Consider the following 49,713-nt stretch of genomic DNA (forward strand, 5'->3'; position numbering starts at 1 on the left):
TCCTCCGCCAGGTCCGCCAGATCGATCTCCTCGCGGTCTGCGAGGCGGTGTCGGGCCCCGATCGCCACGAAGATCGGCACCCTGGGTACCAGCATCCGTTGCGCCAGATCGGTGGCCAGCCCGACCTCGTGGTCGTCCATCATCCCGATCACCGCCAGGTCGAGCCGGTCGTGCTGCAGAGACTGTGCCAAGGCCACCGCCGACGGCTCCACCTGCATGGTGATCTCCGCGTCGGACAGCGCCGCGACCACGTTGTCCAGGACGCTGCCGCAGCACTCCATGTGCACCGATCCGAGGCGCAGGGTCCTGGTCGTCGACGGGTCCCCCTGCAGCAGGTCGCCGGTGAATCCGTCGATCTCGGCGACGACGAGCCGCGCGCGTTGCAGCGCCCGGTGCCCCAGCGGGGTGGGGGTCACGCCCGTGCGGCCACGCACGAACAGCTCACCCCCCAGCGTGCGCTCCACCCGCTGCAGGAGCGCGGTCAACGAGGGCTGCGAGATGCCCAACCGCACGGCCGCCCGGGACACACTGCCGGCCTCGGCGATGGCGCAGAGCGCACGCAGGTGACGGACGTCGAGCTCCATAGTCCAAGGCTATACCTGCTGGTATGACCGCAGTCACACATCCGGTGCGAGCCTGTGGGGGAACCGAATTGTCCGACCCCGACGGGACAGGGCCATGGCGAAGATACTACTGATCGACGACGACGCGGCCTGCCGACAGACCGCCACGGGGGGCCTGTCGGGCCTCGGCCATCACGTCACGGCGCTGGCCCTGGAGCAGGTCGGAGCGGTGCTGGTCGACGTTTCGCTCCGGGCACACGGCAGGCCCGACGTCGTCGTGCTGGACCCGTCGGCCCCTGGCGTTGATGGCCTTCAGGTCACTCAACTGGTCCGCCTGGGCACCCGGCGTCCGGTCATCGTTCTGGCCCCCGAGCGCCCCGAATCCGACATCGCCCGGCTGCTGGACCTAGGAGCGGACAGTTACATGCCCAAGCCCTGCTCCCCCGCATTGCTGGACGCCCAGATCGGGGCGGTGCTGCGCCGTGTCCCAGCTCCGGCGTCGTCCGACACCCGGGTCGTCGGTGAGCTCCGCCTCAACGTCGGCTCGCGAGTCGCCGTCCTCGACGGCAGGCGGCTGGACCTGACCCAGCGGGAGTTCGACCTGCTGGACATGCTCAGCGAGCATCCGGGTACCTTCGTTCCCCGTACCGTCCTGCGGGCGCGTGTCCGCTCTGCGCGCTGTTCGCGGACCGTGGACGTGCTCCTGTGCAGGCTCCGCGCCAAGTTGGGCGAGAACGCCGACAATCCCCGCTACCTGCACAGCATGCGGGGCACAGGTGTCGCGCTGAGGGCACCGGACCGGATGGGGTGAGACAGGCCGAGGCCCACGCTGGTCCGGTCTTCCGCCGGCGCCCACCGTGGTGGGCACCGGCAGGAGGTGGGTCGTGTTCTAGCTTCCGGTGGCCGGAAGATTCGGGTCGTGGGCGGGGCGCGGGACAGGGATGACGACGACCGGGCAGGCGGCCTTGCGGATGCACGCCTCGGCGACGGATCCGAGGACCGCGTGGTGCAGCGCGCCGTGTCCGTGACTGCCAAGGACGAGTAGGTGCGCGGTGCGGGCCGCCGCCGTCAGGACGTCGGAGGCCTGTCCGGCGACGACCTCCAGTGCGACGGGTACGTGGCCGGACAGTCCGGCGGTGACGTCGGCGATGTCGTGGGCTGCGATCTTCTCGGCGCGTTCGCGTTCGGCGTCCGGTGTGGTCAGGTTGGCGAACTCAGCGTCCAGCCCGTCCCAGTGCCAGGCGGTCACGGCCTGCACGGCGCTACCGGTGCGGGCGGCCTCGTGCACGGCCCAGGTCAGGGCGCGGCGTCCTCCGTCGGAGCCGTCGACACCGACGACCAGCAGGGAACTCGATGTCATCGGGGATCCTCTCTCGTTTGTTCGCTTCGCGTTACAGCCGCGTGGGCCCGTAGAAAACCAGGCTGATCACGGCGAGGTCCAGGAGCAGCCCGAACGTCAGCCACGGGTGGTAGTAGACGGCGAGGAGCGCCAGGGACACTCCCGCCGCCGCGGCGGCGACGGGAGCCCACCAGCCGGCACCGGCCAGCAGTGCGCCGCTGGCGGTGACGAACGCGACGGCGCTGATCACGGAGCCCGCGACCGCTACCGCCCTCTGCGCCGTCTCGGGCACGCCGTAGCGGCGCAGCAGCCAGGAGCGGTGCGGCTGGAACGGCGCCTCGTCGTTCGGCGGCGGCGGATAGATGGCCACGTGGACCAGTCCGTGCAGCAGCAGGAACACGGCCACCGCGATCGGCCAGTTCATCGCGTGCCTAACCGGATCCGGTCGTGACGGGTGGGTCCGTCCGGCGGTGGTCGGGGTCCTCGCGGTGTGCTTCGGTGGTGAGGTAGGTGTTCAGCGCGTCGAGGTGCGGCAGGGGCCGGTCGGGGTGCTCGGTGAGTTCGGCCCGTGCCTCACGCCCGGCGGCGTGGGTGTCTTCTTCGCGGGGCATGGCGGCGTTCCTCTCAGTGCGGGGTGTTGCGGGCCGGCTCAGGTGCGGGAGACGACGACCTTCAGGGCGCCGGTGCCGACCGGGTCGGAGAACGTCTCGTAGGCGTCGTTGAAGTCCATGAACCCGTAGCGGTGGGTGACCATGTGGCTCAGGTCGAGCTGACCGGAGGCGAGCATCCGCATCAGGGTGGGCGTCGAGTGGGTGTCGACCAGGCCGGTGGTGATGGTCAGGTTGCGGATCCACAGGTCTTCCAGGTGCAGCGTCGCCGGCTTGCCGTGGACGCCGACGTTGGCCAGGTGTCCCCCGGGGCGGACCATCCGGGCGCACAGCTCGAACGTCTGCGGGGTGCCGACGGCCTCGATGACGACGTCGGCGCCGAGCCCGCCGGTGGCGGCCAGGACGGACGCCGCCGGGTCGTCGTCGGCCCGCAGGGTGGTGTCGGCCCCGAACTGCTTGGCCGCCGCCAGGCGGGTGTCGGCCTTGTCGATGACGATGATCTGCGACGGGGAGAACAGCTTCGCGGTCGCCACGGCCGCCAGGCCGATCGGGCCCGCGCCGACGATGACGACGGTGTCGCCGGGGCGTACCTGTCCGTTGAGGACGCCGACCTCGTAGGAGGTGGGCAGGATGTCGGACAGGAGTACGGCCTGCTCGTCGGTCAGGGCGTCGGGGAGCTTGTGCGTGGACAGGTCCGCGAACGGGATCCGGGCGTAGTCGGCCTGCACGCCGTCGATGGTGTGCCCGAGGATCCAGCCCCCGCCGCCCCGGCACTGCCCGTAGGAGCCCTGGCGGCAGTACCGGCAGGATCCGCACGCCGAGATGCAGGACGCCAGGACCCGGTCACCGGCGGCCAGCGTGGTCACCCCGGACCCGAGATCCATGACCGTGCCGACCGCCTCGTGGCCCAGGATCCGCCCGGCCGTCACCTCCGGTACGTCGCCGCCCAGGATGTGCAGGTCCGTGCCGCAGATCGTCACCGCGTCGACCCGGATGACCACATCGCGGGGGTCGGTGATCGTCGGGTCGGGCACGCTCGTCCAGGACCGGTCCTGCGGCCCGTTGAACACCATGGCTTTCATCTCGTACTCCTCACGTGGTTGTCGGTTTCATCCGAGCACCGCGGCCGTCGGGCGGGCAGGGCCGAAGGTCCCGTGCGCCCGGGACCGGGGTCCCCCGGCTAGCGGAGGATCTCGGTGCCGGGTCGGACGGCGTCGGCGGCGATCGCGTAGGCCCAGGCGGTGACCTGGGTGCGGTTGCGGAAGTCACCGGCCATGGTCCTGGCCATCCGGCTGGCGAGGAACCCGGTGCTGTCGGCGGCCAGACGGCCGCCGAACGTGACGTGTCCTCGGGCGTGGAGCTTCTCGGCGATCCGCGCGACCTTGGGAACCGCCGCGATCGACCCGTCCTCGGCGGTGCGGTCCAGTGGGCCGGTACTGAACAACCACACCCGCCGCCCGGTCAGTGCCTCGCGGTGCCGGCGGGCGAAGCGGCGCGCGTCGCGCTGCCAGCGGTGGGCGTACAGGGCGCCGCCGAGCACCACCAGGTCGTACTCGGTCACGTCGTCGACGGCCGCGGCGTCGCGGACCTCGACGTGCAGGCCGCGTTCGCGCAGCGCCTCGCCGATCCAGCCGGCGATCTCGGCGGTGGAACCGTGGGCGGAACCATAGGCCACCAGAGCGTTGATCATGGTGGTTCTCCCTTCGCGTCTCCCTGTGAGCGTGCGCGCCCCGTCCGCCGGGCAGCAGGGCCACAAGGCCCGGGTCGTCGGGGACTCTGTCCCTCTCTCCTGGGCTCGCGGCTCAGGGGCCACCACGCGCGCCCCGATGGCTGGGGACCTGCCGTGGTCAGACGTTTCACCTCTGGGAGTTCTCGTCCGTGGGCGTCGCGGGTCCACCGGTGGTCTACTGGGACAGTGGGGTTCGACCGGTTCACCGGGCACCGCCTGCGATGGTCGGTCGAGAACGCGGACGGTGGGGGTGTGCGGACGATGGCGGAGACGAGTCCCGGCGACTTCGGACGGCGGATAGCGTGGCGGCGCGAGCAGCAGGGCCTCAGTAGGGCCGAGCTGGCTGAACGCTCCGGCATCGCGCACGCCTACATCGACTACGTCGAGCAGCACCCCGACACTCCCACGCCGCAGACCGTCATCCGGCTGGCCCGGGCGCTGGACACGACGGCCGAGGACCTGCTCGGCGCCACCGTGCTACTCCCCCCGGGCGCGGGCCGCCCCGCGCCCGCGGCGCGCCTCGTCGCGCTCGACCGGACCGAGTGTCTGGGGCTGGTCGCGGTGGGCGGCGTGGGACGGGTCGCGTTCAGTACCGACGACGGGCCGATGATCCTGCCGGTCAACTTCGGGCTCGCCCCCGAGGAGGTGGTGTTCCGCACCGCCGCCGATTCGCCGTTGGCGGGCCTGGCCGGGCAGCGGGTGGCGTTCGAGGTCGACGGGCTCGACGAGATCCGCAGCGAGGGCTGGTCGGTCGTCGTGGTCGGTGAGGCCCGGATGGTCACCAACGCGGCGGAGGTCGTGCTCCTGGCCGGGTGGACCGGGGTGGAGTCGTGGGCCGGCGGGCCGCGCGACACCTACATCGGGGTACGTCTCGACCGGGTCACCGGCCGGATGATCCGCACAGACTGACCACCCATCCGGTCGGTCGCCGGCCCGGGTCGGTTCCGCGCGGACCCATGGGTATTTCCGGCACGGTCTGCGTGGTGACGGGCCGCACCGGCGTCGCCCAGCGCGTTCCGCGCGCTCAGATGCGCACCCGTTCGCCCATCCGGGGAATGACGGCGGCCCGGTCGAGGTCCGCGCGGATCCGGCCGGCGAGCGCTTCTGCGGCGTCGGTGTCGCCGTGCACGACGAAGCAGGTGCCGGGTCGGCGGTCTCCCGCGTCCAGCCAGGCCACAAGTCCCTCGGCGTCGGCGTGGCAGGAGAACTCGTCCAGTGCCACGACCCGGGCCCGGACCGTGGTGTACCGGCCGAATGCCTTGATCTCGCGGACCCCGTCGGCCAGGGCCCGGCCGCGGGTGCCCGGCACCTGGAAGCCGGCGAGCACGATCAGGTTGCGCGGGTCGGGCGCGAGGGCCTCGAGGTGGTGCACGACCCGGCCTCCGGTGAGCATCCCGGCGGCGGAGATGATCACGCACGGGTAGCCGGGCCGGTTGAGCCGGATGGAGCCCTCCTTGTCGGCGACCAGCTTGAGCTGTCCGGGGTCGAACGGATCGCCGTCGGGCAACGGCCGGATGTCGGGGGCGTGGTTGGCCAACGCCTTGCGGTAGACGTCCAGGGCGGCCAGGGCCATCGGACTGTCGGCGAACACCGGGACGTCCGGGATCCGGCCGGCGGCGACGAGCTCCTTGAGCGCCATGAGCAGTACCGCCGTGCGGTCGACGGCGAACGCGGGGATCAGCACCACACCGCCGCGCCGGAGGGTGGCGCTGATCTCGTCGGCGAACCGGTCGAGGTTGCGCGGCGGGTGCGTGCGGTCGCCGTAGGTGGACTCGACGATGACGGCGTCGCTGTCCGGCGGCGCCTGCGGGGGCAGGAGCAGCGGGTGGTCGACCCGGCCCAGGTCCCCGCTGAACGTGACCGTCTTCGACCCGTCGGAAATGGTGACGATCGACGAGCCGAGAATGTGGCCGGCGCGGTGCAGGGTGATGTCGGTGCCCGAGTACGTGACCGTCTCCCCGAACGCCACCGGGGCGAACAGGCTGATCGCCTTCTCCGCGGCGTGCGTGTCGAACAGCGGCAGGGCGGGCGCGTGTTTGGACGAGCCGATCCGGTTCGCGTACTCGGCGTCCTCCTCCTGCAGGTGCGCGGCGTCGCGCAGCACGATCGCGGCCAGCTCGGCGGTGCCGGGGCTGCACAGCACCTGCCCCCGGAAGCCCTCGGCGACCAGGCGCGGCAGCCAGCCGCAGTGGTCGAGGTGCGCGTGGGTGAGCACGACCGCGTCGATGCGCTCCGGTGGGAAGCCCAGCGGCTCCCAGTTGCGGCGGCGCAGCTCCCGGTCGCCCTGGAACATGCCGCAGTCCACGAGGATCCGGCTGTCACCGGACTCGACCAGGTGTCGGCTGCCGGTCACGGTGCCGGCAGCGCCCAGAAAGGTGATCCACATACCCTCAGCCTGCTCTCGTCGTGTGCTCCTGGCAGGTGCCGGACGGCGTGACCGGCCCGGGCCAGGCGACCTGTCTGTTTCGGGTCCGTTGGCACTGTCACCGCCGTTCGGGCAGCCTCGACCGGACCTCGTCGTAGGTCGCCGGGTCGATCTCGCCCGCGGCCAACCTCCGGTCGAGGACGTCGTGCGGGGATTCGTCGCGTGCTGCGGGGTTCGGGCCTGCCGGTTGTTGGGTGTAGCGGACCGCCGCCCAGACGACCGCCGCGATCAGTACGAGCCCCAGCAGCAGGGTCGTCACCATCATCCAGCCCGAGCCCGGGCCGTATCCGTACATCATGACTGCTCACCTCCTAGGTTCTCTCACCTTCACCGTGTAGCCGGCTGTGCGGGGCCACCAGTGCCGACCGGCCCGGTCGCCGCGTCCACATGGCCCGGGTGGATGTCACTTCCGGCTGCCGGGCCTGGTGCTGCCGGGACCCCGGCTCAGCGCCCCGATCGAGGTGGCCAGTCCCAGGGCGAAGCCGACGTTGTACCAGGTGCCGGTGTTGTGCACCTCGTAGATGCCGACGTTGTGGTTGAACAGGGACACGATGAACGTGACGGGCAGGATCAGTCCGTGCCACAGTCCGGGCCAGAACCCGGAGAGGTGCGCGGCGTTGACCGTCGCCACGTTGTTCGGGCCCGCGGCGCCCGCGCAGGCGGACAGCACGAGCAGAACGCCGACGCCGACGAGGGCGGTCGTGACGGCACGTCGAGACCGGGACATGGGGTGCCTCCTCACTGGGTGGTGCGCCACGAGCGGAGCGACGTGTACGCCGCCAGGGCGATGCCGGGCACGCTGGCGGCGACGGCGCACGCCAGAACCTGATACACGGACAGGGACTCGGTTCCCAGCAGGCTCCGCAGCGGGGACAGCCACAGGGCGCCGAGTTGGCCGGCCAGGGACAGGGCCACGGCGGCGGGCAGCCAGGCGTTGCGGGGCTGGCCGGGTACCCGTCGGGCCCGTACGGCGAGGGCGACTCCGAGCTGGGCGAGGCCGAGGACGGTGAACAGGACGGACTGCCAAGGCCAGCCGGCCTGGTGGCCGGCGAGGGCCATGCCGGCGGCCATAGCGGCGATCAGGGTGCCGACGAGGCCGATCTGGACGGCGAGGCCGGTGCCGAGGATCGCGGTCCCTGGTCGACGCGGCGGTTGGCGCATGGCGTCGCGGTCGCCGGGTTCCGCGCCCAGCGCCACGCCGGGCAGGCCGTGGGTGAGCATGTTGATCCAGAGGATCTGGGCCGGCAGCAGGGGGACCGCGAAGCCGAGCCAGGGTCCGGCGAGCATGACGAGGACCTCGGCGACGCCGCCGGCGAGGGCGTAGGCGAGGAAGCGGCGGATGTTGGCGTAGATCCGCCGGCCCTCCTCGACGGCGACAGCTGCGGTGGCGAGATTGTCGTCGGCCAGGACGAGGTGCGCGGCCTGGCGGGCGGCCTCGGTGCCGCCGCGGCCCATGGCGACGCCGATGTCGGCGCGGCGCAGGGCCGGGGCGTCGTTGACGCCGTCGCCGGTCATGGCCACGACCTCGCCCCGGTCCTGGAGCGCGGTGACGATGGCGAGTTTGTGTTCCGGGCGGGTGCGGGCGAAGACGCGTACCCGGTCGAGGTGGGCGGGGGTGAGTTCGTCGTGGCCGAGGAGTACCTCGCCGTCGCCGTCGATGATGCCCAGGCGCGAGGCGATGGCGCGGGCGGTCGCGGGGTGGTCGCCGGTGATCAGCATCAGGCGGATCCCGGCGTCGTCGAACGCTCGGGCCACGTCGGCGGCGCCCTCGCGGACCGGGTCGCCGAGCGCGACCAGGCCTGCGAGGCGCAGCCCCGTCTGCGCGGCGTCGTCGTCGGGACCGCCGGCCCGCTGGTCGTCGGCCACGGCGAGGACCCGGTAGCCGGCGGCGGCCCACTCCTCCGCCAGGTCGACCGCCCGGGCGATGACGTCCGCGTCGTCGGTGAGTACGTCCGGGGTGAGGATCTTCTCGGGCGCGCCCTTGGTGACGATCAGGTAGCCGTCGCCGACGCCGTGCACGGTGGTCATCCGGCGGCGGACCGCGTCGAAGGGCACCTCCGACAGCCGGGGGTACGCCGCGCGTTCGGTGATGTCGAGTCCGCACCGGGCCGCGGCGACGACGAGCGCGGCCTCCATCGGATCGCCGACCGGGGTCCAAGGACCGTCCGGCGCGGCAGGGGGTGCGATGTCGGCGTCGTTGCACAGCAGCAGGTCACGGGCGAGGCGCGGCACAGGGGTCAGGTCATCGGAGAGGTCCGCACCCGGTAGGCCGGGGACTCCCTCGTCCGTCAGCCTGTCGTCCCGGGTCGTGGAGGTCAGGGTGCCCGACGGGTCGTAGCCCTGCCCTGTCAGGGACACCACGGTGTTCGCGCACGCCAGGCGTTCCACGGTCATGACGCCCTCGGTGAGGGTGCCGGTCTTGTCGGCGGCGATCACCGTCACGGACCCGAGGGTCTCTACGGCGGGGAGTTGGCGGACGATCGCGGAGCGGCGGGCCATCCGGTAGGCACCCAGGGCCAGGGACACGGTGACCACGGCGGGCAGCGACTCGGGGACGGCTGCGACGGTGAGGCTGACGCCGACGAGGAGCATCTCCAGGGCGGGGCGGCCGGCGAGCATGCCGAGCCCCATGACGATCAGGGAGGCCGCCACAGCCGCCGCGCCGAGCGTGCGGCTCAGGCCCGACAGGCGCTTCTGGAGCGGGGTGGGGCGGCGGGGCTGGGCGGCCACCAGTGCGGTGATCTGGCCGAGGGCGCTGGCCGGTCCGGTGCGGGTGACGACGCCGGAGGCCCGGCCGGCGGCGATGACGGTACCCCCGGAAAGGTCCTCGCCCTGGCTCTTGTCCACGGGCACCGATTCGCCGGTGAGCGCGGCCTCGTCCACGCGCAGCCCGGCCGCGTCGGTCAGCCGCAGGTCGGCGGGGACGATGTCGCCGGCCTCCACCCGCACGAGATCGTCGGGGACGAGATCGGCGGCCGGGACCAGTTGGGCCTGTCCGTCGCGGACGACCCGGGCGTGGGGGGCGGCCAGCTCGCGCAGTGCGGCGACGGCGTGGTCGGCGCGGATCTCCTGGCGGACGCCGACGGCGGTGTTCACCAGGACGACCAGGCCGATGACGAGCGTGTCGGAGACGTCGCGCAGGACGAGGGTGACGGCCATCGCCGCGAGCAGGAGCAGGACCAGGGGGTCCCGGAGCTGTTCGAGGACGCGCAGCCACAGTCGGCGGGGCGGGGGCGGCGGGGTGCTGTTGGGGCCGTGCGCCGCGCGGCGGGCGAGCACCTCGGCGGTGCTCAGTCCCCGGCTCGTGGGCGGTTGGTGGGCTGCGTCCGCGACGACGAGACCGCCGGGTGCTCGGCCGGGCCCCGCCGAGGACGGAATGTCGGACTGCTCAGGCATTGTGTCTCCCCTCCGTGTCCAGGCTGCCCGGCCCCGGTGTGCTCGGGGCAGTGCCGTTCGGCCCTGGTGCGGGGGTCTTGGGTCCCGCGTCGCCGAACCGGCGGGCCCGTCGACTCCCGTGGTCGGGTCCAACGGCCCTGCCGGCGCGGACCCGTGCGGGTCACCCTGGGGTGAGAAGAGGAGGTGCCGACCATGAGCGTGGTATCGGACAAGAAGCCCGTGGACCTGACCGACCGACCCGTGATGGGAGTGATGTCCCGTCCGGTGGTCGCGGTGACCCTGGACACCGACCCCATCGAGGCGCTGCGCCTGTTGACCACGCACCGGATCCGGCACCTCGTGGTCCTCGACCGGGACGGGCTGTGCGCCGGGGTGCTGTCCGACCGGGCGATCGCCGCCGCCTGGGCGGTCGACCCGTTCGGATTGAACCGCCGCCGGGCCGGGGAACTGCTCGGCGGCGAACGGGCGACCCTCGCCCATCAGGCCACGATCGGGCAGGTGGCCCGGTTCATGAAGGAGCACGGGGTCGATGCCGTGGCCGTGGTCGACGACCTCGGGCTGCCGGTCGGGGTCGTGACGGCCAAGGATCTGATCGACGTTCTCGCCGCCTGAACGGGTCAAAGCTCGGGCCCCGCCGGATATCCGGTGGGGCCCGTTTCCGTTCGCGGAGGGTGGTGCGCCCGGTCGGGGCCATGTCATGTGGGTGTTCCCGCCCGGGACGGGTCACGCGCCCACCGGCAGGTGACGTACTCGCGGCACGTCCCACTCAGGACTGGTGGAGGATTCGCGGCAGGTCCCGACCGGGGACCGGTGGCGGACTCGCGGCACGGGGAAGGGGCGGAGTCGTTGCCGACTCCGCCCCTTCCCCGCGTGCGGTCCCTGACTACTTCTTGACCGGGTGGACGACCGCGACCGGGCAGTCCGCGTGGTGGATCAGCGTGTAGCCGACCGAACCGAGGAGCAGGCTGGCCACCTCGCCCCGGCCGCGCGAGCCGACGACCACGAGGCCGGCCTCGGTGGACTCCTCCAGCAGGATCTCCGCCGGGTGCCGGTCGTAGGACAGCATCTGGGTGACCCGCACGTCCGGGTACTGCTCGGCGTACCCGGCGAGAGCCTCCGAAAGCACCCGGTTCGAGACCTTCTCCGCCTCCGCGAGGCCGAACCGGGCCAGCTTGCTCGGCTCGATCATGTCGTCGGGCACGGAGTGCCAGACGTACAGCGCCCGCAGCGGGGCGCCCCGCCGGTCGGCCTCGGCGAACGCGAACTCCAGCGCGCCGGCGGTGTTCTCCGTGCCGTCCACACCGACGAGGACGGGCGCGGTCGACGGCCGCTGGGTCTCGCCGCGCACCACGACCACCGGGCACTGGGCGTGCGTGGCCACCTGCGCGGACACCGAACCGAGCACCAGGCCGGCGAAACCGCCGGCTCCGCGGGAGCCGACGACGACCATCGCGGCGCTCGCCGAGCGTTCCACGAGCCAGGCGGCGGGGGTGGTGTGGATCAGGTGGGTGTCGATGGTCAGCCCGGGGTGGCGGTGCAGCGCCCTGGCCTCGGCCTCGGACAGGATCGCCACGACCGCCGGCCCGGGCTCGGTGTACTCCGGCGGGTACGGCACGGCCATCATCGGGGCGTACAGGGTCGGCATGACGAAACTGTGCATGATTTCCAGCCGCAGGCCCTTGGCCGCTGCCTGGTCGGCGGCGAAGTCGAGGGCGTCGTCGCTGATCTGCGAACCGTCGACGCCGACGAGGACGGCGGGCCTTTCGGTGTGACTCATGGTGTCCTCCTGTGGGGAACTTCCGATGTGTTCAGCCTCGCGGCGGGGCCGGTTTCGCGTCAGAGGCGTGGGGCCCAGTACGGGCGGGACCTTCGGCCCCGCCCGGTCACGGCAGGATGACCTCGCTGGCCGGTCGGCGGGGGCTGGTCACGGCCGGCAGGCCGTAGCCGAGGCGGAGCAGCATCTGGGGGCTGCCGTTCCAGTGGAGTTCCCGCCACAGTTCGTCGCGGGCTCCGGGGTCGTCGACGGGCTGGGACATCATCTGCGCGGACAGGCCCAGTTCGGTGGCGGTGAGCAGGACGCGTTGCAGGGCCTGGCCGGCGCGGAGCTGGTCGCTGGGCAGGTCGCCGTGCGCGCCGAGGACGGCGAGGAGCGGTTCGGGTTCGTAGTCGCGGACACCCGTGTGGGGCGGGCCGCCGAAGTCGCGGCGGGGCAGCAGCTCGTGCGGCTGCGGTGCCGGGCCACCCGCCGTCACGGGCACCCCGTCGCGGCGCGCCGGATCGTGGCTGGTCCAGGCGGCGAGTTCGGCCCGGTAGGCGGGGTCGTCGGTGATCCGCCGGTTCGCGGTCCGCACGATCGTCGCGATCCGGGCCAGGACGGCCGGGTCGTCGGTGAACTGGAGCCAGCACCGTTCGACCTCCGCAGCGCGGGCCAGGCGGTGGCGGTGCTCGGTCGGGACGGGGCTGTCCAGGAACGGGTCGCGGTTGGAGTGCCGGTGCGCGATGGCCCCGTGCAGTTCGATCTCCAGTGGCGTCGCCGGGCGGGGCTCGGCCGGGGTGAGCCGGGCGACCATGTCCGTGTGCCCGGCCACCGGCAGCAGCCGCACCGTCGTCGGGTACTCCCGGACCGCCAGGGCGAGGCGCAGGTTGAGCAGGGCCGCCCCGCAGGCGATCCGCACGGCCCGATGGTGCGGGTCGGCCACCGGCAGGGCGCGGTCGGTGTCGGCGTACACCTCGATGGTGTCGCCGTCGCGGCGGAACAGCCACGGCTGGGTGTTGTGCATGGACGGCGCCAGGGTCGCGGCGGTGACCGCCTCGGTGAACACCTCCCGTGTCAACGTGGACATGACGCGTCCTCTCCCTGGAGCCGGCGCGGGGTGCGCGGCACCTCGCCCGGGCGGCGGACGATGCCGAACCGCAGGGCCAGAACCGGCCAGCCGAGCCCGGACAGCAACTGCCGCAGGGCCTGGCGGACGGCGGGGACCTCGGTGACGTCGCTCATCGGCGAGGAGGCGAGTCCGTTGCACACGGCGGTGAGCAGCACCGCGGACATCGCCTCGCCGGCGATCAACCAGTCGGTGGGGGTGTCGGCGTCGGTAAACAAGATCGCGTAGCGGGTACCGGCGTCGGAGCCGTCACCGGCGTCCAGGGTCGCCTCATCACCCGGGGCGAAGTCGCGGACCGGCACCCGCCGCGGCACCGTGCCCACCGCCCCGCTGACCGGGACGCCGTCGGCGCTTCCGGGCGGACGGTGCGTCCACGCGGACAACTCCGCCCGGTACCGCGGATCGGTGATCTCCGCGTCGGCGGCGTGCGAGGCCGCCACGGTCAGCTCCACCACCTGGTCGTCGCGGAGGAACTGCAGGTGCGCGCCGTGCCGTTCCGCCGCAGCGCGCAGCGCCTCCACGGAGTCCTCGGGCACCGGCGACCGGCTGAAGGGCCGGCGGTCGGTACGCCGCACCGTGGTCGCCTGCATGAGGCGCAGGTCCATCGGCTCCGGCGGACGCCGACCGGCGAGTACCAGCCGGGCCAGCAGCGTCGGATCGTCGGGGTCGGGTAGCCGGTGGACGGAGACGGCGTGGCCGGCGGCGGCGAGGCTGACGACGGCGTGGTTGAGGGCGGTCCCACAGCTGACGACGAGCAGCCGGCTGTCGGGGTCCAGTACCGGGAGCCGGCGGCCGAGGTCGGCGCGCAGGTCGGCGATCCCGTCGTGCAGCTCCCACTTCCAGGGCTGCGTGTTGAACACCGACGGGGCGCGCAGCGCCGCCATCGCGGCCTGCCCGAGCGGGCCGGAGCTGGCGCGGGCGCGCAGTGTCGGGTCGGTGTCGGTGAAGTACACGGACATGGTCTTCTTCTCCTTCTACGGCCGGACGACTGCGACGGGGCAGTCCGCGTGGTGCAGGACGGCCTGGCTGACCGAGCCGAGCAGCAGGCCGGTGAACCCACCCCGGCCACGCGAACCGACGACGACCAGGTGCGCGCCGGCGGACTCCTCGACGAGTGCCTTGCCGGCGCGGGCCCGGACCTGGTGGTGGTGGACCTTGACGTCGGGGAACCGCTCCTGCCAGCCGGACAGCGCCTCGGCGAACAGGCGCTGTTCCTCTTCGGCGAGGATGTCGGCGTCGTAGACCAGGGGCAGCATGTCGCCGGGTTCGGAGGACTGCGGGAAGCGGAACGCGTGCACGGCGGTCAGGCCGATTCCGTTGAGGGACGCCTCGGTGAAGGCGAACTCCACGGCGGCGCCCGACTCCTCGGAGCCGTCCACCCCGACGACGACGGTGCCGGCGGCCGGGCCGGGCGGCAGAGTGTGGGGGCGTACGACGATGACCGGGCAGGTGGCATGCGCGGCGAGCTGGACACCGACGGAGCCCACGAGCAGGCCCGTGAAGCCGCCCAGACCCCGGTGGCCGAGGACGATCATGGCGGCGGTCCCGCTCTCCCGGAGGAGGACGGGGCCGGGGGCGCCCTCGATGATCTGGGAGTCGACCGTCAGTTCGGGCCGGCGGGACTGTGCGCGGGCGACGGCGGCGGTCATGAACTCCTCGGCCTGGGCGCGCAGCCCGGTGAGGATCTGCGACGCGGGTACCGGGCCGTCGGGCAGTCGCATCTGGGGCCAGATCGAGGCGTGCACGATCCGCAGCGTCCGGCCGCGCAGGGCGGCGGCGTCGGCGGCCCAGTCCACGGCGGAAAGCGCCAGGTCGGAGCCGTCCACGCCGACGACTACGTGATCGGTGACGACGGGTTGGGTGGACATGGCGACCTCCGTGAGTGTGTGGCGTACCCCCACCCTCGCCCCGCGCCACCGCTGCCTGACAGTGCCGAAGGTCCCGGTCGGGCAGGGCTACCCAGACCGTCATGGTCAGGGCTGCCGGCACTGCCCCCGGGTACCGCGGCGGGCAGAAGCTGTGGGGGTCACACCACCTCGGAAGGACCTGACGATGACCACCATCACGCACCGCAACTCCCACACCCTCCCCGCCACGGCCGCCATGAGCCGCGAGGCCGTCACCCGCTACGTGCTCGCCGGACTGCGCCTGGCGCTGGGCTGGGTGTTCCTGTGGGCGTTCCTCGACAAGCTCTTCGGCCTCGGATACGCGACGAAGTCCAACGCCGCCTGGATCAACGGCGGGCACCCGACGCTGGGGTTCCTGAAGAACTCCGCGAAGGGCCCGTTCGCGGACTTCTACCACTCCATCGCCGGGACCGCCTGGGCCGACACCCTGTTCATGGCCGGCCTCGCCGGAGTCGGGGTGGCGCTGATGCTCGGCATCGGGATGCGCATCGCCGCCATCGCCGGGGCCCTGCTCCTGGTGATGATGTGGACCGCCGTCCTACCCCCGGCCACCAACCCGTTCATGGACGACCACCTCGTCTACGCCGGCCTGCTGATCGCCCTCGCGCTCACCAGCGCCGGGAACACCCTGGGCCTGGGTGACTGGTGGACGAAGACGGCGCTGGTCCGCCGGCTGCCCTGGCTGCGCTGACCATGGGCCTCGTGCGACTCAGCGAACTGCTCAGGCGCCCGGTTCCCGCCTCCCCGTCCCGGATCACCGATCTGGTCGCGCCCCTCGGGGCCGACCAGCCGGCGGTCCGGGCCGCCGGCCTGGGCCACCGCACCCGGGTGTCGGCCTGGGTCCGGTGGACCGACCTGCGGTCCCCGGCACCTGACCCGGTGCCCGGCGAGCTCCGGCTGGTCCGCGACCTGCTCGACGGGCAGATCTTCGACATCGCCGGCAACCGCCTCGTCCGGGTCGGCGACGTCCTCTTCGAGGAGAACGGGGACCTGGTGCTCGTCGGCGTCGAGGTCGGAGCCGCCTCCGTATGGCGACGGCTCGGCCTGCGACGGCTCGCCGACCACCTGCCCACCACCGTCATCGACTGGCCGGACCTGCACCCGGCGACCGGGGTAGGGCTCGCCCACCACCTGGCCGCCGACCCGACCGCCCTACACCACCTCACCGCCCCGCAGCTGGCCACCCTCACCTCCGGGCTGGCGACCCACCACGCCGCCATGGTCCTCGACCACCTGCCGCCGGCGCACGCCGAAGCGGTCCTGGGCCACCTGCACCCGCGTCGCGCCGCCGCCCTCACCCGACTCAGGAACCTGCTGCCGTGAGAAAACGCGTCTGGGCCGTCCTCGCCGTCACCGGTCCCGGCCTGCTGGCCGGGCTGTCCGACGACGACCCCGCCGGCATCACCACCTACTCTGTGCTCGGCGCAGACCACGGCTACCGGCTCCTCTGGGTACTCCTCGCCTCCACCGTCGCCCTGATCATGTTCCACAACCTCGCCGCCCGCCTCGGCGTCGTCACCGGCCAGGGCATGGCCGGCCTCATCCGCCAGCAATACGGCGTCCGCGCCGGAGTCGGAGCCCTCGCAGCCCTCGTCGTCGCCAACGTCGGCACCACGGTCGCCGAGTTCGCCGGGATCGCCGCCGGGTGGGAGCTGTTCGGGGTCCCCCGACATCTGGCCGTCCCCACCACCGCCGTGATCATCATCTTCCTGGTCCGCCGGGGCAGCTTCCGGGTCGTCGAACGGGTCCTGCTCGCCCTGAGCGCCGTGTTCGTCTCCTACGTCGTCGCCGGCTTCCTCGCCGGCCCGGACTGGGGAGCCGCCGCCACCGGACTGGTCGTGCCCACCATGCCCCTGACGCGCGACGCCGTCTACATCACCGTGGCCACCATCGGCACCACCCTCGCGCCGTGGGGGCTGAGCTTCGTACAGTCCTACGTCCTCGACAAACACCTCACCACCAGCGACCTGCGCGCCTCCCGAGTCGACCTGGTCACCGGCTCGGTCCTCACCGGCGTCATCGGCCTGTTCGTCGTCGTCGCCTGCGCCGCCACCCTGCACCGCCAAGGCCACACCATCACCGACGCCGCCGACGCGGCAGCCGCCCTACGCCCGCTCGCCGGGGACCTGGCCGGCACCGTGTTCGCCGTCGGCCTGATCGGCTCGGCCATGCTCGCCGCCGCGATCCTGCCCCTGTCCACCGGCTACTCCGTCACCGACGTCTTCGGCCGTCCCGCCGGCCTCAACGACACCCCGCGCTCCGACCCGCTGTTCTACGGCACCACCCTCACCGTCACCGTCCTCGGCGCGGCCCTGGTGCTGATCCCCGGCGCTCCGCTCGTCCCGATCCTCGTCGGAACGCAGATCCTCAACGCTCTGGCGCTGCCACCCTTGCTCGTCTACCTGTACCGGCTCGGCCGCGACCCGGATCTGATGGGCCCGTTTGCGACCGGTCGGCGGATGGGCGCCGCGCAGTTCGCCATGATCGTGGCGTTGTCGGCGTGTGTGCTGGCCCTGCTGGTGTTCTCCATCCTGTGACCTGTGGCCTGTCCGGTTCGGGACCTTCGGCACGGTCCCCCGACCGCGATCATCCTGTACAACGGACACATGATCAGAGTTTTCCTGCTCGACGACCACGAGGTGGTCCGCCGGGGCCTGCGCGACCTCCTCGAGGACTCAGGCGACATCGAGGTCGTCGGCGAGTCCGGCTCGGCCGTGGAGGCCGCCAGCCGGATCCCGGCCCTCAAGCCGCAGGTCGCCGTCCTCGACGCCCGGTTGCCCGACGGCAGTGGCATCGAGGTGTGCCGCACCGTGCGGTCGGTGGACCCGTCGATCCAGGCCCTGATCCTCACCTCGTACGAGGACGACGAGGCCCTTTTCGCCGCGATCATGGCGGGGGCCGCAGGCTACCTACTCAAGCAGATCCGGGGCACCGACCTCGTCGACGGGGTCCGCCGCGTCGCCGCCGGCCAGTCGCTCCTGGACCCGGCGGTGACCGCCCGGGTCCTGGAACGTATCCGGCGCGGCAGCGCAGCCCCCGACGCCCTGGCAGACCTCACCGAGCAGGAGCGCAAGGTCCTGGTCCACATGGCCGAGGGCAAGACGAACCGGGAGATCGCCGCCAGCATGTTCCTCGCGGAGAAGACCGTGAAGAACTACGTCTCCTCGGTACTGGCCAAACTCGGTCTCGAACGGCGCACCCAGGCCGCCGTCCTGGCCAGCAAACTCCTCGGCAAAGACAACCACTGACCACCGACACCGCTCCCGACGCCTGCCGGTGAGGCGGGGACTCGCGGCCCGGTCGTCCGCTAGATCGGCGCCCACCAGGTCAGTCGGGTGCCGGTCGGTGCGGCGGCGGCCACCTCGAAACCTCCACCGCACGTGCCGGCCCGTTCGGCGAGGTTGACCAGCCCGCCCCGGGGCTCGGCCCCGCCGACGCCGTTGTCGGTCACGGTCAAAGTCACCTGACCGGCCCCCACCCGCAGCGCGACCTCGACCCGGGTCGCCCGGGCATGGCGGGCGGCGTTGGACAGTGCCTCGCGCAGCACGGCCAGCAGCTCTGGCCGCACCTGCTCCGGAACGGCGCTGTCCACGGGCCCGTCGAGCACCAGGGCGGGCCGGAATCCCAGCGTGCGGATGGATTCCTGCACCAGGTCGCGAACCTCGGTGCGCAGCTCCGACGTGGCCGGGGAACGGAGTTCGAAGATGGCGCCGCGGATGTCGCGGATCGTGCCGTCGAGGTCGTCGACCACGGCGTTGATCCGGTCGGCGACGTCCTGCTTCACCGTGATGCGGGCAGCACCCTGTAGGTGCATGCCGGCGGCGAACAGGCGCTGGATGACCACGTCGTGCAGGTCGCGGGCGATCCGCTCGCGGTCTCCGACCATGGCCAGAAGCGCCCTTTCGTCGCGTGCCTGGGCCCGGACCAGGGCGAGGGCGGCCTGCCCGGCGAAGGTCTCCACCAGCGCGACGTCGGGCTCCTCCGCGAACGCGACCGCACCCTGCCGGTAGGCGACGGCGAGGATGCCCAGCATCGTGCCGTCGGCGATCAGCGGCACCAGCAGGGTCGTCCCGCTGGACAGGTCCACCGGCCAGGTGGCGGTCTTTCCGAGGTCCTCCACCACCGCGAGGTGCCGTTCGCTGACCACGGTCGACAACTCGCCCTGAACTGCCGGCAGGGCGAAGCCTTCCAGGGCCGCGCCGGGGCCTCCTTCGGCGACCTCGACGGTCAGCGTGCCGGCCCGCTCGTCGTAGAGCAGCACCATCGCCAGGTGCGCCTCGGCGACCTCCCGGGCGCGGGAGGCGACGATCCGCAGCGCGGCCGTGCGGTCCACGTCGCCGAGGATCACGGCGCTGGTCTCGGTGGTGGCCTCCAGCCAGCGTTGCCGACGGCGGGACTGGGCGTACAGGCGGGCGTTGTCGATCGCCGCGCCGGCCGCGACGGCGAGGGCGATCATGATCTCCTCGTCGTCGTCGGTGAACATGCCGCCGCCGCGTTTCTCGGACAGGTACAGGTTGCCGTACACCTGGTCGCGGATGCGGATCGGCACCCCGAGGAAGGTGTGCATCGGGGGGTGTTCTGCGGGGAAGCCGTACGCGCGGGGATGTTTGGTGATGTCGGGCAGTCGGATCGGGCGCGGGTCCTCGATCAGCAGGCCCAGGACGCCGTGCCCGGACGGCAGGTCGCCGACGCGGGCGTGCACGACCGGGTCCATGCCGTGCGTGATGAACTCGACCAGGGTGCGGTCCGGGCCGATCACGCCCAGCGCCCCGTACTCGGCGTCGGTCAGCTCGCACGCCGCGGCGGTGATCCGCTCCAGGGTCGCGCGCAGCTCCAGGTCCGTGCCGATCCCGACCACGGCGTCGAGGAGGGAACGGAGCCGCTCCCGGCTGGCCATCACGTCCCCGACCCGCGACAGCAGCTCCTGCAACAGGTCGTCGAGGCCGGTCTGGGCCAACGGGGGCAGCCCGAGCGCGAAGGTGACGGGCCCGGACGGGTCAGCACGTTTGTCGGCGGCCATGCCCTCATCCTAGGCCGCCGGTGGGTGCGATCTGGGTGGCCCACGGTCCGCCGGCACCCGGACAGGGCCTCTGCGGGGGTCCCCGGGTGCGCGGTCGGCTGAGGTTGACCGCCCGCGCACGGAAGCCGCACTGGTCACGACCGCCCCGAAGAGTCGTCGTGGTGGGCGTACCACCCGGCTTCCGCCGCTGACGGCCCACGACACCCGTCCTGATCGCCAGTGCCGAAGGTCCTGACCTAGTCAGGTCCCCCGGACCTGACGCCCGGTCTCGCCGCACTGTTCATATGGATATTCGCGGGAAGTAGCGGCTCAGGGAGTGACAGATGATGATCGTGGTGTTGATCGACGACACCGGCGCATGGACCCCGAGCCCCTCAGCAGCCGCAGCGGCACTGGCCGTGTTGGCGCCCTCGCACGAGCTGGTGGTGCTGTGCTCCGGCTCCTGCCGGCCGCGAGCCCTGGCCGCCGCGCTCCGCCTGGCACTGCCCCGGTTCACCGTCACGGCCGTGCTGGCCGGCTCCGACGACAGTGAAGGTCGGCGGACTGTGGCCCAGTTGTTGGAGGCCGGGGCTCTGCCGATCGTGTGCGCCGACCAGCCCGCCCTCCTCGCTGCGGAGATCCGCTCGCACCTGGGCGCGGACCTCGTCCTGAAATTGGTCACCGATGCCACCCACAACACCAGCCTGCGTCGGCCTGCGCCGTTCGCGCGCCCCGTGCCCACCTAGGGAGGTCCCGACGCGGAGGTGGGCGTCGGCCCGAGCGAGATCAAGGGCGACGACCTGTTCTTCGGGTACGAGTGCTCTCGACCACAGGCCGGGTACCGGTACCTTCACGGGCCGCTGTCGCCTCCTGCCCCAGTGGCATCGACGCGCGCCGCCGGCGGGCCCGGGTGGGCGTCGATGGTGGCCCGGATCGTCTCGGTGAGCGCGGCGGCGGTGAAGGGCTTGCCGAGGAACACCGCGTTCGGGTCGTCCGTCAGCACGCCGTGGGCGTAGGCGGAGGTGAACACCACGGGCAGGCCCGGCATCACGGCCGCGAGCCGGTGGGCGAGCTGCCGCCCGTTCATGCCCGGCATGATGACGTCGGTGAGCAGCAGGTCGATGTCGGCGTGTGCACGGGACAGTTCGAGGGCCTGGCGGGCGTTGGAGGCCGCGAGGACCCGGTAGCCGGCCGTGTGCAGGATCCGTTGCGTGAGCTCGCGGAGCGCGGGTTCGTCCTCGACGAGCAGGATCTTCTCGGTTCCGGTGGGCAGGGTCTGCGGGGTCTCGTCCGGCTCGGGTGCGTCGGCGGGCAGGGAACTGGCCGGCAGATACACGTCGATGGTGGTGCCGGTGCCGGGTGCGGAGTCGACCTGGATGTGCCCGCCGGCCTGGCGGACGATGCCGTACACGGTGGATAGGCCCAGGCCGGTGCCCTTGCCCTGGTCCTTCGTGGTGAAGAACGGCTCGAAGATCCGTGCGGCCACCTCGGGTGTCATCCCGCAGCCGGTGTCCGTGACGGTGAGCGCCACGTATCCGCCGGCTCGCACGCCCTGCCTGACGGCCCCTTCGTGGTCGAGATCGACCCGGTGGGTGCGGATCGTCAGTGTTCCGCTGCCGGGCATCGCGTCGCGGGCGTTGACGACGAGGTTGACCAGCACCTGTTCCAACTGGCCCCGGTCGACCCACACGGTGGCCGGCTCCGCGACGGCGGCGACCCGGAGGTCGATGTCCTCCCGGATGAGCCGGCACAGCATCGTCTGCGTTCCGGCGACCAGCGCGTTGACGTCCACCGCCTGCGGTCGGACGGCCTGGGTCCGGGAGAAGGCGAGCAGCTGGTGGGTCAGGCCGCCCGCCCGGGCGGCGGCGTCGCGGATCGCGGTGAGATCCCGGCGTGCGGCCTCGTCGGTGACGTCGCCGAGGAGGAGCGCGGCGTACCCGTCGATGACGGTCAGCAGGTTGTTGAAGTCGTGGGCCACTCCCCCGGCGAGCTGGCCGACCGCGTCGAGCTTCTGCGCCTGCCGCAGCTGGGCCTCGACGTTCTTCTGCTCGGTCACATCGGTCACCATCGCCAGTGTCCCGTCGCCGCCGCCGGTGTCGTTGAGGCGGGCGGTCACCGCGATCTGGACCTGGACCACCGGGCCGTCGGGGTGGCTGAGTCCCACTTCGACGTGGTGCGTCTGACCGTCACCCGCCCGGGTCAGCGTCCGTTCGACGGTGGCGCGGTCGTCATCGGTGACCAGCTCGACCAGCGGCACGCTGTGCAGCTGTGCCATGGGCCGGCCCACGATCTCGGCGAACCGGGCGTTGATGTAGTCGATCCGTCCGCCGGCATCGAGCAGCAGTACGCCCTCGTTCGTGGTTTCCACGATGCCCCGGTAGCGTTCCTCGCTGGCGCGCAGCCTCGCCTCGGACGCCTGGCGCAGCTTCAGGTCCTCGAACACCGCCGCGCCACGGACCAACGCCGGAAACCGGCTCCGCAGCGTCCAGTACCACACCGCGACGATTGCGGTCACGATGTCCCAGGCCGCGGCGTGGAAGTCATGGCCGAACGCGGCCCGCATCGCCAGCCCTGACTCCACCTCCAACCCCAGGGACGGCAGGACCATGTGGACCGTGTGCGAACCGTGGTGCACTGCGCACGTGAAGAAGATCGCCGCGGTGGCCAGGCCCAGGAGGTTGTTGAGCCACTGTTGGGAGCGCCAGAGTCCTGTCGCGATCGCGAAGGAGATCGCCAGGTACGCCACCATGATCACCAGGTTGGCCGCTGCGTCGATCACCCACCAGCTCATGCCCGCACCATCCGACCGCGTCCAGATCCACGCCTGGGCCGACCATTGCCGGCCAAGTCCGTGACGTTACCAGTCTCGGGGAAGGCCGAGCGGCTGATGCATCGCCCCGACTCGGCCGATCACCCCCCGCCGACATGTGGGCTACGATGAGCCACCTGGACATCCATCCGGCGCAGATGACCATTCGACATTCAAGGGTGCGACGTTGGAACGAAGGCACAATGGTCGAGCCGTCCGGTGACACCGTCCCCACAGGCCACGGCCAGCCCGAGCCACGCGCCGGGCGCGCCGGCGAGTCCGATCGGCACAGCGGTTCGATCCTGATCGTGGAAGACGACAAGGATCTCCAGGTACTGTTCGCCCGCGCGTTGCGGCAGGCCGGCTACTCCGTCGAGGTCGTGCCCGACAGCCTGGCCGCCTACAGCGCCATCCTCCGGTCTCTGCCCGACCTGCTGGTGCTGGACGTCGGCCTTCCCGACTCGTCGGGGCTTGATCTGTGCCGCAACATCCGCGCCTCCGCCCCGGTGGTCATGCCCATCGTCGTCGTGACGGCCCACTCCCACCTCTCCGGGGACGCCGAAGCGGCCGGGGCCACCCGGTATCTGATGAAGCCGTTGAGCCTCGAAACTCTCGTGGACGAGGTCAGGGCACTGCTCTAGGGGACGGTCCTCTGAGGGGGGACCGGCTGAGGATGCGATGGCGGTGGCCCGCACCGTCGCGGCGGTGTTGACCCCGCCAACGCTTGTCCTCGTTTTTTCGGCCCCACCGCTCGGCTCCACCAACTCCTCAAGGAGTTCGGGACGGCCGGAGTCACGGAGTACGCCCTCCGGGCCCGGCAGACAGCGCACCGAACGCGACAATGCACACGCCGCAGCCGGAATGGCCTGTCCACCGGACTCCGAGGGAGTGCCTAGTGCAGTCGGCCGTAGATGTGGTTGCCGGGCGCGTCGGGGTCGGCGCTGGTGTAGAAGTCCCGGATGGCCGCGGTGAGTTCCGCCCGGTCGAGGGTGCCGTCGCCGTCGGTGTCGAGCAGTTCGAAGATCGCGTCGGCGTCGGCGGCCGGGGTGCCGTAGGCGTTCTGGAAGATCCGCCACTCGGCCCGCGAGACGGTGCCGTCGGCGTCGGCGTCGGCGAGGTCGAGCACCGGCTCGACGGCCGGCTGGAAGTACAGTTCGTAGCCCCGTTCGTGTTCGACCACCTGACGCATGCCGGCCCGGAACTCCTCCGCCGTCACCCGGCCGTCGCCGTCGGCGTCCATGCCGGTCGCGATCGCGTCCCACAGGCCCCGGAAGGCCGCGAGCACCCGGTGCGCGCCGGGGGTGCCGGCCGCGTGTCCGTAGCCGGTGGCCACCAGGGTGCCGAGGGCCAGCGCGTCGGACTCGTCGGCGAATCCGTCCCGGTCGACGTCGAGCTGGGCGAAGGACAGGTCCCACTTGCGTTCGAGCAGCGCAGAGCTCACTTGTACCCCCAATTTGAGAATTCTCTTGTCCAATATGTGTACTTATGGGCAGTTTACAGCATGTTTGTACCTACATGGGGTGTTAGTCTGTTACTAATGCACGCGTGAGCACACCCTTATCGCTCGGCGCGCTTCGCCGACCACCCGGCCCCTGGGTCCTGGAGGCCTTCCGCATCGCCGACGGCGCGACCGGACCGACGGCCCTGGTCCGTCAACTGCGGGCCCGGATCCTCTACGACCGGGGCCGGCGCCCCGCGTTCCGGCACGCCGAGGGCCACCACGTCGACGACCAGGATCTCGACCACGGCGCCTGGCACTTCATCGCCCGCCGCGAACCGGGCGGCCCGCCGCTCGGGTACGTCCGGCTGAGCACCCCGTCGGCGACCGCCCGGTTCCAGTCCCGCGCCTACCTGGGCTCCGAGGCGTACGACCGGCTGCTCGACGAACACGGCCTCACCCCCGACGGCGTGTTCGAACACAGCCGGCTCGTCGTCGAGCACCACGCCCGCAAACTCGGCCTCGGAGTACACCTCAACGCCCTGGCCATCGGAGCCGCGCACGCGCTCGGCGCGACCGCGATGACCGGCACCTCCGGCACCCGGGACGGCCAGCACCAGTTCCACGAACGGTTCGGCTTCCGTGTCCTGCCCGGCACCCGCCGCTACGTCGAGCACTACACCGAGGACGTCGTGCTGATGCTGCGCCGGGCGGGCGAGGAGTCCGGCGAGCACGCCGACCTGGTCGCCCGGTTCGCCGAGGAGTTCCCCGGCCTGGCCGCGGCCGGCGCCACCGCCTCCACCGCGACCGGCGGCACCTGCCTCACCGCGACCGGCGCCACCACCTCGACTGAGTCCGGTGCTGCCCCGCGCGCGACCGGGACCGGCGCCACGGCCCCGCACGCGACCACCGCCGCCGCCTCGCGCGCACCCGCGCCCAGGGACCTCACCGCGGCCCGGCGGAACCACGCCCCGGACCTCGACAGCTGGCAGCCCCGGCTGTACGCCCCGTCCCGCCCCGAAGACCGCAAGGCCCTGGAGGCGCTGATCGCCTCCGACGCCGTACGCGAACTGCACGACACGATCGGCGCGCAGATCGACGAGCTGATCACCAGCCGCGAGCCGGGCGTCCGGCCCGACGAGGCGCGCCGCCGGGACCAGCTGGCCGGGCTCGACGCGTGGTCGTACGGGTCCTGGGCGCACTACCCCTGGTCGGGTCGGCTGGTGCACGTACTGCCCCGGGAGGAGTTCCGGCTGGTGCGCACCGACCGGAACCGGGGCCGGATCGAGCGGCCCGAGCAGCGCCGCCTGCTCGACAGCCGGGTCGGCGTGATCGGCCTGTCGGTCGGCAACAGCGCGGCGGTCACCCTGGCCCTGGAAGGGGTGGCCGGACGGTTCCGGCTCGCGGACTTCGACACCCTGGGCATGTCGAACCTGAACCGGCTGCGCGCCGGAATGCACGAACTCGGTCTCAACAAGGCGGTGCTCACCGCGCGGCAGCTCTACGAGATCGACCCCTATCTGGAGATCGAGATCTTCCCGGCCGGCCTGGACGGCGACAACCTCGACGCGTTCCTCGCCGGGCTGGACCTGGTCGTGGAGGAGTGCGACACCCCGTACATCAAGGTCGCCGCGCGGGAGCGGGCCCGCGCGGCCGGCATCCCCGTCGTGATGGACTGCAACGACCGGGGCATGCTCGACGTCGAGCGCTTCGACCTGGAACCCGACCGCCCGCTGTTGCACGGCCGGATCGCCGTCGACTCCGGCAGGGTGGCGGGGCTGTCGCGACCGGAGCAGATCGAGCTGCTCCTCGCCATGGTCGACGCCGACCGGATCAGCCCGCAGCTGCGCGCCTCGTTCGCCGAGCTCGGCCGCAGTCTGAGCAGCTGGCCCCAGCTCGCCTCCGGGGTCTCCCTCGGCGGCGCGCTGGTCACCGAGGCCGCCCGCCGGATCCTGCTCGGCGGGGACTGCCCGTCCGGCCGGTACTACGTGGACCTCACCGACCTGATCGCCGCCCACCACGACGTGTACCGGAGCCAGACATGACCAGCCCTCTGCCGATTCCGGTGGCGATCCGGGGCACCGGCGTCCACCTGCCCGAACGCGTGATCACCAACCGCGAGCTGACCGAGACCCTCAACACCAACGAGGAGTGGATCGTCCGGCGGACCGGGATCCGGGAACGCCGCAGCCTCTCCCCCGACCTGGCCACCTCCGACATGTGCCTGCCGGCCGCCGAGGACGCCCTCGCCGCCGCCGGGCTCAGCGCGCGGGACCTCGACGCGGTCATCGTCTCCAGCTACACCTACGACCAGCCGTTGCCGTCCACCGCGCTGATCGTCAAGGAGCGCCTGGGTGCCGTCCGTGCGCTGCCCGTCGACCTCACCCAGGCGGCGTGCGTGGGCGGCGTGCAGGCCCTGCTGTTGGCCGCGCACCTGCTCCAGGGCCGGGGCTTCCGCGCGGTGCTGGTGCTGGCCGCCGACTGCGCGTCGCGGGTCATCTCGCCGACCGACCGCACCTCCCGGGTGTTCTTCGGCGACGCGGCAGCCGCCGCGGTCCTCACCACGGCCGCCAGCGGCGGGCTGTTGTCCTACCACTACGACTCGCTCCTGTCCTACGACGTGGAGATCCCGGCCGGTGGTTCGCGCCGGCCGACCAGCGCGCAGACCGTCGCCGAGGGCGGCCACCACGTGAAGATGGACGGCAGGGCGGTGTGGAAGGCCGCGACGGTCAACCTTCCGGACAGCATCCGCGCGGCGGTCGACGCCTCGGGGCTGCCGATGGCCGCGATCGACCACTTCTTCCTGCACCAGGCCAACCTCAACATCCTGCGCGAGGCGCTCGACGCCCTGGACGTCCCGGAATCGAAGGCGCCCATCACCCTCGACCGGCTCGGCAACACCGGGGCGGCGGGGATGTTCACGGCACTGCACGAGGTCACGAGTACGACGGGTTTGCGTCCCGGCGCGACGTACGTGATGTCCGCGATCGGCGCAGGCTTCCAATGGGGAAGCCTCTGCTTCCAGCACGGGTAGGAACACCGTGCCGGATGTGGCGGACCCTTGCGCGGTCTGCCACATCCGGCGCAGGCGACGTCCCGTCGGGAGTGCCTCATGTCGGACAGGGCTCGGCGTCGCGAACGCCCGGGGTGGGCGGCAGGATCAGAATCGGCACCCACTTGCCGTGCGGATTGTCGTGGCCCTGCGGATCGGCGTTGCCGTAGAACCGCGGTTCCCCGCTGGCGACGATGGCAACAGCCCCGGCTGGCCGCTGCCCTGGTCGGCGCCCCCACCACGGAGTCCCAGTACGTCATCGACCGGCCCTCGTTGCCGAGTACCAGATGGACAAGGGGCTCGGCATCACCCCCCGGTCCTCGGCGTCCTCGCGCGGCCCGTCGTGGACGTTGTTCCAACAGGCGTCGTCCCTCCTGGACCGGTCCGCGATGCGGAGTGGCAACAGCCGGCGGAATCCGGAGGAATCCCCTGGAAGTCGTCCCATGCCTGAACGTCGTGGCCGGAAAACCCCTGTAGCGGTAGGGCCGAACGGCCTGGTTTCGGCAGGCCACCTGATCCTGACGGTCCGTTACTTTCAGTGATGTACTGGTCCGGTTGCCGTTGCAGGAGCTGGCGCTGGGAGTGGACATGCTGGTGATCGTCGAGGTCGACACAGTGCCGGAGACACCGGCGACCGTAGCGACAGCGTTGGCCGAGGTCGCGGTGATGCACGAGCTGGTGGTCGTGTGCTCCGAGGACTTCGGCCCGCGCGGCCTGGCTGAGGCACTGCGGCGCTGTCTGCCGAGGTTCTCCGTCGTCACGGTAGTCACCGACACCACGGACCGTTCCGGTCAGGCTCTGGTGGGCGAACTGGTCGAGGCGGGCGGGGTTCCCGTGGTGGCCGCCGTGGGCGACCTGATCGGGCTGGTGGCGGAGCTGGAGCGACGCCTTCGGGCGGATCTGGTGTTGGAAATGGTCACGGGCCCGAGGTTGCAGTGGCTACGCCACCCTGTGGCGGCGTGAGAGTCGAAATCCGGTGTCGTGCCGAGGGCACCCCGGGGTACGCGAGGCGGTGAATCGTGTGTTCGCCGGCGATGATCACGCGGTAGGCCCCGGAACTCTGCTGACGAACCCGGGCTGGGTGTCGATCCAGCCGGACAACAGCGGGCTGGTGATGCCGTCCGGGCCGGCGGGAGGTGCCTGCGACCAGACCAGGAGTTCGTCCTGGATCCGAGGTTCCGAGCGGGCCGGGCCGGTCGGACGACACCGCCAACGGCGGCCTCGACACGTCCGCGAGCGGAGCTCGTCGCGGAAGTACGACACAGGTCTCAGGAAGCGAGTTCCGGATAGGACCCGGTCAGGCGTGTCAAGAGGCGCTTGCAGCCGAGGTGCCTCATTTCCGGCAGCGGCCACTACGCCACCGAGGCACTGTCGGGATACGGCGCGTGCGGGTCGAATTCGGGGGCGTCTTATGAGTCTCGTCCGTGCCAGTCGAGGCAGAAGACGATGGCGTCGTCGGTGAGTTGGGTGTACTCACCGAGTTCCCGCAGGATGGTGCGGGCGGCTTCCGGGGCGGGTTGGTTGTGGGTGGTGTGGATGGCGTTGTGCAGAGCGGTGGTGCCGTATTCTTCGCCGCCGTTGGAGCGGGCGGCGTGCACGCCGTCGCTGACGATGACGTAACGGTCGCCGGGGAGCGCCCGGAAGTGCTGCTGGGTGTAGTGGGTGCCGTCGAACATGCCGAGTGGCAGTTGGGCTTCGAAGGTCACGTGCTCGACCTCGCCGTCGCGCAGTCGCAGCATTCTGGGTGAGCCGGCGTCGATGGCCGCGACGTCGCCGGTGGCCAGGTCGAAACGCAGGAGCAGGGTGGCGATGTGCAGGCGTCCGCCGTACTGGGCGTAGATGGCCTGGTCTGCGAGGGCGGCCTGGTCGATGAGGCCGACTCCGGCGCGGCGGGCGTTGCGCAGAGCGTTGACGGCGAGGTTGGTCAGCAGCGCGCCTTCCATGCCTTCGCCCATGCCGTTGGAGACGGTGACCGTGAGGTGGCTGCCGTCGGTGGACCAGTCGAAGTTGTCGGCGCCGACGGCGTAGGCAGGCTCGAGCTGCGCGCCGATGCTGTACTCCTGGCGGGAGCACGCCCTTCCCGGCAGGAGTTGCCACTGCATCTCCGCCGCCAGGGTGAGGCGTTTGCGCCGGCGGGCCTGCAGGTACAGGTCGGTGTCGCGTTCGGCGACGATGATCTCGTGGCCGAGGGCCGTGGCGATCGCGGCGAGTTCCGCGACCGTCGTGGTGTCGGGCGGGGAGGCGCACTTCAGGACGAGGACGCCGAGGCGGTCGCCGCGCACCGTGACCGGCATGTAGAAGGTGTGGGCGTCGGCGACGGGGGTCTGGGAGGTGAACGCGGCGCCCGCCGCCGTGGTGCTCAGGGGCACGGGTTCGGTCGCGTCGAGGGGCTGGCCGACGGGCCGCAGCACGGTGAGGCCGTAGTCGGCCATCAGGAGCGCGAACAGCTCGATGTCGTAGTGCCCGCGCAGGGCTGCGGCGAGGGTGGACAGCAGCGCGTGAGGGGCTGCAGCCCGGAGTTCCCGACTGAGATGATCAACCGTCATATCAGACACTTCGCATCCTTACGGACAATATTTGCAAGGCCGGCTGGCTTTGCCTGGCAGAATCCGGCGGCGGCGCGTACTCCCGCCGGTGGGTGAGCTGCCATAGTAGTGGAGATGAAGACACCTGCACCTCGGGCCGCCACCGAGCGGGCCGCCGTGGTGGAGGCCAGCTTGGAGCAGGTCATCGCGGTGTGGAGCCGGCCGAACGACAACGCGGGAGTGTCCGCCTCCCAGCTGAGGGCACTGACCGTGGTCGAGCGCCACAACCAGATCAACCTCACCGGACTGGCCGAGGAGCTCGGGGTAATCCCCTCCTCCGCCAGCCGACTGTGTGACCGACTGCACGCGGCCGGGCTACTGGACCGTGACCTCAGCCCCGTCACCCGCCGCGAGATCGTACTTCGACTGACGCCGGATGGGACGGATCTGCTGGTCCGGCTGCGGTCGCGACGGATCACGGCACTCGCCGAAGTTCTCGAAGCCATGGAACCCAGCGCCCAGCATGCCCTCACGGAGGGACTGGCGAGTCTTCAAGCCGCGGTCGCATCACGGGTAAGCCCCAACCCCTAGCCCGATTCCCGGGACGCGCCACCAACCCGATACCTGCCGTGTCGAGCTCAGAGTTGCGGGCCGTGACCTCTCGCGCGCTATATTTGCCGTATGACAACTGTTGGCTTAGTGCACGTGACGCGATGACGGGCGCCGGATTCGCCCACCCGACCCGCCAAGAGGCGGCGGTCGTAGGCCGCGGCGAACCCGACACCACCCCGACGAAGGAACATGTGCCGGCCCCAGCGGGGGCCAACACCGACGCTGCCACGGTCATCACGACCAAATCCGCAGGCGACGGTGTCCTGATCGCGGTGCACGGCGAGGTGGACCTGGGCTGCCACGACACACTGTTCACGGTCCTGCACGACGCGATCACCGCCGGGCGGATCCACCTCACGGTTGACCTGTCGGGCACAACATTCCTGGACTCCGGCGGCATCGGCGTCCTGATCGCCGGACGCAACGCCGCCAACGCGGCGCAGGGCACCCTGACCGTCACCGGCGCGACAGGACTCGTCGCCCGCATCCTGAAAATGACAGGAGTATGGGACACCCTCACCACCCCGCGACGGCTTAGCTAACTGGAGAGTCGCGAAATCCGAGATCGGGCGGCGGCGTGCGTGGGCGGTCTCGCGAGGGCGCGTCACGGTCACCGAGACCGGTAACGCGTAGCCCCCACGGCCGTTCCATCGAACCGTTGAGGAACCCGAGGTCGAAGGGTCCCTCAGCTCGGTGGGCGTGTGCGGGGCGGATCGCGGGCCGCCTCCACCCTGCCTGATCACACGCAAGTAGCCGGATGAAATGGAGGACGATGTTGCGCTGGGCGGTCCTGCCGCGGGTACCCCGCCTATCCTCCGGCACTTTCATAGCCGGCCGCCACCTCGCCAGGCGGGGCGTGGTCAGCGCCGGGGGCCGGCACCTCCGGCGTGACACCGAGGACGGCGGTGACGATCGTCGTACCTGAAATGTTGGGCAGGATCAACAACCGCTCAGCGAACATCCTCACCATCCATAGTCCTCGCCCGCCCTCAGACAGCAGCGGGGGACCGACGTGCCCGGCGACCGGGTCGATACGGCCCCTGGCCGGGTTGGACACCTGAACGAAGAGACGGCCCCTGCGGTACCACGCCCGACACCAGCCGAGACCACCTCCATGACGGACCGCGTTCGTACTCAACTCCGCCACCACCACCGCGACCATCCCCAAACGCACCGCCCCGACCCCAACCGAAGCCGCAAACCGCCCGACAGCCGCCCGCACACGACGCAAATCCTCGGCGGTGACCATCATCGTCACCGGCACACGCCGACCGCCATCCGGCCGCAGCGGCCGGGCACGCCAGGTTGGACCACTGCTTACCATCGCCGCCGCCATGCTGCTCATACGAAGTCCCGTACCCGCCCCGCAACGAACCAACACCCTCGACAGGCACTGGGGCCGCGCATCGATATTCATACGGTGACCTGTTCGAGCAGAGTCAGGGCCTCGGCCCCGCCTGGCCTGGCGATACCCGGCAGTCATGGTCGGCGGCGGAGGTCCCCGTCCCGCCAGAGCGGTGTCCGACAGCCGAGCACCTCAGGCGTGGACATCCATACCCCATCGCCGCCCGGACTTTCCGCCGGCGGCGCCGACACATGGGCGCCAGGCCGCAGCCGGCTGCCGACGCCCTGTTCACCTCCAACGGGGTGGGCCAGGTGACGGGAGCCGACGGCGGGATGCGTCGAGGCTGTCAGCTCTCTGCTCCATTGCCACCTATGGCGCGGCCGCCTGCCACTCCGGCGACGGCTGGACGACCAGGCTGAAGAACACCGCCGGCCAGGCGCTGCACGATGCGGAACGGAACCTGACGCAAGCAGGTCGGTCGTCGCTGACGCAGCAGAGCGGACAGGGAAGCTCCCCGTCCGCTCCTGCTCTCCGCGTTCACGGCGACGAGAATCGCCCTGTGCTCGCGTGTGCCCCATCGAAGACTTCCGACAGTCCCATGCCCGCGCTCGGCAGCACCAACAGCTGACGACCGGGAAGCCGGGGCTGGCGGCTACGCCTTGATGGCCGCGAGAATGCCGTCCCACAGCGCGACGCGGGCGTCGAGCGCCGCGTTGACGGTGTCGGCGCAGTCCTGCCACTTCTGCTCGTCGTCGCCGCACAGGTCGGCGAGCATCTGCATCGCCATCGGGGTGTGCTTCTCCCCGTCGACCTCGATGTGCCGCTCCAGGTAGTCCACGAACGTGTTGAGCTTGTTGTCCCGCTCGTTCACGGCCACGACCTGCTGGAACATGTCCGGGATCAGGTCCTCGCGGCCGAACGCGAACGCCGCAGCCTGGCAGTGGATCGGCTGGGTCTCGATGAACGTGAACGTCGCGTTCGCGAACGCCAGCGACGGGGCCGGGGTGCCGGCCTCGACGAGCGCCTCGCGGACCGGCCGCCCCGCCCGCAGCAGGCTGATCAGGGAGTCGATCGCGGTGGTGTCGGCGCCGGCCTCGCGCATGCCGTTGACGTACAGCTCGAAGTGGCTGATGTACCCGTCGCCGAGCTCGTCGCTCTCCTCGACCGTGACGATGTCGTTGATCAGGTGCCGGCTGGCCCGGTGCGCCGTGGGCAGCCACGGCACGGACACGCAGGTCAGGTTGATCTGGAGCGACTTCAGCAGGGACATGAAGTCCCAGACGGCGAAGACGTGGTGCTCCATGAACGTCACGATCGCGTCGTGGTTGTCCAGGGTGCGGTACATCGGGTGGGCCACCACCCGGGCGCGGGCCTCGTCCACGGCCTTCTCGAGACGTTCGATCCCCGGGTGGGTCTGGCCCCAGTCATAGCGCGACATCGAATTCTCCTCCTACTGGTCGCAGCAACGCTGCGGCACACCGTTCGCTGACGGGCGTGCCCGGAATCGCCGCCGACTCTGCCATCGGGTGCCACAGATCCACAGCGGATCCGGCACAAGCCCGCCACACAACTCCCCTTCGCACCGGGACACGGCTTGTCGTCCCTGTCGCGGCACGGCGGAATTTGTTGGATCGACGCAAGGCTAGGCCGGTTCGGTGAGTGCTCGCAATGGGTTGGACCGGCACTTTTGCACTTTAAAGTGAGGAGCCCCTCGACTTCAGATCTAATCGGAGGCTGCCCTCCGTGTATGCTGCGGCGCATGGCAACTCGCAAGGCCCCCGCGGGGCCCCTACGTCAGGACGCGCGGCGGAACCGGGCCGCACTGCTGGCCGCCGCGCAGGTCGCGTTCGCGGAGGAGGGCCTCAATGCCCCGCTGGAGGGGGTAGCCCGCCGCGCGGAGGTCGCGATCGGCACGCTGTACCGGCACTTCCCGACCCGGATGGACCTGGTCGCGGCCGTCATCGCAGACAAGAAGCGCGCCTGGATCAAGGCTGCCGAGGCCGCGGTGGTGATGGAGCCGGCATGGGACGGGCTGGTGTTCTTCCTGGAGCGGACCTGCGAGTTGCAGGCCGGGGACCTGGCCTTCAACGACATCGCGTCGATGCGGTTCCCGCACGCGGGCATCGAGGCCGCCCGCAAACGCGCCTACGACCTCGGTCGGCGGATCGTCGAACGGGCCCAGGCGGAGGGCAGCCTGCGCGCCGATGTCACCGCGGAGGACCTGGCGTTCATCGTCTGGGCGCTGTCCCGGGTCAGCGAGGCGACGTTCGCCATCGATCCGTCGGCCTGGCGGCGCTACCTGGCTCTCACCCTCGACGGGTACCGGGCCGCTGCGGCCCACCCACTGCCGACCCCGCCACTGCGCCCACGTCAGGTGCTGCGAGCCCAGCTCCAGCTCGGCCGCCGCCGGCTCCGGTGAACTGGCGCCCGCCGGGAGCACCACAGGCCCTTTTCGTAGTCGCATGGGCAGGGGCCGTGGCACCGGCCACGTCCAGGACCCGCAGGTCACCGTCCCAGGCCACACCCACCGCGGTCGCGGGGAGAACGGCGGCCCGCGCCGCTTGGGGCGCCACCACCAGTCCCCCGACGACTGCCGCCGCCAAAACGGCGCCCCCAACGAAGCGCTGTAACCAGCGCGACCGTGATCACCGGGCCCATATCGGTCCCTGGAACGCCGGGTGGAACCTCCCGACTCTTGGGTGCGTCCCCGCCGTCCTCGGATCGATAGGACCGCGTCCAGTAGCGGCAAAGCTGGGTGACGTCGCGTCGGTTCCCGCCGCGGAGCAATGCGATCCCACAGATCCTCGGGGACAAGGCTCGCGATCACGACACTGAGACTTGCCAGACAATCCGGTTGAGCACACCGAGCTGGCTCGACATACTCCGCGAATGACCAGCACCAAGGACGAAGCCACTGGGCGGGGTTGAGGAGGATCGCGAGGGCCTCCTCGGTGATCTGGACAGGCTGGAGGAGCGACGCTCCAGCCTCCTCGACGCCGCGCTCACCGACAACTCGACCGCCCTGCCCCTGCGGCACCTCCGTACCAACAGAGTCACCTGAACGATTCGCACGTCGGCCGCACCTGTGCCCGCCAGGCAGAGCCTCGCTAACGCGTGATCCCCGGCCACGAAGACTCCGTGAACGGCCTGTCGTCCGAGTCCTGCGAGGTCTCGGCACTCGTCGCCGGTCTGCTGGGGCACGGTGCACACGCATCCGCGACGAGGCGACCGACAACTGGGATGGCCGGGAGGCGATGGAGCGGTACGCCAGAAGGGCGGCACGCTTCTGCGTGGTCTTGGCCGGCGGCCTTCACGACCCCCTGTCTGCGGAAACTTGGAGAAGCCGCATTGCCGCCGACGTTGGCCGGACTATGGCTGACTCGGAGCGTTCCGACCAGACACGATGAAGGTCGCGGGAACAACTCGACTGCTCACAGGTCACCGTTCTGTTCGTCCAGTTCGCGCTGGTTCCACCAAGGCAGCACGTGACGCACATGGCCATCCGCCGGCGGGATGAGGCCGATCTCGATGGCTGTACGCATGTCCTCGTAGAGGATGGATCGTGCCCGGTACTTTGTGGTCCTTAGACTCTCGATCGCTTCACGATTCGACTTACCTTGCGCCCTGGCCTCGAGTATTGCCTGCGCAACCTCGTTTAGCCTGGGCCAATCGAGCGTGTGCCATTTGCTGCTCATCCGGCGTTTCACTTCTGCCAGCCTCTGAGCGTCTCGTGCCGCCTCGCGTCGGTACTGGTCCGTCGCGCGGGCCTCGGCCATCCTCTGCGCTTCTTCGGAGGAGCTGGCTGGAGGTGGAGGCCCCCAAGCCCACCGGATAGGCACCCAACGCCAGCGTCCGTCAGGTTCGATCTTGAGGAGTCCCGGGGTGCCAGCGATCATCGCCACCGCGGTAGCGAGCGGACCCCTCGCGATGGCCTGGATCGCCTGAGCGTGATCGATGACCGACGACACACCCGTGACCGCCAGGGCCTCCCCGACCTGGATACTTCCGGACTCGATCCGTAGCGGTACGCAGACCTTGACTCCGGTGGTCTGGCACGTCAGCGCGAGCCGGAAGCGAGGTGGGTAGAGTCCGCCCGCCAGTAGCACGAGCCTGTCCTCGTGCCAGATTTCTTCACCCTCATGAAGCCCGGGCTCGACCGAAACTGCAGTCCAGGCCCTGTCCGGTTTCTGCGGCGATTTCGTCGGACGCGATTGCATAGCGGGACACTGTAGCCGCCTGGCACCGTCGAGGCATGGATGAAACACCCTCTCCCCCGGATGTCCCCGAACCCAGTGCCGACCGATCTGGCTGGTCCACGGGCGAGTGGGTGGCGTGTGCGGTCGCCGGGGTGCTGCTGTTCGCAGCGATTTCCTTCGGCACCGTTGGCGTCGTGCGGAACTACCCGCCCCTGGTCGCCTACATGAGCGGCCTCGCCATCGCCACCGGCATCGTCGTCACCGTCTGGCTGCGCCTGCGCGACGAACGGCGCTCGGCGAGTCGCCTGACAGACGAACCACCGGATGTTCCGGGCACGGTGGTGGACTAGGACCGAGCCGAGGCACACCCCCATGAGTGATCTTGAATCCGAATAAGGTCGCTGTTCTTATAGTTGGCTAGTTGCGAGGAGACCCGGGCGTCGCCCGGGTCTCCTCGTGTTTCCACAGTTGATCCGGTAGCAACGGGCGGCGCGCCCGCTTGCGCCGGACTTCTGGCTGAGCCCGGCACATGGAGGGAACCCAGCTGCGTTGGCCAGAGCGGGGGCATAGCCCGTTCGTCATGAACGTGTCCCAGCGCGGCACGTGCTTCGGCCGCGCCGAACTCGCCACCGTCCTGGTCGGGCCTGATGACTGGGCCCTCACGCTGCTCGGGCCGGGCCTGGTGCTCATTGGCCCGGTTGTCGTGCCCGTGCTGCTGGGTGTCGGCCTTGGGGCGTTTGCGGTCTGGGCCCGGTGGGGCGCGGTCGTGTCGGCGCTGGCCGGGTCGAGTTCGCGGCGGGCGGCCTTGCTGTCGTCAGTCTCGGAAGGTTGCTCGTCCGGGCTTGCGGCTGTGACCCCGGCGGTTCTACGGTGCCAGCCGACGACGGTGTCGTGGGGGACGCGCTCTTCAGCGAGCTCAAGGCGATGGCTACTTCGAGAGGGCATTCGGCAAGGACTGCGTGGACGACCCACGGGACGACGCGCCGGCGCTCTTCGAACGCGCACTGGGCGTGGAAGACGTGTGGCCGGCCGTGGCTACCGCCAAGGTTTACCCCCGGTGTCAACCAGGGGCGGATGGCAACCCCACCGCCTGTGTCTACAGTCGAGACCTCAAGATCCAGATCCCCAGCGGGAGGTACCGGATGCACAGGCGACTGCTCTCCACCGTCATCGCGGCGGCTGTCGGTGTCGGCACGGTGGCCGTCGCCGCGACCCCTGCCGTGGCGGCGACCCCCGGCGCGGCCATCGACTGCTCGACCGCATGGTCGAACCCCAGCGCCCTGACCTCGAAGATCGTCGGGAACACGGTGAACTTCCGCACCGGCCCGGACACCATCTGCAACTCGAACGGCACCTGGAACAACGGCACGGAGCTGTACATGCACTGCTGGACGTTCGGCCAGGGCGTGACGAACTCGTCGGGTTGGACGTCATACGTCTGGTGGCACGTGCGGCGGAAGGACAGCAAGCAGCAGGGTTTCGTCAGCGACCAGTACCTGGTCCGCCCCTGGCCGGACCGCCCGGCCGGACAGCGGTGCTGATCAGCCCCGGGCGGTGGTGCGACGGGCGTACCCGCCGCACCACCGCGGGCATCAGCAGGCGCGTGCGCTGACGACGCCGGTCGGTTGGAACACCTGGGCGTACTCCGTGGTCACGCCGCCGAAGACGCTTGTCGTGTAGATCGCGTAGGTGACGGTCTGGCACTCGACGACCAGCCCCAGCTCTGTCCCGGACCGAGCGTCACGTCGATCCCGCTGCTCCGGGTGAGTGAGGTGTTGAGCTGGGCGCCGAGCGAGGCGGAGAGAACGTCCTTCGCGCCCGCCGAGATGCCCCCGCTGACCTGGTACGTGACCGTGTAGGTAAACGTCTGGGTCAGCTTCACCGGTGAGGGCGTCGTGTTGCGCGGAGGGCCAATCCACGTACCCAGTGCCACAATACGTCGGCCCCCCAGTTGGCAAGGTTGGTTTTCGGCTCGAAGACCTCTTCTGGGGCGGCCAGACACCGTGGTCCAACCCGGTCCACGAGTCGCGGCCGTACCTCAGTCCAGCTCCACCGCCCGGGCGAACTGCGCCGCGTACAGCCGGGCATACGCCCCGTCCGCCGCGAGCAGCCCCTCGTGCGTGCCCTGCTCGACGATCGAGCCGTGCTCCATCACGAGGATCACGTCTGCGTCGCGGATCGTGGACAGCCGGTGGGCGATCACGAAGCTGGTCCGGCCCTTGCGCAGTTCGTTCATCGCGCGCTGGATCAGCACCTCCGTGCGGGTGTCCACCGAGCTGGTCGCCTCGTCGAGGATCAGGATGGCCGGCTCGGCGAGGAACGCCCGGGCGATGGTGATCAGCTGCTTCTCTCCGGTGCTGACCCCGGCGCCCTCCTCGTCGAGCATCGTGTCATAGCCGTCCGGCAGGGTCCGGGCGAACCTGTCCACGTGGGTAGCCCGGGCCGCCGCGTGGATCTGCTCGTCGGTGACCGGGCCGGGCGCGCCGTAGGCGATGTTCTCCGCGATCGTCCCGCCGAACAGCCAGGCGTCCTGGAGCACCATGCCGGTCCTGGCCCGCAGGTCCTCGCGCGTCATCCGCGCGATGTCGACGCCGTCGAGGGTGATCCGGCCGGCGTCGAGCTCGTAGAACCGCAGCAGCAGGTTGACGAGGGTGGTCTTCCCGGCCCCGGTCGGCCCGACGATGGCGACGGTCTGCCCGGGCTTGACCTCCAGGGACAGGTCCTCGATCAGCGGCCGGTCCGGCGTGTACCGGAAGGACACGTTCTCGAACGCGACCTGTCCCCGGACGGCACCCACGACGGCCGGCCGCACCGGGTCGGGTTCCTGCTCCTCGGCGTCGAGCAGCGCGAACACCCGCTCGGCCGAGGCCACCCCGGACTGGAGCAGGTTCGCCATGCTGGCCACCTGCATCAGGGGCTGGGAGAACTGCCGCGAGTACTGGATGAACGCCTGCACCTCGCCCAGCGACAGGGACCCGGAGGCGACCCGCAGGCCGCCGACGACGGCGACGAGGACGTAGTTGATGTTGCCGATGAACATCATGGCCGGCTGGATCAGCCCGGAGATGAACTGGGCCTTGAAGCTGGCCGTGTACAGCCCCTCGTTGTGCTCACGGAACCGCTCGGCGGACTCCTGCTGCCGGCCGAAGACGGTGACCAGCGAGTGTCCGGTGTACATCTCCTCGATGTGGCCGTTGAGCCTGCCGGTCGTCGACCACTGTTGGATGAACTGCGGCTGGGCCCGCTTCCCGATCCGCGCCGTGACCAGGACGGACACCGGCACCGTGACCAGAGCGATCACCGCGAGGAGCGGCGAGATCGAGATCATCATGGCCAGTACCCCGATGATGGTCAGCAGGGAGGTGACGATCTGACTCAGGGTCTGCTGCAGCGACTGGGCCAGGTTGTCGATGTCGTTGGTGACCCGGCTGAGCACCTCGCCGCGCGGCTGCTGGTCGAAGTAGCGCAGCGGCAGCCGGGCGAACTTGGCCTCGACCTGTTGGCGGAGGTCGAAGATCGTCCGCTGGACCACGGTGGTGGTCATCCGGCCCTGCGCGAGGGCGAACACCGACGCCGCCGCGTACAGGCCGAGGGCCAGGAGCAGCACCCGGCCGACCTGGGGGAAGTCGATCCGGGCACCGGGCACGATGTCCATCGCGCTGAACATGTCCGCGAGGGTGTCGTTGCCGTCGGCCCGGAGCCGGGCGATCACCTCCGCCTTGGACTGCCCCTCCGGCAGGCCGGCGTTGGTCACCCCAGTGAAGATCAGGTCGGTGGCGCGGCCGAGAATCCTGGGCCCGGCGACGGACAGCGCGACGCTGACCGTTCCCAGGAGCAGGATCGCGCCGACCAGCAGCCTGCGGGGCTTCAGCATCCGCAGCAGCCGTTTGCCGGAACCCTTGAAGTCCAGGGACTTCTCGGTGGACCGGCCGCCCATGAACGCCGCCGGGCCCCGGCCGAACATCGCCCCGCCGGCCGGTCCCGGGCCGCGCTGCGGGGTGGCCCGCTCCCCCTGCACGCTGGTCATGCCGCCTCCGCCTCGGTGAGTTGGGAGAGCACGATCTCCCGGTAGGTGTCGTTGCCGGCCAGCAGGTCGTGATGGTTGCCCTCGCCGACCACCCGGCCCTCGTCCAGCACGATGATCCGGTCGGCGTTGCGGATGGTCGCCACCCGCTGGGCGACGATCACCACGGTGGCGTCGGCCGTCTCCGCCGCGAGCGCCCGCCGGAGCGCGGCGTCGGTCGCGTAGTCCAGTGCGGAGAACGAGTCGTCGAACAGGTAGATCTCGGGGCGGGCCACCAGGGCCCGGGCGATGGCGAGCCGCTGCCGCTGCCCGCCGGACACGTCGGTGCCGCCTTGGGCGATCGCCGAGTCGAGCCCGTCCGGCATCTCCTCGACGAACGTCTTGGCCTGCGCGATCTCCAGGGCCCGCCACAGTTCCTCGTCGGTGGCGTCCGGCCGGCCGTAGCGCAGGTTCGAGGCGACCGTGCCGGAGAACAGGTACGGCTTCTGCGGGACGAACCCGACGGTGCGCGACAGCAGCGCGGGGTCGAGCCGGCGCACGTCCACACCGTCGACGAGCACCTCGCCGGCGGTGACATCCATCAACCGCGGTACCAGGTTGAGTAGGGTGGTCTTGCCCGCACCGGTGCTGCCGATCACGGCGGTGATCTGGCCCGGCCCGGCGACGAAGCCGACCCCGCTGATCACCGGTTCCTCCGCGCCTGGGTAGCGGAACTCGACGTCGCGCAACTCCAGCCGACCGCTGAGCCCGGTGGAGGTCACCGGGTCGGCCGGCGGCACCACGCTGGAGTCGGTGTCGAGCACCTCGGAGATCCGTTCCGCCGACACCTCGGCCCGCGGCACCATCATGAACATGAAGGTCGCCATCATGACCGACATCAAAATCTGCATCAGGTACGACAGGAACGCGGTCAACGCCCCCACCTGCATCGCGTGGCTGTCGATCCGGAGACCGCCGTACCAGAGCACCGCGACGCTGGCGATGTTGCCGACGAGCATCACGGCCGGGAACATGAAGGCCATCAGCCGGCCCACCGCGAGCGACACGTCCAGCAGTTCGGTGTTGGCCGCGGTGAACCGTTCCTGCTCGCGGGTGTCGCGGACGAAGGCCCGGACGACGCGGACGCCGGTGATCTGCTCGCGTAGTACCCGGTTGATCTGGTCGATCCGGTCCTGCATGAGCCGGAACTGGGGCCGCATCCGCTGGATGATCAGCGCCATGATCGCGCCCAGCACCGGCACGATCAACAGGAGGACGCCGGACAGTGGCACGTCGAGGTTGAGCGCCAGCACGATCCCGCCCACGCCCATGATCGGCGCGGACACCATCATGGTGAACGTCATCAACGCCAGCATCTGGACCTGCTGCACGTCGTTGGTGGTCCGGGTGATCAGCGACGCGGTGCCGAACTGGCCGACCTCGCGGGCCGAGAACGACTGCACCCGGTCGAACACGGCGCCCCGGATGTCCCTGCCAACAGCCATCGCGGTCCGGGCTCCGAAGTAGACGGCCCCGCAGGTGAACAGGATCTGCACGGCCGTGATGGCGAGCATCACCCCGCCGGTCCGGACGATGTAGCCGACGTCGCCGGCGACCACGCCGTGGTCGATGATGTCGGCGTTGAGGGTCGGCAGGTACAGGCTCGCCATGGTCTGGACGAACTGGAACAGCACCACCAGGGAGAGCTGCCCGCGGTACGGGCTCAGATGGGCCCGGAGGAGTCTGATCAGCACGGGTTCTCCCTTGCGTCTGTCATGGTTTCCCGGCTGGCGGCCTCCACGGCGTCGGCCACGGGCGCGAGCAGCCGGAGGGCTTCGTCGAGGTTCTCGATGAACGGCCTGGTCCGCCCCGGACGCAGCCAGTGTTTGGTGGCCACCCTGCTCGCCGCGTACACGGCCCCGGCGAGCACCGTCACGTCGAGCCGGCCGGGCGGCTGCCCGATCCGTTCGGCGATCGCGTCGGCGAACGTCTTCTCACCGACGGCGCTGGCCTTCATGAACTCCCGGGCCAGCGTCGGGGTACTCATGATCAACATGATCATCTCCCGGTCCGGTTCGGCGCCGGCGTGGAACTCGGCCAACGCCCGGCGGATCGCCACCGCCAGCGACTCGACCGCCGGCCGATCGCGGAGGTGGGCACCCAGCCGCTCGGCCCGATCGATGCCGAGGGCACAGATCGCCTCCTCCCGGCTGGAGAAATAGTTGTTGTAGGTCCGCGGCGACACCCCGGCGGCAGCCGCGATCGCCTCGACCCGGACGTTGTCCAGACCGTGCTCCTTGGCCAACTGGAGTGCCGCCAGGCTGAGCGCCCGGCGAGTGGCCGCCTTCTTGGTCTCGCGCAGCCCGACGGGTTGATCGGCTTCCATGCCGCGACCGTACATCAGAAAATTGCGTGCCGCGAATGATTTCGTGGCACGCAATTTCAGTCCGGGCCATCACGGCGGCTCGGCCCGGTCCAGTGTGGCCGGCGAGCAGTCGCGGCGGCGTGCCGAACCCGTCGTCGCGACGGGTCGGCGTGGCCGTCGTCGACGCCGACGGGGACATCACGCTCACGAAGCCCGAGCGCTCGCCGGCCGACCGGCTCGCGCCCGATGGGCTCGGACGACGAGGAGTTCGACGGCTGGTTCGGCGAGCTGTCCGCCCGGGACCAGGACACGTTCCTCGCCTACCGTGATGGCCTGATGCCGGAGGAGGTCATGCTGAACCTGCCGGTGGCCGGGCATCTCCTCGGCTCCGTTGAACTCGCCGATCCGGACGCCCGAACCTACTGGTTGCCGCGAGCGCTGCGCCGGTACCTGCGCCGCGCGGCGGGTGACGCGGCCGAGTAACGGCCCTCCGCCAGCCGTTGGTGATGATCTAGGCTCGGCCGCGGACATGTTGCCACAACCTCATGGCCCTTCGCCCCGTTCCCCACGAACGGGGCGTCGCCGCTTCAGGCCCGTCCGGAATCTCGAGCATCATCTGCCTGTGATCGTGCTCGAACCTTCTCGGGCCGGGACGCTGTGCTGCCGGGGCAGTGGTCAGCATGTTCGCGAGCACGAATGCCTCGACCCCCCGCTCAAATGACGCTCTCGAGCTGGACGTTCACCCCGTTCGGTGAGATTCGGAGACATAGCCGCTTGTGCCGGGCGGCGGGGCAGGTGTTGAGCGCAGAGTAGATGTCCCTCCCTCCCCGCAAGAGGTAGTTGTCCCGCGTCGTTTCGGTCGACCCCTGCATGGAAACGACTGCTGCCGAAGTGCGTCGGCCGTCGAAGTGGACAAGGCGGCAGCTGGGCAGGCCCTGCCTGGGACCGCCTCCCCGCGCCGGTGGGTCATCTGTGAAGTCTGTACGCGGCTCCGGGGAGTGCGCCTTCCACACTTGGTGCCATATGGTCTATGTCATGCCATTCTTGCGTTCTGGTGCGATCTCCCCGTGGCTGGCGCGTGGGTCGGTGACGTGCGCGGTGATCGGGGCTGCGGCGGCCTGGTGGGCATTCGCCCTGATGAGTCGGGCGGGGGCGCGGATCGAGGGAGCGCGGTTTCGGAGCGAGACCTATTACGCGCTCATGGACCTCGGCGACCGACCCGCGACACTGGGTGTTGTGGCTGCGGAGGCGTTGTCATGCGGAGTCGGGTTGTGGGTCTGGGCCACCTTCGCGGTCGCCGGGCTCGAAAGGCCCGCCTTCGGCCCGGGCGACGCGGGCGGGAGTCCTCGACCGGGTCTGGTGGACATGCTGTCGCCGGGAAGGATGTCGGGTGCCGCGCCCGGTTCGGTGCCTACGTCGTGGCGGGCCTGTGGTTGATGGCCGCGGTGGGCACCGTCGCGCTGGTGGGCCTGTCCCTGTGGTCGATGTTGCCAGCGGCCGGCGGCGGGACCCTGGACCTGTTCGGCGATACCGATCTCATGGGTGACGACGACCGGGCGGCGAGTTTGCGGGCTGTGCTGCTCGAGGCGCCGCCATGGGGGAACCTGTGGGCGCCGTTGGTCGCCTCGGCTTACGCGGGGTGTCAGGTCTGGTTGACTGGGCGCCGTTTACGCCGACCGGTTTGAGGGATTGGGCCCCGGCCACACTTCTAGCAGGTAGGCCTCCACCCCGGCGAGGTGTTCGCGGGCTTCGATCTGTTCGTCGATGGACTGGCCTTCGGTGTGCGTCTCGACCGCGGATAGCTGCTCGAGAATCTCGGTGCGGCCCCTGTGACGGACGATCAGGACATGAGGGCCTGGTGCGGGGAGTCTGAGGGTCAGGACCGCCCCGGTCATGACCTGGTCGACGCAGATCTCTGAAGTCGCGCAGCGAAGCGTCAGGACGGCGGCGAGTTCCCATCCGTGGGATGACGCTGAGTCGGTGGGAGGTTCCTCATCGTAGAGGTCGACGCGCACGCTGACCCGAACGCGTTCTTGGACGCAGCGGATGAACGCCAGTTCTCCGTTGCCCGCAGCGATCTCGCTGACCGATTTCCGTGTCGCCTCAGCGCTGTCGATGGTGTCGTCGTAGACCGGATCGTGCACGCTGAAGTGCTGGTAGAAGGGGTGCACCTCGACATGTTGGCTGGTGATGAGCCCCACTCGTTCTCCTGCCTACCTGGGTGGGCGAAACGCTGTGGCGTTCCGCCCACCTCTGGACTGTGTCGGTTACGGGACCATTTTGACGTAGAACGCGTCGTTGTCGAGGCTGCGTTGCCGCTGTACGGTGCAACGGGGCCCGCCAGCCCGACCCCAGCTTCACCCGACTGCTCGACGCCCAGTACGACCAGGCGCCCGTCGTCCTCGACACGTCCTGGCTGCTCGTCGGGCACACCGACGAGACCACCCATGTCATCCCCGCCAACACCCCGCGCGGCTGGACCATGATGGTCGCCGACCCGCGCCTCGCCGTGCGCCAGCTACGCGCGGCAGGCGACGCCGGACACGGCTCGGCCCGACTGTTCCAGGGCACCAGCGAGACGACCAAGCCGACGATCGACAACGCGCTCGCCGACCGGAAATTCACCGAAGCCAACGAGGCCGCCGCCCGGCACATCGACGCCCAGGTCGACGTCCTCACCCGCGAGACCGGAGTGCGCGCCGACGAACTGGTCCGGGTACCCGTCCTGTTCCAGCAGCTCGACGCCAACGCCATGAGCGGAGCAGAGGTCAAGGAACAGGTCGACTCCCGCCGGATGACCCAACCCGACGTCGACCGCCTCGCCGCCCGGATGCGCAGCGGCTCCGCCCCGCCCGCCGTGCTCATCGCGCACACCGCCAGTATCCCCAACGGCCTGTCCCTGACCCCGGGCGTCCTCGCCGCCCCGGACCCGCACGGGCCGGCCGTCGGCGGCGTGGACCTGTTCAAGAAGGCCACCCTCGACGCCCTCAAGAGCTCGCCGGTGATCGTGCGGTGGGGCAAGGACTGGGACTACCTGCACAAGCTCGAAGGCGAGGTGCACTGCGGCACCAACGCGCTGCGCTCTCCCACCCGCGCCGACCGGTGGAACGCCACACCGGCCGCCTGAGCCGGCCGCGCGAACGAGCGTGCGCGCGGTGTGCACGGCGAACCGGCGCACCGCGCGCACCTGACACGGGCCAGCGTCCTGACGTTCCCGCAGTTCCACTTCTACGACGAGCGTACAGCTGCAGGAGCACGTCGAGGTCGACGGCGATGACGGTCATGTACGGGTCGAGGTCGGCCGGAGGGCCGATGTAGAGCACGCCCGGGTGCATCGCCAAAGCCGCCGACCACCCGGTGGCGCAGCTCCGCGCTGCTGCCGATGGCGGTGACCCAGGTGACCTGGGATCTCACGCCGTCAGGGTCAGCGCCACGAGCCGCATCCTGGACGAGGTCGGCAGGGTGACTGCGGTCAGGGTACGGGCCGGATCGACGCCGAGGTCTTGGTGCCAGATCCTGATCCGGAGGTTGTGGTCCCCGGTACGGCCGTGCCGGTAGCTGGCGACGACGGTGGTCTGCTCGCCGTAGGCTGCGACCCGTGCCCAGTCGGTCAGGTTCAGGGTGCCCATTGGCGGACAACAGCCAGTGTCGGGAGGCGTCGCGGATGTGCTGTCGTGGTCGGCAGCTGCTCACCGGAACGAGTCCGGTCGCCGGTCAGTTGTCCAGGTCGATGAGCCGACCGGTCTCAAGGCGGGTCAGGTCGGGCTCGGGCTCGAACCCGGCCCGCAGGATCAGCGCGAGTGAGGTACCGAGCAGCGGCACGTCGGCGGGGTCGTCAGCGAGCGCGCGTTCGCGGGGAAAGTCCGGGTCCTCGATGGCCCCGGCGCGGCACAGCGCCCAGTGCGTGGTGTCGCTCCGGTAGTCGTGGGTGGACGCGATGCTGCGGCCGTCGGGCAGTGCGACCATGGCGTGAAGGAGATGGTCGCCACCGCGGAGCTCGGTGTGCTCGACCGTCGGCAGGACCCGCCAGCCGCTGGCCAGGGTGGCGGAGCCGAGGCGTCGGTAGAGTCCGACCGTCTCGGCGGAGGCCCCGAACGGGGACAGCCCGCCCTCCCCGGGTGGTTCGGCCCCGTGCCCGGCCAGGATCGTGTCGACGACCTGGTCGATGTCGAGCGGCGCATGCGTCAGGTGCCAGCCGGCGACCGGTCGCAGCCCGCCATCGGCGTCCTGCGCGACGCCGACCAGCCCGGCGTGCAGGGCCACCACGTGCGTGACTCCGGTGGTCGAATCCTGGATCGTGACGGTCGCCCGGGACAATGTCGCGGGCACCGCGGTGCTGCCGATTCCGGGCCCGGCGTAGCTTTGCCCGGCGACGGTGAGGTCGCGGGGCTGGTCGAGCGGCAGGTCCAGCAACGGGTTGGGGTGCTCGACGCTGCCGCCGCTGAGCAGGTACGGGTAGAACCGTGCCGCCCAGCCCGTGATCCGGTCGCCACCGTAGGCGTCGACGGGGTTGTAGATCCGCTGCCAGAACCCGGTGTCCACGCCGCCGCCGGCCGCCCGGACGAACTGGTCGAGGATCGGGGCGAGCGAGTCCTGCCAGGTAGAAAGCCCGAACCGGTCGAGCGCGTCGACCCGCTGCCGGATCCGACGCCAGTCCTCGACCGTGCCGGTCAGCGTGATCGACGGGATGCCGCAGACGCACATCAGGACATAGGCGAAGTACGGCGAGTACACGTCCATCATCACCACCCGCCCCGCGACCAGGTCGACGTCGGTACTGGTGGAGAAGTCACACTCGAACAGCTCGCCGACCTCGGCCGCCAGCAGCTCGCCGAGCTGTTCCACCGCCGCCGCCCAGCCGGGCGCATCCGTCGGGACCCGGAGGACCGGCACCGTGAGCCGCTTGGCGCCCCGATGCGTGACGAGTTGGCCGCGCAGATCCTCGGCGTGCAGCCGGACATGCTGGGCGAGACCCTGGGCGATGGTCAGCCAGACCGCGTCCGGGGACAGCACCAGTGGGCGGTGCTCGGCGAAGGCCCGACTCACGGCGCTGAGCAGCGGGTGCACCCCGTCCGGCTCCAGCACCGGCAGCGCGGTGTCCCCGCCGACCACGAGCGACTCGGTGAACAGCTCACCGAGCGGCCGGGTCGGCAACAGGTCGGGGGCGCAGGTGACGTCGTCAACCGGGAAGCTCCTCACAGTGCGACCGTACCTGGAGTGGACGCGCGGCTGTCCGGTCCTACCGCGCTGGCACGCGGCCCCGGCCGAAGTTGTCCCGAACGGGAGCAGCCATAGGACAATGGAGAAGCCGGCAACGAGCTCTTGGCTCTTGGCCGCGATGGCGCAGATCAATCGAGCGCTCACGGCGGCGGCCAAACGAATGGGCCAGTTCCGAAACTGGCCCACTCGTTGTGTTTCCATCCGGAGGTTGAACCTCCCAACTCTTCACAGCGCGGTAGCGCGTACGTTGGAGCCCCAAACGAGCAGCATTCCGGTCGGCGTCGGAGTGCTGCCGGCCGCCGACGGATTCTGGTCCTCCCTCGGCTGGGGGCGGCACCTGCATGCCGACCCCGACCCGGCCGCTGTTCATCCAGCCGGCGTAGAGGGGCGAGCTCATGGATGCCCGGGTTCCATGTGCCGGGTCCTGAACAGTCGGCAGGCCGCTACCAGCAGCCCGTACGTCACCTTGGTTGGAGCTGCGGCCAACCCACCCCTAGGGGGTGAAGAGCGTCCCGTCCGCCCCGTCAAGTGGAGGGAAAAGTGACCCATATGCCTGTTCCAGATCTGCGCCGATCTCTCTGATCTCAGGATCGCCGGTCGCCGCCGCCCGTCGCGCGAGGTGAGCGACACCCGACCAGTCCCTCAAAGCGGTCAACAAATCCGAAATTCGAAGAAAATCGTCAGCATCGGCACGGGGCAGAATCCCGTCTGTGAGCGTGCGCAGTTCAGCGAACAGGGCTGGGCGCCTACCACTCGCAACGATGGCGTCCCGGGCGTATGGCCCCCACCGGTGCGACAGCACATTCTCGACCAGAATCTCCAACAAGGCCGGCACGTCTTCAGGAAACGACCGCAAAAAGTGCATCGCCGAAGCTCGTTCGCCCGTCGGCCCAGTCAACGCGACCGCGAGTATGTCGGCTCTCGATGCGGCATGACGGTAGAAGTCAGCTCGGCACCGCGTCAGCTCGGCATCCGCGGCGACGACCGCTGCCCACAGATCCTGTCCGGACGAACTCTGACTCATCCCACTCCTCACCCACGACGCCACAGCACAACCGGGAATACACGTCACAGCTCGGGCCGGATCTCCACCCGCACATACTCCAGTTGCTCAAGAGTACGACCGGGCCGGGCCGCAGTCGGGGCCGCGGCATGGAGTTGCCCCTGGTTGAGCAGCCGGTTCCAGCGCGCCTAGGTGGCGGACGAGCTTGAGGATCATCTCCTGGCTCGCGCGGGACAGCCCCCACACCCCGAGCGCGATGGCCCGCGCACCGCCTTCCCGCATCGCGGCCAGCACTTCCCGGTCCCTGCCGGGCTGGGTAGCGGTCGGTTCGTCGACGAGGTACCCGGCCGGACGTCGAAGACCTTCGCGAGCGCTTGCACGCACCGCATGCTCGGGTCGTCGGTCTGGCAGTTGAGGAGGCGCGCGACGTAGGTGTGCGACACCGGGTATCCGGCTTCTGTGACTTTCCGCGCGAGTTCCCGGGTGGTCAGCGGCTTGCGCCGGTACGGGTGTTTCGTGGTGAGCAGAAGGTTCAGCCGCGCGGCGAGGGTGCGTCCGGGCTCGCCGGCTAGGCATCGGACTTGGGTGGTCCGCACCCGGGCTGCAGGGCAGGGTAGAACAGCAGGCCGCAGTCCGTGCGGCAGTCTGCGGCCACGTGCGTGAGTCCACAGTGGCATGGACGAAGTGAGAGCATCTCGGCCATTCTGTGGAATCAGATTTGTCAAACTCTGCACCTGGACAGGGACTCTGGGAAGCTAACTTGCTGTGAGGCGGTCGGCTGTGACATCGAGGGCGTGGCGGGCTGCGCCGAGCGCGACGGCATCCTCGCCGAGAGTGGACGCGTGCAGGGCGGTCGCCGATAGTGTGCGGCCGGCAAGGTGCCGGCGGAGGGGTTGGAGGAGGGTGTCGCCGGCGCGGGATAGGCCGCCGCCGATCACGACCAGCTCGGGGTCCATCAGGAGAATGAGGGCGCTGAGGCCTTGGGCGAAGCGTGCGGCGACGCGGTCGACGACGGCGACGGCGGTGGGGTTTCCCGTGGCGGCGGCGGTGAACAGGGGGGTGATGTCGCGGTCGCCGGGGGCGGTGAGTTGGGCGTGCAGGTCCCGGTCGCGTCCGCCGGCGGTCATGGCGGTGGCGAGTTCGTGGATGGCGGCGGCTCCGACGAGGCGTTCGAAGGGGCCGGTGCCTTCGTTGGTGGCGGGTCGGCCGGTGGGGTCGTTGGGGGGGAGGCCGAGGTCGAGGAAGCCGAGTTCGCCGGCGGCGGCGTGGGCGCCGCGGTAGGGTGCGCCGTCGATGA

49 protein-coding genes and 1 pseudogene (1 of these 50 running past the window's edge) are annotated in these 49,713 nt (G+C 70.6%); 20 read left to right on the plus strand and 30 right to left on the minus strand.

Features of this window, described 5'->3' with window-relative positions; translation table 11 throughout:
* A protein-coding gene (locus tag PT931_RS20945) for a LysR family transcriptional regulator (protein ID WP_456247444.1) crosses the window boundary here: on the minus strand, positions 1-584 show its 5' portion. It extends 379 nt beyond the left edge of the window; 584 of the gene's 963 nt are visible here — the first part of the coding sequence; the start codon lies at positions 582-584; its stop codon lies off the left edge, out of view.
* A gap of 94 nt (positions 585-678) precedes the next feature.
* Here PT931_RS20945 and PT931_RS20950 point away from each other — a divergent pair, with 94 nt between their 5' ends.
* The gene (locus PT931_RS20950; protein WP_456247445.1) at positions 679-1,374 is read left to right on the plus strand and encodes a response regulator transcription factor; all 696 of its coding nucleotides are present in this window, start codon (positions 679-681) and stop codon (positions 1,372-1,374) included.
* A gap of 78 nt (positions 1,375-1,452) precedes the next feature.
* Here the strand turns inward: PT931_RS20950 and PT931_RS20955 are convergent, their stop codons facing one another.
* The 5 genes from PT931_RS20955 to PT931_RS20975 all read right to left on the minus strand — a co-directional run bounded on the left by PT931_RS20955 (position 1,453) and on the right by PT931_RS20975 (position 4,200).
* Positions 1,453-1,923, minus strand: a complete 471-nt coding sequence (locus PT931_RS20955; RefSeq protein WP_456247446.1) for a universal stress protein — start codon at positions 1,921-1,923, stop codon at positions 1,453-1,455.
* Between the two features lie 31 nt (positions 1,924-1,954).
* Positions 1,955-2,326: a hypothetical protein gene (locus tag PT931_RS20960; protein ID WP_456247447.1), complete on the minus strand. Its 372-nt coding sequence runs from the start codon at positions 2,324-2,326 to the stop codon at positions 1,955-1,957.
* A gap of 7 nt (positions 2,327-2,333) precedes the next feature.
* Positions 2,334-2,513 (minus strand): hypothetical protein, encoded by a 180-nt coding sequence (locus tag PT931_RS20965; RefSeq protein WP_456247448.1) that lies wholly within the window; start codon positions 2,511-2,513, stop codon positions 2,334-2,336.
* Between the two features lie 38 nt (positions 2,514-2,551).
* Complete coding sequence (locus PT931_RS20970; protein ID WP_456247449.1) at positions 2,552-3,592, minus strand: zinc-dependent alcohol dehydrogenase family protein; 1,041 nt, start codon at positions 3,590-3,592, stop codon at positions 2,552-2,554.
* A gap of 98 nt (positions 3,593-3,690) precedes the next feature.
* Positions 3,691-4,200 carry a flavodoxin domain-containing protein gene (locus PT931_RS20975; protein ID WP_456247450.1) on the minus strand — a complete coding sequence of 170 codons (510 nt, stop codon included), beginning with the start codon at positions 4,198-4,200 and terminating at the stop codon, positions 3,691-3,693.
* Between the two features lie 225 nt (positions 4,201-4,425).
* Between PT931_RS20975 and PT931_RS20980 the strand changes: the two genes are divergently transcribed.
* A complete protein-coding gene (locus tag PT931_RS20980) occupies positions 4,426-5,148 on the plus strand; it encodes a helix-turn-helix domain-containing protein (protein WP_456247451.1) in 723 nt (240 codons plus the stop codon).
* A gap of 115 nt (positions 5,149-5,263) precedes the next feature.
* Here the strand turns inward: PT931_RS20980 and PT931_RS20985 are convergent, their stop codons facing one another.
* From PT931_RS20985 to PT931_RS21000, 4 genes are all read right to left on the minus strand, one after another.
* Complete coding sequence (locus tag PT931_RS20985; protein WP_456247452.1) at positions 5,264-6,625, minus strand: MBL fold metallo-hydrolase; 1,362 nt, start codon at positions 6,623-6,625, stop codon at positions 5,264-5,266.
* A 97-nt stretch (positions 6,626-6,722) separates the two neighbouring features.
* A complete protein-coding gene (locus PT931_RS20990; RefSeq protein WP_456247453.1) occupies positions 6,723-6,962 on the minus strand; it encodes a hypothetical protein in 240 nt (79 codons plus the stop codon).
* 105 nt (positions 6,963-7,067) lie between these two features.
* A complete protein-coding gene (locus PT931_RS20995) occupies positions 7,068-7,391 on the minus strand; it encodes a hypothetical protein (protein WP_456247454.1) in 324 nt (107 codons plus the stop codon).
* A gap of 11 nt (positions 7,392-7,402) precedes the next feature.
* Positions 7,403-10,060 (minus strand): cation-translocating P-type ATPase, encoded by a 2,658-nt coding sequence (locus PT931_RS21000; RefSeq protein WP_456247455.1) that lies wholly within the window; start codon positions 10,058-10,060, stop codon positions 7,403-7,405.
* 192 nt (positions 10,061-10,252) lie between these two features.
* Here PT931_RS21000 and PT931_RS21005 point away from each other — a divergent pair, with 192 nt between their 5' ends.
* The gene (locus PT931_RS21005; protein ID WP_456247456.1) at positions 10,253-10,672 is read left to right on the plus strand and encodes a CBS domain-containing protein; all 420 of its coding nucleotides are present in this window, start codon (positions 10,253-10,255) and stop codon (positions 10,670-10,672) included.
* 271 nt (positions 10,673-10,943) lie between these two features.
* On the opposite strand, the gene PT931_RS21010 is transcribed toward PT931_RS21005, so the two are convergent.
* From PT931_RS21010 to PT931_RS21025, 4 genes are all read right to left on the minus strand, one after another.
* Positions 10,944-11,837 (minus strand): universal stress protein, encoded by an 894-nt coding sequence (locus PT931_RS21010; protein ID WP_456247457.1) that lies wholly within the window; start codon positions 11,835-11,837, stop codon positions 10,944-10,946.
* Positions 11,838-11,943: 106 nt separating this feature from the next.
* Positions 11,944-12,903, minus strand: a complete 960-nt coding sequence (locus PT931_RS21015; RefSeq protein WP_456247458.1) for an Acg family FMN-binding oxidoreductase — start codon at positions 12,901-12,903, stop codon at positions 11,944-11,946.
* Positions 12,891-13,901, minus strand: coding sequence for an Acg family FMN-binding oxidoreductase (locus tag PT931_RS21020; protein WP_456247459.1), 1,011 nt, complete (start codon positions 13,899-13,901; stop codon positions 12,891-12,893). Before PT931_RS21020 ends, PT931_RS21015 begins: the two co-directional genes overlap by 13 nt.
* Before the next feature lie 15 nt (positions 13,902-13,916).
* Positions 13,917-14,810 (minus strand): universal stress protein, encoded by an 894-nt coding sequence (locus tag PT931_RS21025; protein WP_456247460.1) that lies wholly within the window; start codon positions 14,808-14,810, stop codon positions 13,917-13,919.
* 184 nt (positions 14,811-14,994) lie between these two features.
* Here PT931_RS21025 and PT931_RS21030 point away from each other — a divergent pair, with 184 nt between their 5' ends.
* The 4 genes from PT931_RS21030 (at position 14,995) to PT931_RS21045 (ending at position 18,097) form a co-directional block, all read left to right on the plus strand.
* Positions 14,995-15,540 (plus strand): hypothetical protein, encoded by a 546-nt coding sequence (locus PT931_RS21030; RefSeq protein ID WP_456247461.1) that lies wholly within the window; start codon positions 14,995-14,997, stop codon positions 15,538-15,540.
* Positions 15,541-15,551: 11 nt separating this feature from the next.
* Positions 15,552-16,172 (plus strand): hypothetical protein, encoded by a 621-nt coding sequence (locus PT931_RS21035; RefSeq protein ID WP_456247462.1) that lies wholly within the window; start codon positions 15,552-15,554, stop codon positions 16,170-16,172.
* Positions 16,169-17,386, plus strand: coding sequence for an NRAMP family divalent metal transporter (locus tag PT931_RS21040; protein ID WP_456247463.1), 1,218 nt, complete (start codon positions 16,169-16,171; stop codon positions 17,384-17,386). Before PT931_RS21035 ends, PT931_RS21040 begins: the two co-directional genes overlap by 4 nt.
* Before the next feature lie 69 nt (positions 17,387-17,455).
* Positions 17,456-18,097 carry a response regulator gene (locus PT931_RS21045; protein ID WP_456247464.1) on the plus strand — a complete coding sequence of 214 codons (642 nt, stop codon included), beginning with the start codon at positions 17,456-17,458 and terminating at the stop codon, positions 18,095-18,097.
* 59 nt (positions 18,098-18,156) lie between these two features.
* On the opposite strand, the gene PT931_RS21050 is transcribed toward PT931_RS21045, so the two are convergent.
* Positions 18,157-19,869, minus strand: a complete 1,713-nt coding sequence (locus PT931_RS21050; protein ID WP_456247465.1) for a GAF domain-containing protein — start codon at positions 19,867-19,869, stop codon at positions 18,157-18,159.
* 323 nt (positions 19,870-20,192) lie between these two features.
* Here PT931_RS21050 and PT931_RS21055 point away from each other — a divergent pair, with 323 nt between their 5' ends.
* Complete coding sequence (locus tag PT931_RS21055; protein WP_456247466.1) at positions 20,193-20,594, plus strand: hypothetical protein; 402 nt, start codon at positions 20,193-20,195, stop codon at positions 20,592-20,594.
* 104 nt (positions 20,595-20,698) lie between these two features.
* Here PT931_RS21055 and PT931_RS21060 read toward each other — a convergent pair whose 3' ends face one another.
* On the minus strand, positions 20,699-22,639 hold the full coding sequence (locus PT931_RS21060; protein WP_456247467.1) for an ATP-binding protein: 1,941 nt from the start codon (positions 22,637-22,639) through the stop codon (positions 20,699-20,701).
* 221 nt (positions 22,640-22,860) lie between these two features.
* Between PT931_RS21060 and PT931_RS21065 the strand changes: the two genes are divergently transcribed.
* Positions 22,861-23,298: a response regulator transcription factor gene (locus PT931_RS21065; RefSeq protein ID WP_456247468.1), complete on the plus strand. Its 438-nt coding sequence runs from the start codon at positions 22,861-22,863 to the stop codon at positions 23,296-23,298.
* 251 nt (positions 23,299-23,549) lie between these two features.
* On the opposite strand, the gene PT931_RS21070 is transcribed toward PT931_RS21065, so the two are convergent.
* Complete coding sequence (locus PT931_RS21070) at positions 23,550-24,098, minus strand: EF-hand domain-containing protein (RefSeq protein WP_456247469.1); 549 nt, start codon at positions 24,096-24,098, stop codon at positions 23,550-23,552.
* A 104-nt stretch (positions 24,099-24,202) separates the two neighbouring features.
* Here PT931_RS21070 and PT931_RS21075 point away from each other — a divergent pair, with 104 nt between their 5' ends.
* The 3 genes from PT931_RS21075 (at position 24,203) to PT931_RS21085 (ending at position 28,110) form a co-directional block, all read left to right on the plus strand.
* A complete protein-coding gene (locus PT931_RS21075; protein ID WP_456247470.1) occupies positions 24,203-26,140 on the plus strand; it encodes a ThiF family adenylyltransferase in 1,938 nt (645 codons plus the stop codon).
* Positions 26,137-27,129: a 3-oxoacyl-ACP synthase III family protein gene (locus tag PT931_RS21080; protein ID WP_456247471.1), complete on the plus strand. Its 993-nt coding sequence runs from the start codon at positions 26,137-26,139 to the stop codon at positions 27,127-27,129. The genes PT931_RS21075 and PT931_RS21080 overlap by 4 nt, the downstream gene beginning before the upstream one ends.
* A 606-nt stretch (positions 27,130-27,735) precedes the next feature.
* Positions 27,736-28,110, plus strand: coding sequence for a hypothetical protein (locus PT931_RS21085; RefSeq protein WP_456247472.1), 375 nt, complete (start codon positions 27,736-27,738; stop codon positions 28,108-28,110).
* Positions 28,111-28,556: 446 nt separating this feature from the next.
* On the opposite strand, the gene PT931_RS21090 is transcribed toward PT931_RS21085, so the two are convergent.
* Positions 28,557-29,693, minus strand: a complete 1,137-nt coding sequence (locus PT931_RS21090) for a PP2C family protein-serine/threonine phosphatase (RefSeq protein WP_456247473.1) — start codon at positions 29,691-29,693, stop codon at positions 28,557-28,559.
* Between the two features lie 114 nt (positions 29,694-29,807).
* Here PT931_RS21090 and PT931_RS21095 point away from each other — a divergent pair, with 114 nt between their 5' ends.
* Both PT931_RS21095 and PT931_RS21100 read left to right on the plus strand, forming a co-directional pair.
* Positions 29,808-30,263 carry a MarR family winged helix-turn-helix transcriptional regulator gene (locus tag PT931_RS21095; protein WP_456247474.1) on the plus strand — a complete coding sequence of 152 codons (456 nt, stop codon included), beginning with the start codon at positions 29,808-29,810 and terminating at the stop codon, positions 30,261-30,263.
* Positions 30,264-30,475: 212 nt separating this feature from the next.
* The gene (locus tag PT931_RS21100) at positions 30,476-30,826 is read left to right on the plus strand and encodes an STAS domain-containing protein (RefSeq protein WP_456247475.1); all 351 of its coding nucleotides are present in this window, start codon (positions 30,476-30,478) and stop codon (positions 30,824-30,826) included.
* A 266-nt stretch (positions 30,827-31,092) separates the two neighbouring features.
* Here the strand turns inward: PT931_RS21100 and PT931_RS21105 are convergent, their stop codons facing one another.
* Together PT931_RS21105 and PT931_RS21110 are read right to left on the minus strand one after the other, a co-directional pair.
* Positions 31,093-31,536, minus strand: coding sequence for an ATP-binding protein (locus PT931_RS21105; protein WP_456247493.1), 444 nt, complete (start codon positions 31,534-31,536; stop codon positions 31,093-31,095).
* 745 nt (positions 31,537-32,281) lie between these two features.
* A complete protein-coding gene (locus PT931_RS21110; RefSeq protein WP_456247476.1) occupies positions 32,282-33,067 on the minus strand; it encodes a DUF3050 domain-containing protein in 786 nt (261 codons plus the stop codon).
* Positions 33,068-33,388: 321 nt separating this feature from the next.
* Between PT931_RS21110 and PT931_RS21115 the strand changes: the two genes are divergently transcribed.
* Entirely contained in the window at positions 33,389-34,048 is a 660-nt protein-coding gene (locus tag PT931_RS21115; protein WP_456247477.1) for a TetR/AcrR family transcriptional regulator, read from the plus strand.
* Between the two features lie 1,012 nt (positions 34,049-35,060).
* Here the strand turns inward: PT931_RS21115 and PT931_RS21120 are convergent.
* Positions 35,061-35,846 (minus strand): hypothetical protein, encoded by a 786-nt coding sequence (locus PT931_RS21120; protein WP_456247478.1) that lies wholly within the window; start codon positions 35,844-35,846, stop codon positions 35,061-35,063.
* Positions 35,847-35,977: 131 nt separating this feature from the next.
* On the opposite strand from PT931_RS21120, the gene PT931_RS21125 reads away from it, so the two are divergent.
* Positions 35,978-36,175 carry a hypothetical protein gene (locus tag PT931_RS21125; protein ID WP_456247479.1) on the plus strand — a complete coding sequence of 66 codons (198 nt, stop codon included), beginning with the start codon at positions 35,978-35,980 and terminating at the stop codon, positions 36,173-36,175.
* A 792-nt stretch (positions 36,176-36,967) separates the two neighbouring features.
* Positions 36,968-37,366, plus strand: coding sequence for a hypothetical protein (locus PT931_RS21130; RefSeq protein ID WP_456247480.1), 399 nt, complete (start codon positions 36,968-36,970; stop codon positions 37,364-37,366).
* 51 nt (positions 37,367-37,417) lie between these two features.
* Here the strand turns inward: PT931_RS21130 and PT931_RS21135 are convergent.
* From PT931_RS21135 to PT931_RS21150, 4 genes and pseudogenes are all read right to left on the minus strand, one after another.
* Positions 37,418-37,827, minus strand: a pseudogene (locus PT931_RS21135) (DUF6426 family protein).
* Between the two features lie 36 nt (positions 37,828-37,863).
* The gene (locus tag PT931_RS21140) at positions 37,864-39,852 is read right to left on the minus strand and encodes an ABC transporter ATP-binding protein (protein ID WP_456247481.1); all 1,989 of its coding nucleotides are present in this window, start codon (positions 39,850-39,852) and stop codon (positions 37,864-37,866) included.
* On the minus strand, positions 39,849-41,582 hold the full coding sequence (locus PT931_RS21145) for an ABC transporter ATP-binding protein (protein ID WP_456247482.1): 1,734 nt from the start codon (positions 41,580-41,582) through the stop codon (positions 39,849-39,851). Before PT931_RS21145 ends, PT931_RS21140 begins: the two co-directional genes overlap by 4 nt.
* The gene (locus PT931_RS21150; RefSeq protein ID WP_456247483.1) at positions 41,576-42,214 is read right to left on the minus strand and encodes an acyl-CoA-like ligand-binding transcription factor; all 639 of its coding nucleotides are present in this window, start codon (positions 42,212-42,214) and stop codon (positions 41,576-41,578) included. Before PT931_RS21150 ends, PT931_RS21145 begins: the two co-directional genes overlap by 7 nt.
* 225 nt (positions 42,215-42,439) lie before the next feature.
* Here PT931_RS21150 and PT931_RS21155 point away from each other — a divergent pair, with 225 nt between their 5' ends.
* A complete protein-coding gene (locus PT931_RS21155; RefSeq protein WP_456247484.1) occupies positions 42,440-42,676 on the plus strand; it encodes a hypothetical protein in 237 nt (78 codons plus the stop codon).
* 935 nt (positions 42,677-43,611) lie between these two features.
* Positions 43,612-43,878: a hypothetical protein gene (locus tag PT931_RS21160; RefSeq protein ID WP_456247485.1), complete on the plus strand. Its 267-nt coding sequence runs from the start codon at positions 43,612-43,614 to the stop codon at positions 43,876-43,878.
* On the opposite strand, the gene PT931_RS21165 is transcribed toward PT931_RS21160, so the two are convergent.
* Complete coding sequence (locus PT931_RS21165) at positions 43,861-44,394, minus strand: hypothetical protein (RefSeq protein ID WP_456247486.1); 534 nt, start codon at positions 44,392-44,394, stop codon at positions 43,861-43,863. The genes PT931_RS21160 and PT931_RS21165 overlap by 18 nt on opposite strands.
* Before the next feature lie 164 nt (positions 44,395-44,558).
* On the opposite strand from PT931_RS21165, the gene PT931_RS21170 reads away from it, so the two are divergent.
* Entirely contained in the window at positions 44,559-45,320 is a 762-nt protein-coding gene (locus tag PT931_RS21170; RefSeq protein WP_456247494.1) for a protein-arginine deiminase family protein, read from the plus strand.
* Positions 45,321-45,603: 283 nt separating this feature from the next.
* On the opposite strand, the gene PT931_RS21175 is transcribed toward PT931_RS21170, so the two are convergent.
* From PT931_RS21175 to PT931_RS21190, 4 genes are all read right to left on the minus strand, one after another.
* Positions 45,604-45,822, minus strand: a complete 219-nt coding sequence (locus PT931_RS21175; RefSeq protein WP_456247487.1) for a hypothetical protein — start codon at positions 45,820-45,822, stop codon at positions 45,604-45,606.
* 85 nt (positions 45,823-45,907) lie between these two features.
* Positions 45,908-47,392: a DUF4419 domain-containing protein gene (locus tag PT931_RS21180; protein ID WP_456247488.1), complete on the minus strand. Its 1,485-nt coding sequence runs from the start codon at positions 47,390-47,392 to the stop codon at positions 45,908-45,910.
* Positions 47,393-47,906: 514 nt separating this feature from the next.
* A complete protein-coding gene (locus tag PT931_RS21185; protein ID WP_456247489.1) occupies positions 47,907-48,437 on the minus strand; it encodes a hypothetical protein in 531 nt (176 codons plus the stop codon).
* A gap of 734 nt (positions 48,438-49,171) precedes the next feature.
* Positions 49,172-49,713 (minus strand): ROK family protein (locus PT931_RS21190; protein ID WP_456247490.1); only part of this gene is annotated, 542 nt, incomplete at its 5' end.

The organism is Longispora urticae, from assembly GCF_053902585.1.

What these genes read in the sequence shown, in the direction of transcription:
- PT931_RS20950 (WP_456247445.1), top strand. Translation starts at nt 679, where the DNA reads ATGGCGAAGATACTACTGATCGACGACGACGCGGCCTGCCGACAGACC.
- PT931_RS21120 (WP_456247478.1), bottom strand. Translation starts at nt 35,846, where the DNA reads ATGCAATCGCGTCCGACGAAATCGCCGCAGAAACCGGACAGGGCCTGG.
- PT931_RS21050 (WP_456247465.1), bottom strand. Translation starts at nt 19,869, where the DNA reads ATGGCCGCCGACAAACGTGCTGACCCGTCCGGGCCCGTCACCTTCGCG.
- PT931_RS20970 (WP_456247449.1), bottom strand. Translation starts at nt 3,592, where the DNA reads ATGAAAGCCATGGTGTTCAACGGGCCGCAGGACCGGTCCTGGACGAGC.
- PT931_RS21010 (WP_456247457.1), bottom strand. Translation starts at nt 11,837, where the DNA reads ATGAGTCACACCGAAAGGCCCGCCGTCCTCGTCGGCGTCGACGGTTCG.
- PT931_RS20965 (WP_456247448.1), bottom strand. Translation starts at nt 2,513, where the DNA reads ATGCCCCGCGAAGAAGACACCCACGCCGCCGGGCGTGAGGCACGGGCC.
- PT931_RS21155 (WP_456247484.1), top strand. Translation starts at nt 42,440, where the DNA reads ATGGGCTCGGACGACGAGGAGTTCGACGGCTGGTTCGGCGAGCTGTCC.
- PT931_RS21080 (WP_456247471.1), top strand. Translation starts at nt 26,137, where the DNA reads ATGACCAGCCCTCTGCCGATTCCGGTGGCGATCCGGGGCACCGGCGTC.
- PT931_RS21140 (WP_456247481.1), bottom strand. Translation starts at nt 39,852, where the DNA reads ATGACCAGCGTGCAGGGGGAGCGGGCCACCCCGCAGCGCGGCCCGGGA.
- PT931_RS21020 (WP_456247459.1), bottom strand. Translation starts at nt 13,901, where the DNA reads ATGTCCGTGTACTTCACCGACACCGACCCGACACTGCGCGCCCGCGCC.
- PT931_RS21090 (WP_456247473.1), bottom strand. Translation starts at nt 29,693, where the DNA reads ATGACGGTTGATCATCTCAGTCGGGAACTCCGGGCTGCAGCCCCTCAC.
- PT931_RS21045 (WP_456247464.1), top strand. Translation starts at nt 17,456, where the DNA reads ATGATCAGAGTTTTCCTGCTCGACGACCACGAGGTGGTCCGCCGGGGC.
- PT931_RS21150 (WP_456247483.1), bottom strand. Translation starts at nt 42,214, where the DNA reads ATGGAAGCCGATCAACCCGTCGGGCTGCGCGAGACCAAGAAGGCGGCC.
- PT931_RS21030 (WP_456247461.1), top strand. Translation starts at nt 14,995, where the DNA reads ATGACCACCATCACGCACCGCAACTCCCACACCCTCCCCGCCACGGCC.
- PT931_RS20995 (WP_456247454.1), bottom strand. Translation starts at nt 7,391, where the DNA reads ATGTCCCGGTCTCGACGTGCCGTCACGACCGCCCTCGTCGGCGTCGGC.
- PT931_RS20975 (WP_456247450.1), bottom strand. Translation starts at nt 4,200, where the DNA reads ATGATCAACGCTCTGGTGGCCTATGGTTCCGCCCACGGTTCCACCGCC.
- PT931_RS21025 (WP_456247460.1), bottom strand. Translation starts at nt 14,810, where the DNA reads ATGTCCACCCAACCCGTCGTCACCGATCACGTAGTCGTCGGCGTGGAC.
- PT931_RS21130 (WP_456247480.1), top strand. Translation starts at nt 36,968, where the DNA reads ATGCACAGGCGACTGCTCTCCACCGTCATCGCGGCGGCTGTCGGTGTC.
- PT931_RS21110 (WP_456247476.1), bottom strand. Translation starts at nt 33,067, where the DNA reads ATGTCGCGCTATGACTGGGGCCAGACCCACCCGGGGATCGAACGTCTC.
- PT931_RS21065 (WP_456247468.1), top strand. Translation starts at nt 22,861, where the DNA reads ATGGTCGAGCCGTCCGGTGACACCGTCCCCACAGGCCACGGCCAGCCC.
- PT931_RS21105 (WP_456247493.1), bottom strand. Translation starts at nt 31,536, where the DNA reads ATGATGGTCACCGCCGAGGATTTGCGTCGTGTGCGGGCGGCTGTCGGG.
- PT931_RS21175 (WP_456247487.1), bottom strand. Translation starts at nt 45,822, where the DNA reads ATGGGCACCCTGAACCTGACCGACTGGGCACGGGTCGCAGCCTACGGC.
- PT931_RS20990 (WP_456247453.1), bottom strand. Translation starts at nt 6,962, where the DNA reads ATGATGTACGGATACGGCCCGGGCTCGGGCTGGATGATGGTGACGACC.
- PT931_RS21000 (WP_456247455.1), bottom strand. Translation starts at nt 10,060, where the DNA reads ATGCCTGAGCAGTCCGACATTCCGTCCTCGGCGGGGCCCGGCCGAGCA.
- PT931_RS21115 (WP_456247477.1), top strand. Translation starts at nt 33,389, where the DNA reads ATGGCAACTCGCAAGGCCCCCGCGGGGCCCCTACGTCAGGACGCGCGG.
- PT931_RS20960 (WP_456247447.1), bottom strand. Translation starts at nt 2,326, where the DNA reads ATGAACTGGCCGATCGCGGTGGCCGTGTTCCTGCTGCTGCACGGACTG.
- PT931_RS21055 (WP_456247466.1), top strand. Translation starts at nt 20,193, where the DNA reads ATGATGATCGTGGTGTTGATCGACGACACCGGCGCATGGACCCCGAGC.
- PT931_RS21005 (WP_456247456.1), top strand. Translation starts at nt 10,253, where the DNA reads ATGAGCGTGGTATCGGACAAGAAGCCCGTGGACCTGACCGACCGACCC.
- PT931_RS21015 (WP_456247458.1), bottom strand. Translation starts at nt 12,903, where the DNA reads ATGTCCACGTTGACACGGGAGGTGTTCACCGAGGCGGTCACCGCCGCG.
- PT931_RS21095 (WP_456247474.1), top strand. Translation starts at nt 29,808, where the DNA reads ATGAAGACACCTGCACCTCGGGCCGCCACCGAGCGGGCCGCCGTGGTG.
- PT931_RS21060 (WP_456247467.1), bottom strand. Translation starts at nt 22,639, where the DNA reads ATGAGCTGGTGGGTGATCGACGCAGCGGCCAACCTGGTGATCATGGTG.
- PT931_RS20985 (WP_456247452.1), bottom strand. Translation starts at nt 6,625, where the DNA reads ATGTGGATCACCTTTCTGGGCGCTGCCGGCACCGTGACCGGCAGCCGA.
- PT931_RS21185 (WP_456247489.1), bottom strand. Translation starts at nt 48,437, where the DNA reads ATGAGTCAGAGTTCGTCCGGACAGGATCTGTGGGCAGCGGTCGTCGCC.
- PT931_RS21085 (WP_456247472.1), top strand. Translation starts at nt 27,736, where the DNA reads ATGCTGGTGATCGTCGAGGTCGACACAGTGCCGGAGACACCGGCGACC.
- PT931_RS20955 (WP_456247446.1), bottom strand. Translation starts at nt 1,923, where the DNA reads ATGACATCGAGTTCCCTGCTGGTCGTCGGTGTCGACGGCTCCGACGGA.